Raw genomic sequence first — 57,671 nt, 5'->3', positions numbered from 1 at the left:
ATTTTTACGATGCGTTTTATGTTTATCAGTATGCCACGGGCTATTCCAGCGCCGTGAAGCTGGCCGAGGATATCTTAAGCGGCGACGGCGAGGCGGTGCGGCGCTACCGGGCCTTCCTGCGCTCGGGCGGCAGCGATTACCCCATCCGCCTGCTGCAAAACGCCGGGGTGGATTTGACCGGCCCGGAGCCGGTGGCCCGCTGCCTGGAGTATTTCAGCCATACTTTAGAGGAGTTGGAGGCCCTGCTCTGAACTTAGCCTTGGGAAAAGGGGCAATAAAGGAGGTTACCTTGGCGATGATGGAAGGTTATGATGCGACAAAGGCCCAGGCCTTTATCGTGGGGAAAATGAAGGAATCCGGCCGGTACCGGGATGAGGAGCTGCCCTTTGTGGAAAAGCTGGTGGGTGCAGCTATTGGGGCCGACCAGGCCTTTATGGCGCAAAGCGGCGTGCTGGATGGAGAATACTACGATGAGGACGACGCCTTTGAGTACATTGTAGACCAGGTGGTAGAGGCGCTGGACGCCGACGAGGGCGCGGAATTGGACGTGGCCGAGGCGGTAGAACTGTATATGGATTTTAACGACGCCTTTTTGCAGGAGAACGACCTGGTGGATTGGGAATAGGCGGCAGGCGTTTTAAAAAGAGGCTGTACGCTTAAATGTTTGGCGGCGTTGCAGCCGAGACCGCGTGTGAATCAGCTTGAAAAAAGTCTTTCTGAAGCGATAACACCCCCAGCGGCGGATCGATCCGCCGCTGGGGGTGTTTTATACGTTATAAAGTCGTTCCCACCAGCAATTCCAGATCGATGGTGATTTCGTCCAGCGCTTCCGGAGCGATGCGCTGCGCGGAGCCCGAAAAAGAGAGCGGCGTCATTCGGAGAAAATCGGCGGCTTGCAGGGCCGAAAGGGGACGGGTATAGCGGATGCGCACGCGCTTTGCCAGGCGCAGGTTTTCCTCAAAATGGGCGGCCACCCGGGCGTTGGAATAACCGGCTGCGCCGCCCAGCCCCGCGCGGATCTCCCGCAGGTAATCCTCCCCGGGGATGACTTTTAGCACTACGCCGCCCGGCGCCAGCACCCGTTGGAATTCAGGATAGCAGGCCGGCGTGAGGATGTTGAGCACCGCGTGCAAGCTGTGGCCCTTGAAGGGTAGGCGGTTGATGTCCGCAGCCAAAAAGGGCGTTGCGGCCCCGCCGCGGCAGGCCAGGGCTACCGCCTCTTTTTCAAGATCCATCCCGGCTGGTTCAAAAGCGCCGCCCTGGGATAAAAAACGGGTATAGTACCCTTCACCGCAGCCCGCGTCCAGCAGCAAAGGTCCCGGCGCGTATTGGGCGGCCAGGGTGCGCAGCGCATCGGCCACAGGCGCATAGAACCCTTGCGCGAGAATATGGCCCCGGCTCTCAAAGAGCGCCTTATCGTATTTGGTCTGGCGCTGGGCTTGATTGGGGACAAAGTTGACGTATCCCTTGGCCGAGAGATCAAAGCAGTGCCCGTCTTCACACATCAGGCTGTGTCCCGGAGCGTCCAGCGCCAGTGATCTATGGCACAGGGGGCATTGCATGCGGGGGAGCCAGGGGGTATACAGCGCGGCGATGCGTTCGATCTTCATAATAAAATAACGCTCCTTATGCGAAAAGGGACGCTGGGCCCCCGGTTTTTCTCGTATACTATACCACATCGCCGCCGGCTAAGGAAGCGGCTTGACGCTAAGCGTGCTTGGGCCTATAATTGGGGGAACAAACGGAGGGAGCAGGATACATATGGCAAAGCGCTTGCAGGATATGCCCAATATTGGGGAAAAGCTGGCCAGGCAGCTTTTGGATGTGGGGATCAAGGACCCTTTGCAGCTGGCCGAGGCAGGCAGCCGCCAGGCCTGGCTGCGCATCAGGGCACAGGACCCCTCGGCCTGCTATATGCGGCTATGCGCGCTGGAAGGGGCGCTGCAGGGCATCCGCTGGCACGATTTGGACGCGCAGACCAAGGCGGAGCTTAAGGCCTTTTACAGCGCCCATCAATAGGGCTGAGCTCCCTTCCTAACGGAAAGGCCCTGCTGCAACTGGATTTTGAACGAGCCGCAGGGAGTCAAATGCAAAACAAAAATTGTCTACAATTATAAAAGCCCCCTTGCATTGGCAGGGTAAATGTGCTAAGGTCTTTATATGGTTTTAACACTTCGTTAATAAAGTTAAATCACTTGGAGGGGGCTTCTTTTACTTCATGAGTGCTAAAGGCAACCGCATCCCACTGTTTCTGGTGGTGACGGCGCTGTTTTGGTTCGCCCTGTACAGCTACGTGCCCACATTGTCGCCCTACGCCGTTTCTATCGGGGCCTCGCTCTCCATGGTGGGGGTGATCAGCGGCTCCTACGGGCTGTTGCAGCTGATCTGCCGGCTGCCCATCGGCATCCTTTCGGACAAGTACAACCAGCGCAAACTTTATGTGATACTGGGCATGGTGTTTTGCGCCGTTTCCACGCTGGGGATGGCGTTGTTTCCCAACCCCTGGCTGCTGCTGATCTTCCGCGGGCTCTCAGGCGTGGCGGCCAGCATGTGGGTAGGGTATACGGTACTGTATTCCGGCTATTTCCCGCCGGAGAAATCCGTGGCGGCCATCGGCGTGATCAACGCCGTCAACCTGGCCGGGCAGACGCTGGCCAACTATTTAGGCGGGCTCTCCAGCCAGCTTTATGGGGACGCGGCGCCCTTTTATCTGGGCTTTATCGCGGCCATCCTGGGCCTGGTGCTCAGCTTTTTCGTGGTGGAAAAGCGGGACAGTGCCAAAAAGCGGGAGCCGATCAAGCTGCGGGAGCTGGCAAAGGTGGCCAGGACTCCGGCGCTGGTGTGCGTATCGGTGCTGGCGATCATCGCCCAGCTGATCTCTTTTGGCGCGGCCATCTCTTTTGCGCCGGTGCTGGCTAAAGAGCTGGGGGCCACCGGCGGGGAGCTGGGCGTGCTCTCCATGGTGGCTACGCTGCCGGGTATTGTGACCAATCTTTTGGCGGGCAGCCTTTTGGCCCGCCGCTTTGGGGAAAAGGCCTGTATCGTGGTCTGCTTTGCGGCTATCGCGGTGTGCTGCGCGCTGTTCCCCTTTGCAGGCAGCCTGATGGCGCTGTATATCCTGCAATTTCTCTGCGGGGCCTTCCGTTCGGCGCTGGCTACGCTGCAGATGGGCCTGTCCATCAAGACCGTGGAACCTGCAAAGCGCGCCACGGCCATGGGCTTTTATCAGGCTGTCTATTCCATCGGCATGTTTTTGGGGCCGGTGCTGGTAGGTGCGGTAGGCGATGGCGCAGGGCTGACCGTAGGATATCTGATGATGAGCGGATTTGGCCTGGTGGGCATGGTGCTCTCCGCCATCTTTTTGGGGGATTATGCGCGTAAGCCCAAAGCGGCGCCGGCCACGGAGGCTTAGCGCATATCGCAGCGCTGTTTTTGCTATAATCGTACAAGTGGGGTGAGTAACGGAGCGGGGCTCTGTTTAAAGTTTGGAGGGGTGTAAAAATGAATATGACCAAACGCCTGCTGCTGCTGGCGCGCAAACACTGGGGCACGCTGGCCATCGCCGCGGCTGGGCTGGTGGGGGCGGCCGTGCTCAACCTGGTCACGCCCGAGATGGTGCGGATGCTGACCGCGCGGCTGGAAAACGGCGAGATGACCGTTTCGATGCTGTGGGTCTTCGCCGCGATTCTGGTGGGCGCGTACCTGCTGCGGATGGGCTGCCGCTTTATCTCGGTATACGTCAGCCACCTGGCGGCCTGGCGCTTTGTATCCGAGCTGACGCTGACCATCTACGATAAGCTGCAGACCCTGTCGCTGCGCTTTTTCCAGGATAAGCAGACCGGCCAGCTGATGAGCCGGATGATCAACGACACCCGGCAGATCGAGCTGCTGGTGGCCCATGCGCTGCCGGATCTGATCTCAAACGCCCTGGTGATCGTGGGCGTTGCAATCATGCTGTTTGTGATCAACCCGATGCTGGCGCTGTTTACGCTGATCCCGGTGCCCTTTGTGGTGGTCGTGGGCTCGCTGTTTTCTAAAAAGGTGGCGCCACTGTTCCGCATCAACCAGCAGGTGCTGGGCGAGCTTAACGGCGTAACGCAGGATAACCTTTCCGGTATGAAGGAGATACAGGCTTTTGGCCAGGAAGAGCGGGAGCACCAGAAGATGGACGGATACCGGGAAAAATACGCCGCCTGCAACATCAAGGCCAACTTTGCCAGCGGCCTGTTCCATCCGGGGGTGGAGTTCCTTACCTCGTTGGGTACGGTGATCGTGGTGGGCCTGGGCGGCTTAATGGCCATGCAGGGGCAGATGGCGATCTCGGATATCGTGGGCTTTTTGATGTATTTGAGCCTGTTTTATACGCCGCTGGCTACGCTGGCCCGGCTGGTGGAGGATGTGCAGGTGACCTATGCCGGCGCGATCCGGGTCTTTGAGGTGCTGGACGCCGAAAGCGAGATCAAGGATCTGCCCGGAGCCAAGGCCATCAAAAACGCCAAGGGGCGCATCGATTTTGAAAACGTATCCTTCCATTATGCCAAGGAGGAGCCGGTGCTCAGCGATATTTGCTTTACCGCCATGCCCGGCGAGATGATCGCCCTGGTAGGCCCCACGGGCGTGGGCAAGAGCACCATCGTTTCCCTGATCGAACGGTTCTACGACCCGGTTCAGGGCCGCGTCTGCCTGGATGGGCAGGACATTAAGGGCTTGACCGTAGCCTCTTTGCGCGAGCAGATCTCCATCGTATTGCAGGATGTGTTCCTCTTTAACGGGACCATTGCCGAAAATATCGCCTACGGCGTGCGCGAAGCCTCCCTGGAGGAGATCCGCCAGGCGGCGCGCATCGCCCACGCGGACGATTTTATCATGCAGATGCCCAAGGGATACGAGACCATCGTGGGCGAGCGGGGCGTGCGCCTTTCCGGCGGGCAGAAGCAGCGTATCGCCATCGCCCGAGCGGTGCTGCGCAATTCGCCCATCCTGATCCTGGACGAGGCGACCAGCGCCGTGGATACCGAGACCGAGGCAGAAATTCAGGACGCCATCGAGGCGCTGGCGGGCAGCCGCACCATCGTGGTCATCGCCCACCGGCTCTCCACCGTGATGCGGGCTGACCAGATCTTGGTGCTGGAGAACGGCCGCGTGGTAGAGCGGGGCAAGCATGAGGAACTGGTGCGCCAGGGCGGTCTATACGCCAAGCTCAGCCAGGTGCAGTGGAAAACTGCCGAGCGTCAGATGCAAAACTTCCTGCGGATGGACGAGGAACCGGGAGCGTAATAGCAGAGAAGGGAGCATGGCCGTGAGAGGGGAACTGAAGATGGGTCTACTGGTCTTTGCGCTGACATTGACTGCAAAGCAGTTTTGGCTGCTGCCTGAATTCTTGTCGGGATTGCTTTTGGGTTTTGGCCTATGTATGCTGCTCATCGGCGCGCTGCCGCCAAAGGGTTACCGGAGGCTGAAAGCTTGGAAGGCCCGGCTGCAGGGGCGCATGAGGGGAACTTAACCCAGCTGCGTGGAAAAGTATGGGTTTTCGCTCAGAGAAGAAGCAGAACTTAACGCGAGGCAGGGAGAAAAGTTAGGGAACGAGTTTTATATGTTAAGGGGGAAGGGGGATTCCGATTTCCCCCTTTACCCCCTTAACAATCCCTAATCCCCCCAAACGGCCACTCCGTGGTGGGGACGGAGGTTTCTCAAGCTCTCCTATGCAGATAATAAGACATGTCCTCCAGCCGTTTCGCTTATGCTCTGCCGTTTGGATCAATCCACACTTGCCTCCCTCTGACGAGGGAGGTGGCGCACCTTTAGGTGCGCCGGAGGGAGAGATGCCCCTGAACAAAAACCCATACTTTAGTACTCGCTCCATTGTCATTCGGAACACAGGACGGTTTGGGGCAGGCATAACGCGCGTGACGGGCGAGAGAATAGGGGAAACATAGGAAATTAGGAGCGGCTAAAAGGGCGATAGCCCTGTCATTCAGAGGGAGGCCGCAAGGCCGAGCGAAGAATCTGATGCGTTGGCAAAGGAGCGACGCTTGACTTGTGCTGCGTGGCGCAGGCGCGGCCAACAGGGCGTAAAAAGATTCCTCGCTGGCGCTTCGGAATGACAATTAAACGAACGAAAACCCATACTTATTTTGAAGTTAAGGAGAAATATCCGCCTAAAAAGAGAAACATGGATTTTCCGAAAATAAAGGCCCGCCGGGAAATTTCCCGGCGGGCCTGGTTCATGCCGCTTACAGGTAGGGGATGATATCGCTTAGGCCTCCAAATACCAGATCCGGCTGGGTGGGTGAGGCGGGGATGTCCTCCCGCTGGGTCTCCCCACTTAGCACCAGGATGCCCAGCAGGCCGTGATCCACCCCGGTGCGTACATCGGTATACAACCGGTCCCCCACGATGGCGATCTGGTCTTTGCCAAGCCCCGTGCGCTCCAGCAGCCCATCCACCACCGGACGGTTGGGTTTGCCCACCACCGCATCCGGCTTGCGGCCGGTAGACGCCTCAATAAAGGCCTGGATGGCGCCGCAATCCGGGATAAAACCGTTCTCCACCGGGCAGTTGAAATCCGGATGGGTGGCGATGTAGGGCAGGCCCGCACGCACAAAATCGCACACCCGAGTCATTTTATCAAAATCCAGCGTAGTATCAAAACCGACTACCACGACCTCTGGATCGGCATCGTCGATGGTAACGCCAAAATCCGCCAGTTCCTGGGCTAAAAACGTATTACCCAAAAGGAAGATGCGCTTGCCGGGGAAGTGGGCGTTTAAATATTGCCCCGTGGCCTGGCCGGAGGTGTAAATATGCCCGTCTCCGGCCTCATTCAGCCCCATCCGGTGCAGCTTTTGCACATAACAGGGCGCATTTTTGGAGGAGTTATTGGTCATAAACAAATAGCGCCGTCCGCTCTCATTTACCTTTTGGATAAAGTCCATCGAGCCGGGCAGCAGCTGCTCGCCCAGGTAGAAGGTGCCGTCCATATCCAGCACAAAGCAGCGGATGTTTTGCAGGGCCTGCAGCTTTTCCGGGGTATTCTCAGTATACATCGTTTAGCACCTCGTCCACATAATGTTCCAGTACGCCCCAGCGCTCCAGCAGCCGCATCACCGTAAAGCGGGTGCGCACCTCCTTGGAGTAGAGCAGCGCGTCCCGCATTTCCGCGCGGGTGTAGCCCATATCCTGGGGCAGGGCCGGCCCGCCGATGGCGCGCAGCCAGCTGCGTCCTTTTTCGATCAGGGCGGGGAAATCCGCCGTCTGCTTTTGGTACTCGGGCCACAGGGCCAATGCCCGCGCCTTTTGGGCCTCCCACTCCGCCTTGTCGGGGTGCATCCGGGCGTTTTCCGCCAGGATGGCCTCGGATGCATCGCCGTAGACCCGGCGGATCTCGCTTTCCCACTTTGCCTGGTTCATCCCAGGCCCCTGGGCGGGGATACCCTCGGAGAACAGGTGCGCATAGATATCCATGATCAAAAGCGCCGCCACGCCCACCTTGTCCCCGTGCAGAGAGCCTGCGCTGCCCTCGCGCATGGCCTTCATCTCAAAATAATGGGCGATGTGGTGCTCAGCGCCGGAGGCCGGGCGGCTGTAGCCCAGCATTTGCATGGCGATGCCCGAGAGGATCAGCCCCTCCATCAGCCCCACGATGGCTTCCGGCTCCCGGCGGGAAAGCCCCTCCGCCTGGGCAAGGCACTTGTCCACCGCCCGGGCCATCATGGCCGCCACAGTGGGGCAGTAGTGCTCGCCGATCACCTCGCGGGCCAGTACCCAGTCAAGGCGCGCGGTCAGCTTGCCCAGCATATCGCCAAAGCCCGCGGCGATCATCTGCTCGGGCGCGGCGCACAGCACGTCCGTATCCCCGATGATGGCCATGGGCGCTACCGCCTCGTAGGTGATCTTATACCCATCATAGATCATGGGAGAGACCGAGGAGGCGTATCCGTCCATCGAGGGGGCGGTGCCCACAATGATGTAGGGGAGGTTCAGCCGGAAGGCCGCCATGCGAGTGGTATCGTTAATGGTGCCGCTGCCCACGGCCACCAGCACCTTTGTATCGTCCCCCATCGCCAGCAACACGTCCCCCAGGGCCGCGCCATCCGCGTGCAGGGGCTGGTGGCGCAGCTTTAATACGCGCACCTTGCGCCCGGCGTCCCGTAGGATGGATATAACCTGTTCCCCAGCTACGGCGTAGGTATGCTCATCGCAGACCACCAGCGCCTCGCCCTCCTGGCCCAGCTCATCCAATACCTGGGCGCTTTTGGCGACGGCCCCCCTTTCGATCAGTATCCGGCGGGTGGCTACCTTGTGGGTGCGCCCGCAAGTACAGGCAAAATCCTGCCCGCATAGCGCATCAATGCTCAATTGCGTCAAATCCATAGGGCATAACTCCTTCCCTTAATCCTAAAATCGCGCTTGTATAAAATACCTTTTTCATCATAGCACAACCGCTTCCCGGGGCAAAGCGTTTTCATGCAATTTTAAGGCGCGCAGGCATTGCGCGCGCAGGGGGGATAGGCTACAATAAAGGAGTATTGATCACCCATTTTTTACCATGCAAACATAATAGAAAAAGAAAAAGGGAGGACATGGATATGGGCAAAGTAAAGATCGGAATCATCGGATGCGGGGGCATTGCCAACGGCAAACACATGCCATCGCTGAGCAAGGTGCGTGAGGCGGAGATGGTGGCGTTTTGCGACATCATCCCCGAGCGGGCGGAAAAGGCCGCCAAGGAATACGGGGTGGAGGGCGCCAAGGTGTTTGAGGATTATCACGACCTGCTGGCCTGCCCGGAGATCGACGTGGTGCACGTGCTCACCCCCAACAATGCCCATGCGCCCATCACCATCGCGGCGCTGGAGGCTGGCAAACACGTGATGTGCGAAAAGCCCATGGCCAAAAACTCCGAGGAGGCCAAGGCTATGCTGGCGGCGGCCAAACGCACCGGCAAAAAGCTGACCATTGGCTACCAAAACCGCTTCCGGCCGGATTCGCTCTATCTGAAAAAGGTATGCGAAAACGGGGAGCTGGGCGATATCTACTATGCGCGGGGTTTGGCCATCCGCCGGCGCGCGGTGCCGACCTGGGGCGTATTCCTGGATGAGGAAAAGCAGGGCGGCGGCCCGCTTATCGATATCGGCACCCACGCGCTGGACCTGACGCTGTGGATGATGGATAATTATGAGCCGGAACTGGTGGTGGGCACCAAGTACCGCAAGCTGGCGGATACGGAAAACGCGGCCAACGCCTGGGGCCCCTGGGATCCCAAAAAGTTTACGGTGGAGGATAGCGCCTTTGGCTTTATCCGCATGAAAAACGGCGCCACCATCTACTTAGAGGCCGCCTGGGCACTGAACACCCTGCTGGTGGACGAGGCCAAGACCATCCTTTGCGGCACCAAGGGCGGGGCCGATATGTTGGGCAAAGACGACGGGCTGCGCATCAACGGCGAAAAATACAGCCATACCTATACGACGGAGCCGGAGCTGGCAGCCGGGGGCGCGGCCTTCTACGATGGCGAGGTGCCAGAGGCTGCGGACTTGGAGGCGCAGATGTGGATCGACCACGTGCTGGACGACAGCAAACCCCTGCTGGTCAAGCCCGAGCAGGCGCTGGTGGTCACCCAGATTCTGGAGGCTATCTATCAATCGGCCGAGACCGGCGAGCCGGTTAAATTCTAATTCAGGTTATCAATTCGCATTTTTTATGCTATAATGGTGTCAGGTGGCCTGCGCGCGAAAGCGCGCAGACGCCTGGCTTCTTTTTTTGTAACACTAAAAAAGCGGCTTTTTCTTTTGCCCCTTCGCTAAAACGATTTAACTCGGGTAAATTCTTTACGCGCTGTTTCTTAAAGCGCCCGTTCTTATAAGCCGCACTTTACAGACTGATCCTTATCCCATGAAAGGAGTCCTTCCCTTGTCCAAATCTGCATTGGCACAGGAATTGCCGGAAGAGACCATCGAACCAAACGCGCAAAAACAGCCTAAACCCAAAAAACAGCTGCCCAATGGATTGGATGGGCGCACCATGGATAAGGAGATCCTGCGTCTGGCCTGGCCCTCGGTAGCCGAGTTGGTTTTGACATCGCTCAGCGGCATGGTGGATATGATCATGGTGGGGCAGCTGGGCCCCTGGGCGCTGAGCGCCGTGGGCCTGAATACCCAGCCGCGGTTTTTGCTGCTGGCCATTTTTGTGGCGATGAATACCGGCGCCACGGCGTTGATCGCCCGCTCCAAGGGCGCGGGGGATCGGGAGCTGGCCAATAAGACCATGCGCCAGGCCATGATGCTGACGGTGGGGATGAGCGTGGTCATCGCCGCGCTGGGCCTGGCCTTTGCCGAGCCCATTATCTGGTTCATGGGCGCGCAGGCCGATACCATCGGCCCGGGGACGGATTACTTCCGCGTGCAGTGCTACGGCCTACTGGCCACTACCCTCTCTTTGGCCATCACCGCCGCGCTGCGCGGGGCAGGCAACACCCGCGCCTCCATGCGCTATAATCTGACGGCTAACGTGCTCAACGTCATCTTAAACTATTGCCTGATCTACGGCAATTTCGGCTGCCCGCGGATGGAGGTGGCCGGCGCTTCTCTGGCCACCATTCTGGGCTCGGCCGCGGCCAGCGGCATGGCACTTTTCACCCTGCTGCGCGGCAAACAATACGTGCGCCTGCGCTGGGGAGACAGCTTTATGCCCGACTGGGGGAATATCCGGCGCATTGTCAAGATCGGGCTGCCCGCCATGTTTGAGCAGCTGGTGATGCGGGTGGGGATGATCACCTTCACCAAACAGGTCTCCTCGCTTGGCACCATCGGCTTTGCCACCCATAACATCTGTCAGAATATTTTACAGCTGACCCTGATGAACGGGCAGGCCTTCGGCATTGCGGCCACCACGCTGGTGGGCCAGTCCCTGGGGCGCAGGGAGCCGGACGTGGGCCAGGCCTATGCGCTGCGCACCTCGAGATGGGGTATGATCATCTCCGCGGCCATCGCACTGAGCTTTTTCTTCTTTGGCGAGTTTTTGGTGGGGCTGTATACCGATGACCCGCAGATCTTGCAGACCGGGGCCAACGTGATGAAGATCATCGCCATCATTCAGCCCTTCCAATCCTCCCAGCTGGTGCTGACCGGCGCGCTGCGCGGGGCGGGGGATACCAAAAGCACCGCGCGCATCATCTTTGTTACCATGGTGTGCATCCGCCCGCTGATGGCGCTGATCTTTATGAACCTTTGCGGCTGGGGCCTGTATGGGGCCTGGAGCGCGGTGTTCTGCGACCAGCTGCTGCGCCAGTACCTGGTGCGCCGCCACTTTAAAAAGGGCAGCTGGAAGCTGATCAAAGTTTAGCAAAGGGATTTAGAAGTAAATAAAACGCGGGCAGCTTATGCTGCCCGCGTTTATACTTAGGGGGAAGATGGTTTTTTACGCCAAGTTATTCGTCGCTGGAGAGCAGATAATCTGCCGGGTCTACACGGGTGCCGCTTTTGATGACCTCAAAGTGCACGTGCGCGCCATCGGCCACCTCGCTGGTGGCGGATGTGCCGACCTGGCCGATCACATCGCCCGCCTTGACGGTGGCGCCGGCCTCGATCACGCCATCGGGCGCCAGGGAGGCGTACACGGTCTGCACATCGCCGGCGTGCTTCAGGGTCACGACCGTGCCCATCATGGCATCCTGCGTCACGCTGACCACTTCGCCGTCCAGCGCGGCCACCACGTTGGTACCTTCAGCCGCAGCCATATCCAGGCCGGAGTGGGTCATCCACTGCTGCAGCGTTTCGGAAAAGACCAGCTCGCTGTCGGCAAAGTTGCGGATGATCTCGCCCTTGACGGGCACCTGCATCTGCTTGGCCAGCTTGGCATCGGCATTGGTCGCGGTGTTCTTCGGCTCAGAAGGCTTGGGCGTAGGGGCAGGCGTCGGCTGGGGCGCCTTGGTGGGCTCGGCCTGTACGGCCTGTGCGCTTTCCGATTCGTCGGCCGGGGGCACCTGCGCCTGGCTGCTGGGCTGGGCTGTAGGCTCCGCTGTAGGGGCGGGCGTGGGGTCCAGCTGGCTCAACTGCCCGGCGGTCTCCTGGGTGGGAGGCAACTGGGCGGTGTCGCTGGGGCTCCAAAGGTCACTGGACCAGATGGCCGCCGCGCCGATGGCGACGACGCATACCCCCAGGAGCACCATAAAGCCGTATCGGTCGATAAACCGCAGGGCTTTAGAGCGGTTTTCTTTTGGATCTTTGTTCTCATTCATGGGTCTTATCGCACCTCCTATAAGAGCATTTTTTCCCCGGGATAGCCTTTTCATACCCCATGGGGTGTAGTTAAGTTGTAAAACTTCCACCCTGCCGGCATGGCGCGCCGTTTATTGCGCATACAATGGAAAGCGAGCGCGCAGCTGAAAAAATAAGCCAAAGGAGGCCGTCGCCCATGCGTTCAACCGTTCCCATCCGCCAGGGGCGTATGCGCCCCAGCGTCCAGCGCCGCCGTGTGCAGGGCCGCCGTAAGGTGACCCTGGGTGGAAAGCTTTTACTATTATTGCTCATCGCGCTTTTGTTTATACTGCTGCCGCCCCTACTTTTTGCCGGGGACCGCGGCAGCGTCAACCTTTTCACGCACGCGGCCGCCACTGGCCGCAGCCCTATCGAGGTCTCCGTGGGCCAGGGGCAGGCCGATGCACCCAATCCCACGCTGAAAGTGTATAATACACAGAGCAATAGCATGATTGAGCTGGATCTTGAAGAATATATCTGCGGCGTTGTCGCCGCCGAAATGCCGGCCAGCTTTGAGATAGAGGCGCTAAAGGCCCAGGCAGTGGCCGCGCGCACCTTTGTCTGCCGCCACCTGCCTGCATTTGGTGGGCAGAGCGCCGGCTGCCCCCAGGGGGCGGATGCCTGCACCAATTACGCCCATTGCCAGGCCTATATCTCCCCGGAAAAACGCCAAAGTAACTGGGGCGCACAGGCCCAGGCCAATGAGGAAAAGATACGCTCCGCCGTGGAGCAGACCCGCGGGCAGGTGGCCACCTATAATGGGGAGCTGATCCAGGCATTTTTCCACTCCACCAGCGGGGGAATGACCGAGGACTGCGCTTTGGTCTTTACCCAGGATCTGCCCTACCTTAAGGCGGTGGAGAGCGCGGGGGAGGAGGGAGCGCCCCATTACCAGCGCAGCGTCACCCTTTCGGCGCAGGCTTTTGCCCAAAAAGTAAACGCCGCCCTGCCCAAAGCGGGCCTAAAGGCGGACGCGTTACAAGAACAGGTGGATGCCAGCAACCGCTCGGGCAGCGGACGGGTCCTGCAACTGCGTCTGGGCGGCGCCACCATGAGCGGGACCACCTTTAGATCCTTGCTGGGGCTGGATTCCACCAATTTTGAGATCAGTTTTTCGGGCGATCAGGTCACCATCCTGACCCATGGTTACGGCCATGGCGTGGGCATGAGCCAGGTAGGCGCGGATGCCATGGCTAAAAATGGCTCTGACTACAAGGAGATCTTACTGCATTATTACACCGGCATCGCCATCAGTACCCTGGGGTAGCGCCTCGCGGTGGATATCCGCCCCCAGCGCGGCCAGCGATAGCTCCAGGCCCTGATAGCCCCGGTCGATGAGCTCGGCCCCGTCTACCACGGTTTCGCCCTGGGCGACCAGGCCGGCCAGCACCAGCGCCGCCCCGCCCCGCAGATCGGGCGCGGTCACCCGCGTGCCGCTCAGCGGCCAGGTGCCGGTGATTACGGCGCTGCGATCCTCCAACTGGACCTGGGCGCCCATGCGCAGCAGCTCGCCCAGGTGCGTAAAGCGGTTTTCAAACACCGTCTCGGTGACCACGCCCGTCCCTTCAGCCACTGCGTCCATGGCGCAGATCAGCGCCTGCAGATCGGTGGGGAAGCCGGGATGAGGCATGGCCTTGATATCCACCGCCTTAGGCCGCCCCTGCATCACCACCCGAAGGGAACCGGGCTGCTGGTCGATCTGCGCGCCGGCCTGCTGCAGTTTGGCGGTGACCGGGCTCAAGTGCTCGGGGATGACCCGCTGCAAGGTCACATCCCCGCCCGCTACAGCCGTGGCGATCATCAGCGTACCGGCCTCGATCCGGTCGGGGATAGGGGTATAGCGCACGCCGTTTAAGGCTTCTACGCCGGTAATGGTCAGGGTGTCCTGCCCCAAACCGTCGATCTTAGCGCCCATGGTGCGCAAAAACGCCGCCAGATCTTCTACCTCCGGCTCGGTGGCGGCGTTGACGATCACCGTCTGCCCCTGGGCCAGCACGGCGGCCATCAGGATATTCTCGGTCGCGCCCACGCTGGGGTAGTCCAGGTGAATCTCCGCGCCGGTCAGCTTTTCCGCCGTAAGGGTCACGATGCCGTGGCGCTGCTCGACTGAAGCGCCCAGCTCCGCCAAACCTTTTAAATGCAGGTCCACCGGCCGGGAACCGATATTGCACCCGCCGGGCATGGATACCCGGACGCTGCCGCAGCGGGCCAGCGCCGGCCCGGCAACCAGAAAGGAGGCGCGCAGCTCGCGGCTCCATTTTTCCACTTCTTCACAGCCGCTGCAGGGCTTTTGGGTTTCGATGCGCAGGGCGCGGCCCTCCCGCTGTACAGTTGCGCCATAACAGCGCAGCACCTGGGCCATGTTCCGCACGTCGCGGATATCCGGCACCTCCTCCAGGATCACCGGCCCCTGGGCCAAAAGGGCCGCGGCCATCAGGGGCAATACCGCGTTTTTTGCCGAATCGATCTGAACTTTGCCGTGCAGCGGCCCTGCGGCGCGCATGACAAATTGACTTTGAATCCTCGCCACCTCCACGTTTATCCTCTCCTACGATATAAAATAAGCCCCGGGCAACCTGCCGCCCGGGGCCTTGCTGCTCTACCTCTATTATGGCTGCGGGGCGGGCAAACTACCCGTGCCAAAGTGTGGGTGAACCGCCAAAAAATCGATCATAAAAAGCAGCTCAGCTATCCTCCTGCCAGGCTAAAAGCCCCTGCTGAGCCGGATTGTTTATGAGTTTTCCGTCAATATCAAAGCGCGAACCGTGGCAGGGGCAGTCCCAGCTTTTATCCTGCCCGTTCCATTGCAGGTGGCACCCCAGGTGCGGGCAGCGGATGGAAACATAATGCGCCCTGCCCGCCTCGTCCCGGTACAGGCCGTAGTGGCCGCCCCGCGCCCGTACGATGCCCGCCGCCCCCGGCTGCACCTGCCGAGGCGTACAGCTGGCGCGGGGAAAGGCGCCAGAAAACAGATAGCGCACGCTCTTGCCGCCATCTTTTACCAGATTTTTTGCCCCGGCGCGCAGGTGCAACCGGTGGGGGTCAAACAGCCAGGCCCAGGGATTTTCCCGCTCCAGGATCAGGTCCGAAAGGATGGAGGCGGCCACCATAGAGGTGGACATCCCCCACTTTTTAAAGCCGCAGGCCACGAACCAGTCGCTTTTGCGGGGCGAATAGCGGCCGATATAGGGCAGCCCATCGGCGGGGATGCCGTCCTGCGCCGCCCAGGCGGCAACCTCTCGCGCCTGGGGGTACAGCGCCTTGGCCGCGGCCCGCAGCGGGGCGTAGCCGTTAGCCGGCCCCATCTCGCCTGTGCGGTGGCCGCAGCCGCCCAGCAGCAGATAGTCGCCCGCGCTGCGTAGGGACAGGCCGTCCTCCTGCTCATCTAAATACATCCCCTGTAACGCCGGCGCGCCTGAAAGCGCCAGAACATAGCTGCGCTGCACGTGCATGCGGGCGAAAAACAGCCCGGGGTAATTGACAAAAGGGAAGTGGCAGGTAAAGATCACCTGCCCGGCGCGCACCCGGCCGCCGGGGGTTCGGAGCACATGCGTGCCCTCGACCGTCACGGGGCTGTGCTCATAGATCTCAAGGGTGGCGCATAGCGCCTGCAAAAAGCGCAGGGGATGGAACTGGGCCTGATTCGGAAAGGCCAACGCCCCGCCGATGGCAAAGGGCAGCTCCTGCGGGTGGGCGATCTGGGCGTTGATCCCTGCGCGGCGCGCGGCGGCAAGCTCCCTTTCCAGCGGCTCCAGATCCGTACCACGGGTATAAAGGTAGGCCGTGCGGCGGGAAAAGCCGCAGTCGATGTGCCGCTGCTCGATCAGCGTTTGGTACTGGCTTATAGCCCACAGGTTAGCCTGGGCGTAGGTAGCCGCGGCGCGGGGCCCCAGCGTTTTTTCCAAATTAGCGTAAAATTTTCCGTGTTGGGCGGTGATCTTAGCGGTGGTGCCGGCTGTTTGCCCCCGGGCCACCTTGTCCGCCTCCAGTACGATAACCTTCAGCCCCGCCTGTTGCAGGTAAAAGGCGGCCAAAAGGCCGGCCATCCCAGCGCCGACGACCGCCACGTCGCATTGCTTATCCTCTTGCAGCGCGGGCAATTCTTTTTGCAGCACATCCCGCTCCCAGATCGAACCCATGCCAAGGCCTCCTTTATTATATGAATCAAGGATAAGATGGCCAGTCTTGCGCTTTACTATTCTTTTGAGGGCATCTTGCGGCTGCGCCGTGGAAAACGGTATAATAAACTGTAGCTTTTGCAAAATAAGCAGACCCGGCCTACATCGTGCATGGCCCGGGGAAAGGAGGCGCAGATGGCGGGATTGGCGTGCGCGGCGTACCTGTTTGGCGGCCTGGCGCTTTCGTTTCGCTTTTTTAAGGGCGAAGGGCGCGCGGCCCGGCTGCTTTTGGGCGGCGTATGGGCTACGGTTTTTTGCGCTGTGCTGCCCGCGCTCTGGGCGTTTTTATGGGGCTTTACGGCCCAGGCCAACCTGTGCGCCGCGGGAACGGCACTGGTCTTAGGGGCGGCCTGCCTGCCCTGGGGGCGCTTTGGGCGGGCGCGCGGCCTGCCGCGGTTTTGGAGGCTCAGCCGGCGGGAAGTGCCGCTGCTGATGACCGTGGGCCTGCTCTGCGCGGTGGCCTTTACCCTCACCTTTACCCATGTGCTGCGGCCCGATGCGGCCGGCGCGCTGCACAGCGGCCAGAGCACCTATGGCGATATGGCCATGCACCTGGCCTTTATCACCTCTTTAGCCGAAACGGGCCGCTTTCCGCCGGTCTATCCGCTGTTGGCGGGGGAAGTACCCATCGGCTATCCTTTTTTATGCGAGACCAATTCGGCCGGGCTGTACGCGCTGGGGATGGACCTGCGCTTTAGCTATATCTTGCCCATGCTGCTGGCCATGGGCTGCGTCTTTCTGGGCGCGTATCTGCTTTTCCGCCGTATGGCCCGGGGAGATGCGCGCAAGGCCGTGCTTTGCACGCTGCTGTTTTTCGTGGGCGGCGGGTTTGGCTTTGCTTATTTTTTAGATCTGCTGCGCTCGGATCCGGGGAACTTTACCCGCATCTTTACCGCTTTTTATGAAACGCCCACCAACTATACCAGCCACAACGTGCTCTGGGTCAACCCGATCTGCGACCTTATGATCCCTCAGCGGGCCACGCTGTTCGGGTGGGCGGTGCTCTTTGCCTGCCTGTACCTGCTCTACCGGGCGGCCTTTGAGGGGCAAAGACGTTACTTTTTGCCGCTGGGGCTGCTGGCGGGCTGCCTGCCGCTGATCCATACCCACTCCTTTTTAGCGTTGGGGATCATCAGCCTCGTGCTCTTTTTGCGGGCGGCGGCAAAGGGCCGGTGCCGGTGGGGGGCGCTAAAACCCTATCTGGCGTACGGCGCGCTGGCCCTCTGCCTGGCGCTGCCCCAGCTTTTCGCCTTTACCTTTCGTCAATCCTCGGCCGAGGGATTTTTACGGCTGCACCTCAACTGGGCCAATACCCAGGATGAATACCTCTGGTTCTACATCAAAAATATCGGGCTGACCTTTTTACTGCTGATTCCTGCGTTTTTGCATGCGGATGCGCGCAACCGCTGGTTTTATCTGGCGGGCCTGCCCATCCTGATTCTTTGCGAATTTGTGGTCTTCCAGCCCAATACCTATGATAACAATAAGCTGCTTTACGTTTGGCACCTTTTGGGCTGCGGCATCGTCGGTATCCTGCTGGTGGACGTGTACGACCGCCTGCGGGGCATCCGCGGACGGGTGTATATCGCCGCTCTGACGCTGACGGCGCTCTGCCTGTCGGGGGTACTGACCCTGGGGCGCGAGGCGGTGAGCGATTACGAGCTGTTCTCGTCCGCATCGGTAAAAGCGGCGGCATTTGCGCGGGAAAGCACTCCGCCCCAGGCCCGGTTTCTTACGGCGGATAACCATAATAACGCCATTGCCTCCCTGGCGGGGCGGGATATTTTGTGCGGCAGCGGCAGCTACCTCTACTTTCACGGGGTGGATTACGCGGAGGCGCATGCGGCCCTGCGCCAGCTTTATGAGCAGCCCACAAACGAGCTGTTAGAGCAATGGGGGATCGATTACGTGCTCATCGGCGCCTACGAAAGGGGCGGCTATGCCGTGGAGGAGGATTTTTACGCGCGCAGCTTCCCTGTGGTGTACGACGATGGGCAGGGTACCCTGATCTACGATGTGCGCACCCGCGCGGTGGGGTAGGCGCGGGCGGTTAAAAAGGGAGGAAATCGGCTTGATCTATCGTTTACAGGCGGATGGCTTAGCGCCCATAGCGGCGCTGCCCGCAGCGAGAGGAGAAAAGGCGCTGGCCATCTATTCATTTGAAGAACTGGAGCGGGCGCAGGAGGAGTTGGGGCTTGCCGCCGGCCTGGCCCAGGTATGCTTAAACGAACGGGTGACCAAGTTTGAGAGCCATCCGGGCTTTGATTTTATGACGCTTAACATCCCCGGCCAGGACGAAGGGGAACCGCCCCGGCGCATCTGCATCTACCTGCGCGAGGGTGTGCTGGCCTTTTTATGCGGCACGCCCCAGGTAGCCCAGGCGGTGCTGGCCCCCTTTCAGGCCATCGAGTCCGGCCGCCTTACGCTAGAACACCTGCTTTTCCACTTTTTCCAATCCCTCACGGGGGAGGATGCCGGCAAGCTGGAGGTTATCGAGCAGCAGATAGAGGAGCTGGAAGAGGCGCTGATCACCGGAGAAAAGGAAAACTGCATCCGGGAGATCATCACGCTGCGCCGCAGGTTGATGCGTTTGAAACGCTATTATGAGCAGCTGCTGGCCATCTGCGAGGCGCTGGAGGAGAACGAAAATGGCCTGCTGCCCCAAAAATCCCTGCGCTATTTCAGGATGATGACGGGCAGGGTCAGCCGGTTATGCGCCGCGGTGCTCAACCTGCGGGATTACGTGACCCAGGTGCGCGAAGCCTATCAGGCGCAGGTGGATATCAATTTAAACCAGATCATGAAGTTTTTTACCGTTATCACCACCATCTTTTTGCCGCTGACGCTGATCGCCGGCTGGTACGGCATGAACCTTAAGATGCCCGAGTACGGGTGGGCCTTTGGCTATCCGCTGGTCATCCTGCTCAGCATCATCGTGGTGGTGCTCTGCTTTATCCACTTTAAAAAACGCCGCTGGTTTTAAAGCGCGGCGTATAAAAACAGATAAAAAATTTGGGGGGATGTTTAAATGGAAAAGACCATGCGCGCCGTGGTAACCCACGGCATCCACGATTACAGGTTGGAGCAGGTGCCGGTGCTGCAACCGGGGCCGGGGGAGCTGCTGGTGCAGGTGGAGGCCTGCGGTATCTGCGCCGGAGACCTGAAGGCCTTTATGGGGGGCGAACGGTTCTGGGGCGGCAGCGAATTTGCGCCTTATGTGGAGCCGCCCTGTATCCCGGGGCACGAGTTCATCGGCAGGGTAGCCCAGGTGGGGGCGGGATACGACGGCCCCTTTCAGGTGGGCGACCGGGTGACCAGCGAGCAGATCGTGCCCTGCGGGACGTGCGCCTATTGCAAACGCGGGCTTTACTGGATGTGCGAGCCCCACAACGTATACGGCTTTAAACATTACTTAAACGGCGGTTTTGCCGAGTATATGATCTTTCCCAGGCAGGCGCGGGTCTTTGCGGTGCCGGAGCAAATGGCGCTGGAGGATGCCCTGCTGATCGAGCCCTTTGCCTGCGCCATGCACGGAGTGGACCGGGCCCGCATTGAAAAAGGGGATGTGGTGGTGATCTCCGGCGCCGGGACCCTGGGGCTGGGGATGATCCCCTACGCGCGCAGGTTTGCCCCCGCAAAGATCATCGCTTTGGATCTAAAGGAGGAGCGCTTGGCGCTGGCACGGCGTCAGGGCGCGGACCTGGCCCTGAACCCGGCCCAGGATGACGTATCTGCCCAGGTGATGGCGCTGAGCCAGGGTTGCGGGTGCGACGTGTATATCGAGGTGGCAGGGCACCCCCAAAGCGTGTTGCAGGGTCTGCAGCTGATCCGGAAAAAGGGGCGGTTTGTGGAGTTTAGCGTCTTTGGGGAGAAGACCACCTGCGACTGGTCCCTGATCGGAGACGCCAAGGAGCTGGACCTGTACGGTTCCTCCCTCAGCCCGGAGTGCTTCCCCAAAACCATCGCCGGGATCGCCGACGGCAGCCTTCCCACAGCGGGCGTGGTCACCCATATCCTGCAACTGGAGGATTTTGAAGAAGCTTTCCGGATCGCCGCCCAGGGCGGGATCAAGGTGGCGCTGCGGCCATAACGAACAAAAAACCCGTAAAAGTACTGGGACAATAAAGAAACCGCCTGCAATCAGCAGGCGGTTTTCTATACCAAGCGGTTTAATCGATGCTGTTAAAATCCTTTTTCAGTTCGGTAGCGACCATCTCCCAGGCGCTCTGGCCGTACTGGGCCTTAAAGCCCTCGATGGCCTCGTCAATGGCGGCCTGCCCCTTTTCGCCATATTTGGCCAGCGCCGTGCCGGTAAAGGCGGCCAGCAGATGCGCTACGTGATAGGGGAAGGGGAGGATGACGCTCTCGCCCAACTGGGCTTTGAGCGCGGCCAGCCGCTCCAGCGCGGCCGCGTCCATCTGCGCGTCCAGGAAGTGGAACTCGCACTGGGCATCCCCGGTCGTCAGGCAGCTGGGCATCGTAAGGCGCAGCGCGGGGCTGAAGCCTTCCAGCACCGCTTTATCGATATCCCGGCAATAGAAGTTGGCCTCTTTCCCCATGTCAAAGGTCTTCCAGGCCTGGTTCCAGGGGCACAGCCGCTCCTGGCTGACGGCGTAGGGCGTCTGGCGCAGGCTCACACTGTCAAAATCGGTAGGGCTGGAGGGTTTCCACTCCTTGAGCGCCATGTAAGAGACCATATCCAGCGGCAGGCCCAACTTTTGCGCCCGCAGGGCCATGCGCCGGCCCCGCTGGCGGCCGTAGGTCACCGTGGCCTCGTGCACGGCCTGGTCCGCCGCATCCCCCAGATGGGCCTTAAAGGCGCGCACCAGCAGCCCGTACAGCACCGCATGGTGCTCCACGCCCAGCACCGGCGGCAGCGGATCGCCCAAACGGTAGCCATGGTCGGTCACGATGCGGGTGCAATCGGCTGCGGCTTCCCGCAGGGTGGCGATGGCCTTCTCGTCGATCTGTCCCTCCAGCGCGGCAAAGGCGCGGGCGAGGGGGTACTCCATCCTTTGATAGAACACCCGTAGGGCCATCTCCGTCACGCCGCCCTTGGTGGCGTGCTGGAAGGCGGTTTTCACCACCTGCTCCCGCGTTTCCACCTGCAGGGTGTGCAGGTGCAGGTCCACATAGTTGAGGAACAGGTCGTCGATCAGCTGGCGGTCCATCCCCAACGCCAGGCAGGCGTCGGTCACCCCATCGTACAGGGAGCGGATCACCTGGTCGATGGCCGGGCGCAGAGCCTGGGGCACATCCTCTTCGCTGCAGGGGCGGGTGGGCTCGTAGTGGTAATGGGTATAGCGCTGGAAGGCGGCGCGCAGCGCGCTGGCCACCTGCGCATCGGTCAAGTTATAGCCGCGTTTGTTGCAGGCCGTGCGGATGGTATATACATACTCGCTGACCGTGTGCAGCGTGCACTGCCCGCCAAGGTAGGCCATGACCAAATGCGGCGGCGTGTTCACGCAGGCGCCAAAGGGAGAAAAGAACTCCCGCAGCCGGGCTTCGTGATCTTGGGGCCACACATCCCCCTCGGGGAAGGTGATCTCGGTCACGCCCTGGGTGGCCACGTCCATTCCGCTGATCTCGGTCAGCATATTGGGCAGCAGGTTGACCACGTGGATATCCTGCCCCAGCAGATCCCGGTAGAATTGGCCTACAGGGCTGGGCGGGGCGGCGTACAGATCGGGCAGGGGGGCGGATTGGGCCCGCAGCTCGTCGTAATAGGGCTTCAGTACCGTGCGCGCTACCTCCGGGGCCAGGTAGGGCTGGGGGGCGAACAGAATGATATCGGGCCTCAAGGTGCGCAGCATCTCATCGTTGCGCTTGTACCACACGCGGATGCCCATGCGCGCCTCTTTCCCCGGGATCGCATCTTCCTGTGCAGTGGTGCCGATCACGCAGTCATACAGGTTCTCCTCGCCCACCAGATGGCGGACGCAGGGGAACAGATACTCCAGCAGAAAGCCCACGCCCAGCAGGGCGATCTTGGTGTTATGATAGGGATGCATTTTTTAGCCTCCTTTGATTTTTAAAGCGGGCCCGCGCGGGAAAAAGCGCGTTGGCCTTATTTTTCATTATAAGCCTATATCCCCGCCGCAGGCAAGGGTTCAACCCCTGGGGACACAGCTTTCGCAGGCCTTGGCGTGCACCTGGCGGCGCAGGTTTTCCATTCCCTCCACGCCCCGGGCTTCAAAGGCGGCGCTGTCGATAATGGTTGCGCCCATCCGCGCCATATCCTCGATATTGACCCGCTGGATCTCATCGGTCTTGGAGCTGGTGCAATCCTCCAGCACCACGACGTTGTAATCCAGCGCATTGGCATCATAACAGGTGGTGCGCACGCAGTTGGGGGTGGTGGTACCGGCCAGCACCACGGTTTCAATATCCAGCCTGCGCAGCATCAGGTCCAGCTGCGTTTGGAAAAAGGCCGACCAGCGGGGTTTGACGATGATAAAATCCCCCGCTTGGGGCGCAAGTTCCGGCGGCATCTGGCACGAGAGCGGCCCGCAGCTGCCCGGCGCCATGGCGCGCCCGCCTGCCGCCCACTCCGGGTAGCGGGTGATCTCTACATCGCTGCCATCGGGACGGTATTGGCGGATCACAAAAAAGATGGGGATCCCCCGCTTGCGCGCAGATGCGATGGCGCGCTGGCAGTTGGGCACGGTTTTTGCGGCGCTGGGGATGCAGTGGGCGGATTGCGGCGAGAGAAAGCCCATCTCCATATCGATGAGGATCAAGGCCGCGTTAGCGGGTTGGGACATGCGGAAATTCTCCTTTCACATTTGCAAAAAGGGCTTTTTCGCCCATAGTTCGGTCAAGAATCTTGAGAAAGTACAAATGAACTGAACGCGCAGCGTAATCGCTTAACTTAAGCTCTAAACTCCCGGCAGCAAGGCCAGCGCCCGCCCGCGGGTTAGTGTGGCTTTTGGTCATGTCCGCGCATAAACTCGGTCACCTCAAAGCAGGTGATCAAATACGCATCCTGCTCTTCCCACTGCAGGGGAGCGGCGTAGGCCATCGTCCAGATGCCGTACTGCGGGTTATAGTATTGCTGCGGGCCGGTGCTGCTGCGCAAGGGGCAGTGGGAACAGGGCGCCTCGCGGCCGTAAAAGGCCTGGTGGCACTTTTGCCCCTCGGCGGCGCGGGGGTCCAGCTCTAACGTCTTGCGGTTGAGGTACAAAAGGGTATAATCACCGTCCACGACATAGATATAGGCGTTTTGGCTGTCCAAGATGCTGTTCATCCGCCGGGTAGCGGCCAGATCCTGCTCGTGGGCGCGCTGTTTGAGCAAAAAGGTGCTTAGCATCTGGGCGATCAGCGAGAGGGTAGAAACCTCGTCCTGCGTCCAGACCCGATTGCCCGTGCACTCGTCAAAGCCGATAAAGCCGCGCATCACGCCCTTTTCGCGGATGGCGCACTGCAAGATGGCGTGGATGCCCTGGCTAGCCAGAAGCTTACGCTGAGAGGCGGGCAGCTCCCTTATATCCTTACAGTAGAAAATGCCGTTGGCGGCAAAGTTATCCCCATAATTCTCCAGCTCTGCATAGTTTAGCTCCTGCAAAAGCTCTTTTTCAGGGGTGATCCCCTCGTTGCACCACTCAAAGGTGTTGCTGGTGGTGCGCCCGTCCAGCGAGTTCTCAAAAATATACACCCGGCTTACGTCAAAGCGCTTGCCCAGGATCTCCATAAGCTTGTGGATGGCATCGCGCAGATCCTCTGTTTCATACAAGATACGGAAGATATAATTGACCAGACCGCCCGACACGCCTAGGGTCTCCTGGTTGCTGTCGATATCCGCACCTAGAGCGGAGGTGCCGGCGGCGTAAGGGAGAGACTCGCGCTGCGGGTCGTAAAGGGCGTACTGGTTTTTGCCTGCGGTCTTGGCTTGGTACAGCGCCTGGTCCGCACAGCGGTACAGCGAATGGAAGCTTCTGGCGTGGGCGGGGAAAAGGGCGATGCCGATGGACCCGGTTACCTGCAGGTCCAGCTTATCGGTACCCGCAAACAGCGTGCGGAATAGGGCTAGCAGCTGGGCGGCTTTTTGCTGGGCGAGTTCCGCACGGGGCAGATCCTTAAGATATACGGCGAATTCGTCCCCGCCTACGCGCCCCACCACGTCGCTTGAGCGCAGCTGCTTTTTCATGGCGCTGGCAAGCTCGGTAAGCACCACGTCGCCAAACAGGTGCCCGTGGGTATCGTTAATGTTTTTAAAGTTGTCCGTATCGATCATCAGCAGCGCGCCGGCCTCGTCCTCCGGGCAGTCGTGCAGGTATTTTTCGATCTGCCGCTCGGTCTCCTCCCGGTTATACAGCCCGGTCAGCGCATCCCGCTCCGCCTTTTTACGCAGATGCTCGATCATACGGATCTGCTCGTCGATATCGCTGATCACGCCTACGGCCTTAACCGGCTCGCCTTTATCATTAAATTGGTCCGTGGCGCGCACATGGCACCAGATATAGCGCCCCTCGCCGTTCAAAATGCGAAACTCCGCCGTATTATAGGGCGTACCGGCTCTGGCAGATTGCATCAGCGCCATAAACGCCGGCAGATCTTCCGGGTGGATGTGCCCCGTGGCGGGGATGCGTTTGGAGGCATCCTGCTTAACCGGCGCATAACCAAATTTCTTGAGCCAGTTGCCCGAATAGTGCAGCTGGTCGGCGGGAATATCCCATTCAAATATGATATCGGTGGTCTGATCCATGATGATCTGGTGGCGCTCCAGGCTCAGGCGCAGTTCCTCGCGCGTATGGCGCTGCTCGGTAATATCCATCATGACGCAATAGTAACAAAGCGCGCCGTCTTCCTGAACGGGGCTGCATTGCTCCAGCACCCAGCGGGGGGCGCCATCTTTGCAGATGATCCGGTACTCGATCTCCAGCACGCCGCTGCGCACCCTGCTGGCGCGCACATGGTCCTGCACCGCTTTCCGGTCCTCCGGAACGATCATCTCGATATAATGGTTGTGAAAAATGCGTTGAATTTCCTCGGGAGTGTAGCCGAATATATCCAGAAAACTTTGGTTGTAATGGAGTATGGTGTAATCTTTATCGCCCAGACAGCGCAGCACGCCGCCGGGTATATGGTTGACGATTTGATGTAGATCCGTTCCACTGGTGGGCATGCTGTCACCTCCTTACCTACCCCATCGCAGGGGTGCCGTTTATAATGGAGCGACCGGTGGGCGTAACAGACAAATGACAGAATTTAATCCACCAGGCCTTGTGGTCATGATATGGTCTATCATACCCTATTTTGGGGTTTTCCGCAAGAAAAGGGAGGGGGATGTAGAGCCGTTATACAGCAAATACTCCGCTCGAATCGGGTAACGAAGATAAGTGAAGAAAAAAGCTGGGGCCGGCGGCAGGTCTGTTATAAGTTGGTAGCGAGGCGGAAAAGTGGTAACGCCATGTTGGACCGGGAACCCAACGGTCCTCTGTTCGCTGAGCGCTCGCCTTTCGCACATTTTGTGCTCGGGCTCACGTTACGCTCACAGAATCCTGCGCTCGCTGCATCCGGCACTGCCGGCGCTCGCTGCGGATTCCCTTTGGTTAACGCCGCGCATCTGTAACCGCAGATGCTGCTCAAGTCCAGCAACGATAACTAAAACAAAACGGAAGAAAAGACTGTTTGAGCTGCAACCCACAAAAAGTTGGTAGCGAAGCGGAGACGCGGCGAGCGCGCTTGCAAGCGAGCAGGCGAAGCAAGCGCGACTTTTTGTGGAGAAGGAGGAGCAAGGCAGCGGGCGGAGGTTTCCTTTGCAAAAGAAAACGGAGCAAAGCTTACCTTTGCTCCGACGTGGCTCCCCGTGTTGGACTGAGAACCCAACGGTCCTCTGTTCGTAAGAATCGCAGCGGTCATGTGTAACATGCCCGCCGCTCCTTTACTCACAGGGCTGCCGCCTCGCTTATTCCGCCACTGGCGGCGCTCGGCTCTGCCCCCTGCGGAACCGCAGGATCGTTATGAATCAAATACAGAAGAAAAAAACAAGAGATACCTGTAAAGGTATCTCTTGTTTTTGGCTCCCCGTGTTGGACTCGAACCAACGACCCTGCGGTTAACAGCCGCATGCTCTACCAACTGAGCTAACGAGGAATAACTTCGCCGCCATTTCGTTTGGCGATTACACGATTATTATAGGCGCAAATCCCTGGATAATGCAAGGGATTTTTTGGCAATTTTAGCCGGCATTTTAATAAAAATGCAGCCCGCCGTTTAACGCGGCGGGCTGTCCGGTCTCGGGTTAGGAAAGGCGGGTGCGCAGCTGGCTGGTCATCTGGTCGTAACAGGTGTCAAAATCCGTCTTGCCCTCAAAATAGGGAGACATGCAGGCATAGAAGATATCCGCCACCGCCGTGTCCGGAAGCGTGCAGGTGGTGATGCTGGAGAATACATCCATGTAGGCCTGCGCATCCTCATCGGTCAGTGGCTGGCTGCTTTTAGCGGTTGCAGAGCCCTGCCCCAGTACGCCGCGCAGGTTGTCCTCCACCACGGCGGTGTAGACCGGCGCCTTATGGAAGCCCAGATGGATCTCGCGCTGCACATCGCTAGAGAGCATGGTCTTAATGAATTTATAGGCGTTTTCCTTATTGGGGCTGTCCGATGCGATGGCCAGCCCAGCCGTCATCTGGGCCTGTGCGCCGCCGTTAAAGTCCGGCAGGGGGAGGATCACAGACGTTTGCCCGTCAGCCTTTAACTGCAGATAACCCTCCATGATGGTAAACCCCATATCTTCCAGGTAAAAGGCCACGGCGTCCGCGCTGCCTGTACGCAAAAAGGAGGTTAACGCGTCGGTATTGTACTTTAACTGATCCCGTTGAGTCAGGCCGTCTGCCGCGGCGTAGGGTTTATAGCTTTCGCAAAACTGCTGAAAAGCCGCCCTGTCCATAATGGCGCCCTGCTCCCGGTCATAGATCCCGCCCGGGCCGGAATAGGGGAACATCTGAAAAGCGCCCGGCTGTGTCAGGGCGACCGCCTTTTCATTGCCCAGCCGGCCTTGCGCGGAGGAGACCTGTCCGAAGAACCCGCTAAGATCGGTACAGGCTTTAGGGTCAAAGGCCAGATCTTGCATGATCTCCTGGCTGGTCAGCAGCGCCGGTACCTGAAAACTGATGGGCACGATATAACGTTTCCCTTTGTAAAGACCTGCGTCCAGCATAGCGCCGTTTAAACCGTCGCCAGGCTGTACATCCCACATGGCGCTCAAATCCAGATAGGTGCCCTTTTCCATCTCGGCGTAAATGTCGGCCGGACCGCCCGGATAGGCGCTGGGATTAAGCCCATTGACGTAGAGGATATCCGGCGCGGGATAGGAAGGGTCGCGCCCCTGCGCCATCTCTTGTTCTGATAATTTGTGGGTGATCACTTCGACTTCCGGGTACTTTTCCTGATAAACTTTGATGATCATATCCAGTACCGTGGGTTCAATATCGATCATGCCGATGTCGATATAAAGTTGCGAGGTATAGCTCGGGTCGCTCTGGGAGGCCGTGCCGGAAGCTTGCTGCTCCACCGCCGGCGGCAGCTCATACCCCGTGCAGCCGAAAAGCAGCGCGCAGGCTGCAAAAGCAGCCAATACCGTCTTGCTCCATCTCTTTTTTCGCAGCATCATCTCTATTCTCCTTTCAATGTATATCGCAGGGTGCTATTGCTCCATATAGGCCGTTATCGCCTTTTCCAGATTATCGTAACAAATGTCAAAGTCTGCTGTGCCCTCAAAGTAAGGCTGCATGCTTTCATAGAATAGGTCGGCAATAAAGGGATCGCTTAAGGTAGGCTGGGCCGAGCGGACGATCTCCATATAGGCGTCCACATCCTCTTGGGACAAAGGCTGACTCTGCCGGTCAGCACCGCTTTTAAAATAGGGCGAGGCGTCGTAGCTTTTCAGCTGCTCCTCGCTGAGCGAACTGCGTAGCGCTTCCTCAGTGACCCGGTTATTGACCCAGGTACCGGCACCCTGGTAATTCAATTGCATCTGTTTTTGCGCCTCGTCCGAGAGCAGGGTGCGGATCAATTGATAGGCTCCGTCCGGGTTGCTGCTGGCAGCGGGGATGGCCATTGCGTAGGTGACCTGGGCCTGAGGGTTGCCCGCCAGGTCGCTCAAGGGCAGCAGCACCGGGCGATCGATGGTTTTGAGCGGCAGGTATTCAAACATGAGGTAAGGCGAAAGCGTATCAAGGTAAAAGGCGGTCTTGCCCATCGCCAGCGCACCGTAATAATCGGCGGCCAGATTTTCATCCTTTACGTGGAAACCGGCCAAGTCGTAAGGAGATTGTATGCCGTCGGTCAGGGCGTAGGGCTGGTAGGCCTGGCATAGGGCGCGCACGGTTTCCCTGTCGGCAAGCGCGTGCTGCTGGCGGTCATACAGGCCGAATTCTCCAGAATAAGGGAAGTGCGCATGCGCGTGACCGTTATGCAACAGGCATTCTTCATAACCTGCTGATTTTGCCGTGGGTATGCAAGCGGATAGCTGGGCAAAAAGTCCTGCGATATCCTTGCCCTTGGCGGGATCGATGTCCAGATTAGCCAGCAACTTTTCGCCGCCCAAAAGGACGGGGATATTATAGGTCAACGGTACAAGGTAGCGCTGCCCGCGATAGACGCCAGCATTGAGCACTGCCTGGTTCAGCCCTTCATCCTTGTCCAAATTCCATCGCCCGCTCAGGTCGAGGAAGGCTCCTTTTTCCATTAGCTTGTAAACGTCGGGCAGCATCTGCCGGTCTTTAGGATAGTTATAGCTAAAGGTAGGCAGCAGTACCAGGTCGGCTTGGGCCAGGGCCTCTTCATTGAGCTTAAGGGTTTGGGCTGCGTCCCGTTCGTTGGATATTTGAAAAGCCTGGGTTACAACCACTTCCACCTGCGGATACTCTTTTTGAAAGACTTTGAGCCCTTCGCCCCATATATTGTAAGGGGTAAGCGCTAGGACGTTCAGCCTGGAGGTGTATACCGAGGCACTGGCAGATGCTTCTCCTCCTTCCACCACCGGCGCCAGCTCATACCCCGTGCAGCCGAAAAGCAGCGCGCAGACGGCTATCAAGGCTAATAGCCCGGCAAGGCGACGTGTTTGTGCTCGTTTCATAAAAACACATCTCTTTTCAGTTTTTGTTTATATAGATTTAGTTTATAACCGCTTCGTTTTGCTGAATCATATATGCGGCGCGACGGTATACAGTAGGAAAGGGTGGCATTAAAAACACTTATATTTGCATTAGATAATCAAAAAATGAGTATAAATTTGTGCGAAGTAAAAATATTTAACCTATAATCAACAAATATGGATAAGATTATTCTTGTATGATTTATAACATAATTTCGTTTTTTTTGATACTGCATATCTTTACCATTCATTCCAAAACTTTGACAAATACTTAACAAGTTTGTGCCATCAAGGGCTGCTATCAGTACAAAAGAATGAGTAAAAAGCCCTGCGAAATTTCGCAGGGCTAAATTGTGATTAGAATAGGATATACCGCCCGCGGGTCAGGGCTGCTCGGGCGGGGTCGCGGGCGCCTTGCCTTTGCGCCTGGCTATGCCGGTCTGCACGGTATCGGCCACCACCACGGCAAGCCCGCCGAAGAGGTTGAAGTAATAGGTGACGGTGCGCCACAGCAGCATGGCCGCCAGCATCATATCCGCCGGGAATACCTGGCCAAAGAACAGGTAAAAGCCGCCTTCACTGGTGCCGCTGGCCCCCGGTACGGGGATGAAGGTGACCGACATGGTCAGTACCGACTGCATCAGCAAGATCTCCATCAGCGAGCCCAGGGTAAACGCGGCCCCGGTGCAGGCCAGGTAGATAAAATAGGTGATGAGAAAATAACTCAGGATCTGCCCGGCCCCCAGAAAGAAAGCCTGCACCGCTTTTTTGCGCTGATCAAACAGGGCGCGGATGCTGACCCGGTACTGGGCGATAAAGGCGTCGACCATATCCAGCCAGCGTTTTTCATCCTTCAGGATGTGCAATTTAAGCCCCATGCGAATGAAAAAGCGGCAGATGCCCTGGACCCAGCCGGGTTTGACCACCGCCAGGATGCCGCCTGCGGCCGCCATGGCGTTAAGCACATATCCCAACAGGGCCACGGCCAACAATCCGTCGTTTAGCCGGTTCCAGCAAAAGGGGATGGCGATGGTGGCCAGTAGCCCTTCTACCACCTGCCAAAGCAGAAATTTACCGACCAGTACGGGGGTGGAATCCGCCGCCATCACGCCCCAGCGGCGCAGGTAGACGATCTGCGCGGGCTGCGAGCCGGTGGAACAGGGGGTGATAGCTGCGTAAAAATGGCCGATCAGCGATACCTTGAGCGCGGACGCCCAGCGAATGCGCCGGCCCACAAAGATCAGCAGCCGGTGGATGGTGCAAGCATCGAAAAACCAAAAGCCCATGATGCCGATGACCGCGGGGATCAGCCAGGGCAGGCGCACTTTCCGCAGCGCGTCTCCCAGCGTGGGCATCTGCGGGTCCCCCAGCAGGATAAAGGCGACTACGCCCAGGATGAAGGCGATATACAGCACGTACAGATAGGGCTTAAAGTTGCGTTTGGTCCTGGCCATAAAGGGCCCCTTTCTATCTCCATGTTTAGAATCTATGCGTTAAATACGGGGTATTATAGGGTCATGCCGGCGCGTTTGTCAAGCATCCTAGCGGCCAAAGAGCCAGAATTAAGAAAATCTTATTAATTAGGGCTAAAGCAGCAATACCAGCGTGCCCGCTACGATCAACCCCAGCCCCAGCGCGGCGGCGGGGGTGAGCTTTTCTTTAAAGACCAGGGCGGAAAACCCGATGCTCACCAGAATGCTGAGCTTGTCGATGGGGACCACCACGCTGGCCGGCCCCAGCTGGAGCGCCCGGAAATAGCATAGCCAGGACGCGCCCGTCGCCACGCCTGAAAGGCCCAAGAAGAGCCAACTTTTGGGGTCGATCTTCTTTATCGTATGCGCCTTGCCGCTGACCAGAACCACCACCCAGGCCATGATTAGAACCACCCCGGTGCGGATGGCCGTGCCCAGGTGCGAATCTACGTTTTCGATGCCGATCTTGCCCAGGATAGCGGTCAGGCTGGCAAAAACCGCTGCGCCAACCGCGTAAAACAGCCAGCCATGGCCCTTGGTGGGCTGGGCGGCGGGCTGCTTTTTCTGGATCATCAGATAGGTGCCCGCGCCGATCATCGCCATGGCCAGAACCTTGAGCCAGGTAACGCCCTCGCCCAGAAAAAGCATGGCCAGCAGCATGGTCAGCACCGTACTGGATTTATCGATAGGGGTCACCTTATTGATATCCCCCAGCGCAAGCGCCCGGAAGTAACACAGCCAGGACGCGCCCGTGGACAGCCCGGACAGGATGAGAAAAACCCAGGTGTGCGGCGCTACGGTGGATAAGGAGGCCTGTGCGCCGGACACAAAGACCATTAGCCAGGAAAAGGCCAGCACCACGACGGTGCGCAGCGCCGTAGCCAGGTTGGAATCGGTATTGCGGATGCCGCACTTGGCCAAAACGGCGGTAATACCGGCAAAAAAGGCGGAACCAAAAGCCAATACGACCCACATAACGATAAACACCTCGCTTTTTTGAGGGCGGCCAGAGGCCGGCGCCATCCCCAGTGTACCACGGCCGCGCGTCCGGTGTATAGCGCAACCAAAAAGGGAGGGGCACAATAGCCCCTCCCTTTTGACTGCTTAAAACCTTAGAACGGGATATTGTCCGGGTCCCTGGATGGGCCGCAGCAATCGGTCAGGTTGGCGATGATTTCCACGTCCTCATTGGAAAGCGCAAAGTCGAACACCTGCGCGTTTTCCTGAATGCGCGCGGGGGTAACGGACTTGGGCAGCGGCAAAAAGCCCATCTGCAGGCTCCAGCGGATGCAGACCTGGGCGATGGATTTGCCGTACTTTTGGGCGATCTGCTGCATCTGGGGCACGTCAAAGATCTTGCCCGTGCCCAAGGGGCTGTAGGCCTCCAGCAAAATGTTATGCGCCTTGCAGTAGGGCGCGGCCAGGGGCTGCACCTCGCCGGGGCAAAGGCGAACCTGGTTGACCATGGGCGCGACTTTGGCGGTCTTGGCCAGGGCCTCCAGGTGATGGGGCATAAAGTTGCTCACGCCGATGGCGCGGATGCGCCCGGCGGCGTACAGTTCTTCCATAGCTTTCCAGGTGCCGGCGTTGGCCTGCTCCCAATGATCCCGGAATTTGATGGGATTGGGCCAGTGGATCAGGTATAAATCCAGATACTGGAGCCCTAAAAGCGCCATGCTCTTTTCAAAGGCGGCCAGGGTGGCTTCATAGCCATGATCGGGGTTGTTGAGCTTGGTGGTGATAAACAGCTCCTCGCGCTTGACGCCGCTGCGCCTAATGGCCTCGCCCACGCTGCCCTCATTGCCATAAGCCGCCGCAGTATCGATGTGGCGGTACCCCGCCTCCAAAGCCGCCAGCGTGGCGGATATGGCCGTATCCCCATCCGGCGTCTGCCAGGTGCCAAAGCCGATGCAGGGAATCTCCACGCCGTTTGCCAGCGTATAGGTATCCGTTAAGCTCTTCAAAGTGCGCGTCCTCCTTTATTGATATAACTCTATTTTAGCTTGTGTTGAAGTTTACAGCAAGCATGATGGATTAATTCGTAATAAGACGAAAATCTAATGTTGACATAATATATGTTTTTGATATATGATCCAAATATATATTTGTTTTATCTGCTTTCTTAGACTTCTTACTTTTCAATTTCTATTAATACTTCATTACTTTTCTCTTTAAACATATTCTAAGAAGGTGATTCCGTTGATTTAGTTAAAAGTTACAAAATAGATCTAAATATGAGTAGGAGAATTTTCATATGAAAAGATTGTTTGTAATGTGTCTAACCACTATAGTGTTTACCGCATTTTGGTGTACGACAGTGTTTGCGGCAGAGGAGTTATATACAGATACGGGTGAACCTTCAAAGACGATTCTGATTGAAACGGAAGGACAACCTATTACGCGTGGACTTTTCGTAAATGATCATACTGTAACATTCGATATACTTTGGACGGTGTCATCCTCTGGTTGGATTCGTGCTGATATGCAGCAATTTACATCACCTGCTACTACTTATTTTAAAATGTGGTGTTCACAAACAATGCAACAGCCGAATGGAAGTATTGTTTCTGGTGGCTCTGCAACTATGATGTATTGCACGAACTTTTTTTGGAAAGATGGGAAACATTTTACATCACGGGGTCCTTACACTTGCTATGGTCAATTTTCTGGTTGGTTATCTGCACTATCTATGACATATAAGCAACCTAAAACAGAAAGCCGTACATACTAAGATACAATATTTATGTTGGGTGGGATGCAATACTCCCACCTAACATTTTTATAGGGAGTACTCTATGAAAAATAAAAAAAGCATAGTCGTGACTTTATCTTTGCTTTTCTGTATCATACTTATATGCTTTAACGGTTTCAAGTATGAGGTGAATGATATGGTTCAAGATTCCTTCCTTTTTTGGAGTGATGCAACGGGCTCGGTCGAAGGCTCGATGCTAGAGCAGACGGCTGTTTTGGGAGAGGAGCCGCTGGAAACGATTTTATTTTTACACAATGCAGGAAGCTATAAGCGAGAAATTTCCTATCGGCTGCTCAAGGATTTTGAGGAGATTCCCCTGCCTTGGTACAATGAATCGGGTGAAGATTGCCCAAGTGATTTTACAATAGAAGCTGCCGAAGAAAGGAATGGGGCAGTCCATCCTGCCGCTTATTATTTAGACATCACACCACAAATGGGCGCGGGAAGGTACGCGCTGGTGCTGCTTGATAAACCCGAAGGATCGATCCAGCAAAAAAGGCAGCAGGCCACCAATGCAATGGCGACGCGCACAACAGTCATCTATCAAGGTGAAAATATAACGGATTTGCCTCATATTACAGCGCTAAAGGCCGTTCCATATATTGGTGACATTCCAGCAGGCGGAGTGAAAATCGGGCTTGAAAATGGGTTTGAAGTACCGGCAGGTAAGGTGGCGCATACGACGTTGCGTGAATTGAACCAGCCCATCCTTGTAGCACTGGACCAATACCTGGAAGAACAGGGGGTCGATTCCGCGCCGATAGCGGGCCAAACCGTCCCGGTGGTACTGGTGGGTTATTATGATGGCGTTCTGTTACCACAAAAGTATAGCTGCCAGATACCCGTTGATCGCCCCGTCATTTTATATCCTGAATGGGAACTGCCGGTTGGCGGGGAAGAACATATCCTCAACGTTTTTGCCTTTTGCTATCCTGACAATACCATCGAAAGCCTGCCGGCCTTCGCACAGAAATTTCTCTTTACCTCTACGTCAATGTTAAATGCCGGGCTTTGCATACAGGGCGAAAAATGATTGCTAATGGACCCTTGAATTGAGCGAATGAAAAAGGCGGGCTTTGCCCGCCTTTTTTCGGGAATGTGGCGAAATTATGGTATAATAAACCCATACCGCGGCCCGCAAAAAGGGTGAAAATTCGCGGCCGCGAAAAGAGAGGGAAGGGGAGAGGCGTATGTTTAACCCAAACGATGGCTTTCTATATGTCATCGTAACCATCGTGATCCTGTTTGTGATCATCGAATCGGTCTTTTTCCTGGTCAAGGCCTGGCGGAGGGCCGAGGCGCTTAAGATGGACAAAAAACTGCTGCAAAACACTGTGGTATCCTCCGCGATCTTTACCATCGCCCCGGCGGTGGCGATCTTGCTGGGGGTGATCGCGCTGAGCAAGGCGCTGGGCTTTCCGCTGCCCTGGCTGCGCTTAAGCGTCATCGGCGCGCTGACCTATGAGACCACGGCCGCCGCCACGGCCGCCGCGGCGCAGGGGGTCACCCTGGGCAACCTGATCACCGATCCGCAGGTATTTGCCGCGATTGCCTGGGTGATGACGCTGGGCATCATCCCAGGGCTAGTGCTGGTGCCGGTATTCAGCAAAAAGATCGAAAAGGGGCTGACCCGCATCAAATCCAAGGATCAAAAGTGGGGAGATATCTTCCTCACCGGCCTTTTCCTGGGGATGATCTCCGCCTTTTTAGGTGTGATCTTTGCCACCATCGGTCAGGGGCTAGTGGGCTGGATACCGGTGTTTGTGATGATCGCCTCGGCCATCATCATGCTGATCTGCGGGCTTTTGCGCAAGCTGTTCAAATGGAAGTGGCTGGAGGACTACGCGCTGCCCATCAGCATGCTGGGCGCCATGGCGCTGAGCCTGCCCATCACCAATTTGGTGACGGCCATTGCCGGTTAAAGGAGGGAAAGCAAGATGAATACCATAAGGGATTATCGGGATTCTGTGCACTTTGCCGGGCGCATCTGGTCCTTCGGGGCGCTTTTAATGATGCTGATGGTGCCCGCGGCCATCTGCATTTACTATAACGCCTGGCCGGAGTTTACCGCGGTGCTCAAAGGTTTTGTGGGCGTGGCCCCCATCTTCTGGACGGTGGGGGTGATCGAGGTGATCACCTACGTGCCCATGCTGGGCACCGGGGGCAGCTATCTGGGCTTTGTCACGGGGAATTTGAGCAACCTGAAGGTGCCCTGCGCCTTAAACGCCATGGAGGCGGCCAAGGTGGAACCGGGCAGCGAGGAGGGCGAGGTGATCTCCACCATCGCTATCGCGGTCTCGGCTATCGTGACCACGGTAATCATCGCCCTGGGTGTGATTTTGCTGGCGCAGATCCGGCCGTTTTTGGAGTCCCCGGTCATGCAGCCGGCCTTTGACAACATCCTGCCCGCGCTGTTCGGCGGGCTGGCGGTGGTGTACGTATCCAAAAATTGGAAGATCGCCCTGGCGCCGCTGATCTTTATGGTGGTGCTGTTCATCTGCGTGCCCTCGCTGGCCAGCTCGGTAGGCGTGCTGGTGCCGGTAGGGGCGCTGCTGGCCATTGGCGTGGCCCGCATTTTGTACAAAAAGGGCGTACTCTAAAATACGATTAAAGGTAGGCGAAAAATAATGGGATGGCTGATTTTAGTGGCGGTCATTTTGATATTCCTGGCCGTGATCCTGATCCGCACGGCGGCCTTTAAGCCCAAAGCGCAGGCGGCCGCGGCGCCCGCGCCGGCACAGGTGGATGAGGAGAAAGCGGTGGGCGACCTGCAAAGGATGATCCAGTGCAAGACCGTATCTTTCCGGGAGCAGGAAAAGGAAGATAGGGCCGAATTTGACAAGTTCCGCGCGCTGCTGCGCGAGCTGTACCCCCGGGTGCATGAGGCGATGAGCCTGGAGCGCATCGGCCGCAGCGGCCTGCTCTACCACTGGAAGGGGCGGGGAAAAGGCGCGCCTTCGGTGTTTATGGCCCATTACGACGTGGTGCCCGCCAACGAGGCGGCCTGGGATAAACCGCCCTTTGCGGGCGTGATCGAGGATGGCGTGCTCTGGGGACGGGGCACGCTCGATACCAAAGGCACGCTTTGTGGCGTGATGGAGGGGGCCGAGACCCTGCTGGGCCAGGGCTATGTGCCGGAGAACGACATCTACCTGGCCTTTGCCGGGGATGAGGAGATCGCCGGGCCTACCGCGCCGGCCATGGTCGACGAGCTGGAAAAGCGGGGTATCCATCCCGCCCTTGTGGTAGACGAGGGCGGCGCGGTGGTGGAAAACGTGTTTCCGGGCGTAAATCAGCCCTGCGCATTGATCGGCATCGGGGAAAAGGGCATGATGAACCTGCGCCTGTCCTTAGAGGGGCAGGGGGGCCATGCCAGCGCGCCGCCGGCGCACACGCCCGTGGGGGTGCTGGCCAAGGCAGTGGTGGATATCGAGAATCATCCCTTCCGCTTCCAGCTGACCAAGCCCGCCCGGGAGATGTTCGATACCCTGGGGCGGCATTCCACCTTTGTTTACCGGATGATCTTTGCCAACCTGTGGTGCTTTAAACCGGTACTCAATGCCATCTGCAAAAAAAGCGGCGGCGAGCTCAACGCCCTGATGCGCACCACCTGTGCCTTTACCCAGATGCAGGGCAGCCCGGCGGATAACGTGATCCCCCCTTCCGCCAGCGTGGGGGCCAACATGCGCCTTTGCGGGGCGGATACGCTGGACAGCGCTATGGATTACCTCAAAGGCGTGGTGGATAATCCCGCCATTACCTTTACCAGGGTGCACGGGATGAACCCCTCGCCTTACAGCCGCACGCAGGGCGAGGGATGGGAGAAATTGAAAAAAGCCATCAACCAGACCTGGCCGGAGGCGCTGATCTCACCGTACCTGATGGTGGCCTGCAGCGATTCGCGGCATTATTGCCGCATCAGCGAGGATGTGTACCGCTTCAGCGCCATGGCGCTGACCAAGGAAGAGCGCGGCATGATCCACGGCAATAACGAGCGCATCCCGCTGGAGAAGATCGTGCGCACCGCCCAGTTTTACGTGCGGCTGATGGGGAGCTGCTAAAAGGGGTAGATGAGGCGAGAGGAATACGCTATAATAAAAGAGTACAAAAGGCGCGCTGCGCCTAAGAGAGAGGAGATTTGCAATGAATGAGAATGTAAAGGCGCCGGGCAAGACCTGGTTGAAGGTTACGGGTATCCTGATGGTGATCTTCAGCGCGATCGCGATTATCCTGCTGCTGATCAGCCTGGCTGCGTTAGGCGCGCTGGGCGCGATGGGCGGCGGCGCAGTGGCCGGTGTAGCAGCGCTGGGCATGGGCGCGCTGATCATCGGCTTTATTGCCCCTATCCTGGAGTTTGTGGGCGGCATTATTGGTATCGCCTTTGCCAACAAGCCGGAAAAGGCTAACGTCTGTCTGGTTTTCGCCATCCTGATGCTGGTGATGGTGGTGATCAATATCATCGCGGGTGGTTTCCAGTGGACCAGCCTGATCGCCCTGGTGTTGCCGATCCTTTACCTGATCGGCGCGGTCAAGAACCGTGGCGCTGTGGCGTAATCGCCTGAATAGAGATTAAAAAGGGGGGCGGCTGAACAGAGACCGGCCCCCCTTGTATGTTAAAGGAGGCGCATGCCATGCCAGTAAAGTACAAAGCGCCTGGCAAGGGCTTTTTACAGGTACCGGGCATTTTGATGATCGTTTTTTCAAGCATCCTGATTTTGATCCTGCTTTTGGGCGCCACTGTATTAGGTTCGGTGGGCGCCATGGCCGGCCTGGCAGATGTGGATATGGCCGAAGCGATGGAGGAATTGATGGATGGTGCGCAGGTGATGCTGGACAATCCTACGGTTCACCGTGAAGTGCTGGCCCTGGGGCTGGGGATGATCATGATCGTGTTGAATTTGATCTCCGGCATCGTGGGCACGGCGCTTTGCAACAAGCCGGGCGGGCCGGCGGTGGTCTGCCTGCTCTTTGGGCTGATCCTGCTATCTGGCGGTGTGCTCTCTCTGGCGCTGAGCGGCTTTGCCTGGAGTGGATTGCTGGGGCTGGTGCTGCCCATTCTCTACACCATCGGCGCGTGCCTGAACCTTTTCGCGCGCCGGCCGGCGCGGGATGGGGTGCCGGTCCAGTAAGAAAAAGAGGATATAATTTTAGCGATTATGTAATTGCGGCCGGGTTTTTCCCCGGCCGCAAAATTTATCACACGAATTTCCATTTTTATAGGTTGGCAGATTGGCCCATTATGCGCTATAATGAAAAAAAGAAAAGGAGCGTGATGGACATGATCCAGGTGATCTATGGCAAGAAGGGCTCTGGGAAAACCAAAAAGATTCTCGACTTGGCCAACACACTGGCCGCTCAGGTGAAGGGGAACACGGTTTTTATCGACGACGATCAGCGCTATATGTATGATCTAAAATACCAGGTCAGGTTTGTCAATGCGGGGGAATACAATATCGAGGACCCCAAGATGTTTTTAGGTTTCTTAATCGGGATGATGGCTAAGGACTTTGATTTGGAGCTTCTGTTTGTGGATGGCTTCCTGCGTATCGTCAACGCGCAGCTCAAAGACCTGGCCGATTTTTTTGCACAGCTGAGCAAGGCTTCCGAGCAGCATAATGTGCGCGTAATCATGAGCGTCAGCGGTTCGGAGGAGGACCGGCCCGCCTTCTTGGATGAATATCTGTTGAAGGATTAGGCCTTAAAGTTGGGAGATATGCGGGCCCTTGCTCTTATTAAAAGAGGGCAAGGGCCTTCACTTTAGAAAAACTTGGAGGAAGAATATGCATTACCAAAGCACGCGCCAAAGCGCCCTTTCCGTCCCTGCGGCCCAGGCCATTTTACAGGGGATCTCTACCGATGGCGGCCTTTTTGTGCCTGAAACGCTGCCGCAGCTGACCCAGGAGGATATCGCGGCGCTGTGCGGGATGGATTATATGGGCCGGGCCAAAAGGATTTTGAGCCTGTTTTTGACGGATTATACTGAGGCTGAGATATCCGCCGCGGTAGATGGGGCGTACGCGTCCGGCAGGTTTGACCACGCGGATGTGGCGCCGGTGACGGCCCTGGACGGGGCGCTTTCCGTTTTGGAGCTGTGGCACGGACCCACGTTGGCCTTTAAGGATATGGCGCTGCAGCTGCTGCCGCGGCTGATGCCGCTGGCCATGGAAAAGGCCGGGGACGGCAAGCAGGTGCTGATCCTGGTGGCTACCTCCGGGGATACCGGCAAGGCGGCGCTGGAGGGCTTCCGCGACGTGGCGGGCACCCGCATAGCGGTGTTCTACCCTGAGGAGGGGGTGGCCCTGGCGCAAAAACTGCAAATGGTGACCCAGGAAGGGGACAACGTACATGTATGCGCCGTTAAGGGGAACTTTGACGATGCGCAGACCGGCGTTAAAAAGATCTTTGCCGATGATGCGTTTAACGGTGCGCTCTCGCAAAAAGGATGGGCACTAAGCTCCGCCAACTCCATCAACTGGGGGCGGCTGGTGCCGCAGATCGTATACTACTTCTCCGCCTATGCGGACCTGTGCCGCCGCGGGGACATCACCGTGGGCAAAAAGGTGAATTTCGTGGTGCCTACGGGCAACTTTGGCAATATCCTGGCAGGTTATTACGCCAAGCACATGGGCCTGCCGGTCAACAAACTGGTGTGCGCCTCCAACCGCAATAACGTGCTGACGGACTTTTTCGATACCGGCCGGTATGACCGGACGCGGCCTTTCTACAAGACCATGTCCCCCTCGATGGATATTTTGATCTCCAGCAACTTGGAGCGGCTGCTCTACGCCATCTGCGATAAGGATGAGGCGCAGGTCAGCGCCTGGATGGCGCAGTTGCAGGGAGAGGGCGTCTATCAGATCGCCCCGGAGCAGGCGCAAAAGCTGCGCCAGGAGTTCTGGGCCGGCTGCGCCAGCGAGGAGGATACCGCCCACGCTATGGCCGCCGTATTCCAGCATACCGGCTACGTGATGGATACCCATACGGCGGTGGGCTATTCCGTCTATCGGGATTATCTGCGCCAAACCGGGGACGAGACCCATACCGTATTGGTCTCTACGGCCAGCCCCTTCAAGTTCTCCCGGGATGTGATGGCCAGCCTCTTTGGCCCCGCGCAAGCCCAGGGGGATGAGCTGGACCTGGCACAAAAGCTGGCCCAGGCCACTGGCTGGCGCTGCCCGGAGCAGATCGCCGCGCTGCGCGAGATGCCGGTGCGCCATGAGGGCAGCTGCAAAAAAGAGGAGATGGAGCAGGATCTTCTGCGCTGGTTTGCCTAAAGGGCCTTTTCAGACACAACTGCAAGGCGCATCGCCCCAAAAGGTGGGCGGTGCGTCTTTTTATCTGTGTGCAGGCGCTTACGTCAGGCGCGGCGGGATGAGCAAGAATCGCCCGAAGGAGAAGAAGGGCTGGCGCCTTGGCGCAAGTTCGATTATAATAGTAGAGAGTAAAAAAGATGACGGCTTGAGCAAAGGAGGCATGGGCGATGGCGCAGGAAAGGCGAAAGGCACCGGGGCGCATGTTTTTGCTGGTCACGGGTATTATAATGGTGATTTTTTCCGGGTTGGTCATCATATTATGCATGCTCTATCTTCCGATGATGGGCATACTTTGCGGGATGATGGGGGCGATAGAGCCGGAATTGGTACAAAGCCTGGATTATATCATTGCCACGAACCTGGTTTGGGAGCTGCTGATTACCCTTGGCTGCAGCGCGCTGTTGCAAATGACCTGCGGGATCGTAGGCATCGTATGCGGCAAGAAGCCCCGCGCCGCCGCGGTCTGCTGCTGGCTGGGCGCGTCCTATACGGGGGTCGTGCTGGCGCAGGGCATTGCCTATGGCCTTTTTAACCCTTTTGGGCTGCTTGCGCTCATCCTGCCTGCGCTCTATTTAACGGGCGCAGTGTTGAACCTGCGCCAGGCTGTACGGGAAAGCGGGGTGGACGCATGAAAAAGGCGGCTTGCGGGCTGCTGGCAGCGCTGCTGGCGCTTACCGGCTGTACCGGGCAGGAAGGTGCGCTTCCCACAGCTGCGCCGACGAATACGCCCAGCGCGGCGCAGAGCACGCCCGCGCCCACACCGGTAAAAAAGCGGGTGGCGCAGCGAGGCGATTTTGAACTGGATGGGCCGGTGCTGGTAGTGGGCGATATGCCCACGGAAGACGTAGAACCGGGGGAGAACGTGCTTTATAGCGACCGGACCTATCAGCGCGAGACCGTGCTCAGCGGTGAGATATACTTGGTGGAGGACCGGCTGCAAAAGGCTGACCCGGGACTTGGCGGGCTGCACGGGGCTATTGAAAAGCTGGAGGGAGAATGCCTGGATATGGAGCTGACCCGGGATGACGAGGCCAGCGACCGCACCGGGCTGGATTGTTTCCGCATGGTGTATCTCACGAATAAGGACGGGATGAGCTACCGCAATACCGACCTTTATCTGCAGGCGGAAAACTGGGATTTTCGCTTTCACGTGGCTGTGCCGGCCAAAGAATACAGCGATTATGCGGATCTGGTGACCTTTTGGATCAGCTCGGTCGAGGTGATTGAGGATTCGCGGATCGGCTGGGGTAACAGCTCACCCGAAACGCCGGTGGACGAAGCTCCGCCGGAGGATCAGGACGCGCTGCAGGAAATGAGCATGATCATGAACTTTGCCGCGGGCGGCGTGTGCGATACGGAGTTTCGCGCGTATCCAAGAGGCAGCCAGCCGGATAGCGACCTGGTTTGGCTGGTGCTGGCGGAGTATGCCCAGGTGCTCAGCGGGTTTGAGATCTACCCCAAGGAGGAGGGGCGGGTTTACCTGACCCATGAGGAAATGACGGCGCTGTACAACCGGTGTTTTGGTTCTGGCAAACTGCCCAAGGTACCAAGCTCGCTGAGGGCGAGCGGCGCGGTAGCGCAGACCGAGCAGGGCTATACGCTGGCCCCCATGAATCGGATCAATTACGTCACTTCCTTTAGCCCGATCAGTTACAGCGTCAGCGAAGCGGGGGACTATCTGATCAGCGGCAGCTTTATGAGCGGATATTCTGGGGATGAGCAGCAGCTCTGGCGGCAGGGAAATATCACACTGCACCGCAACGATGGCGATGAGATGCCGCTGTACCGTATCATATCCATCAACACCAATTATTGAGAAGTAATGTGGAGAAATTTAGCCCTATCAAAGCAGCTTTGTTATAGGCCCGGCTGCACCGGGTTTGTTATAATGAGAAAGAATGAAAAAGGGGGTACCAACGATGGCTTTTGATGCGTATAAGTTTACCGTGCCGGAGAACAAACGTTTCCGCGTTATCGTCAATACGGATTGTAAGAACGAGGCGGACGACCAGTTCGCCCTGGCCCATCACCTGATGACGCCTAAGTTTGACGTGCGCGGCATTATTGCCGCTCACTTTGAGGCCAAGGCCGATGAGGGCAAGGGCGAGTCCATGCAAAAGAGCTACGACGAGATCCTTAAAGTGCTGGAGCTGATGGACCTGACGGGGCAGTATCCAGTGCTCAAGGGCGCGCCAGGGCCGCTGCCCTATGACCCGGCTAAGGCGATCCGCTATAACGAGGGGCCGGAGATTCCGCTGATGGAGCAGCCGCAGCCGGTGGTTTCGGAAGGGGCGCAGTTCATCGTGGATGAGGCGATGCGGGAGGATGACCGGCCGCTGTTCGTGGTCTTCCTGGGCGCCATTACGGACTTGGCCAGCGCTTACCTGATGGAGCCGCGCATTGCCGGGCGCTTGACGGCGGTGTGGATCGGCGGGGGCGAGTACCCGGCGGGCGAGTTCGAGTTCAACATGTATCAGGATATTCAGGCTTCCAACATCGTGCTGGGTTCGGAGATCGACTTTTGGCAGATCCCCAAAAACGTGTACAAGATGCTGCGCGTGACCTTGGCTGAGTTGCAGTGCCGCGTGGCCCCGCACGGGAAGATCGGGCAATATCTCTTCGAGCAGCTGGTGCAATATAACGACGATTATGCCTGGCAGCAGCATTGGCCTCAGGGCGAGAGCTGGAACCTGGGGGATCAGCCCACGGTATCGGTCCTGCTGGAGGCGCATGAGTGCGAGTGGGAATGGTGGCCGGCTCCGTTGGTCAGCAAAGATATGTATTATGTCCACCATCAGAACAACCGGCCGATCCGGGTGTTTAAGAGCGTGGATTCCCGCATGACGCTGGAGGATTTCTACTGCAAGCTCCAGCTGAACTACGGGCAGAAATAGCCGCAGTTGTGGATGGACCCGCCCCGGTTTCGGGGCGGGTTTATTATCCCTTAAAAGGAATGCGTACCGGGCATATTTTTTTGCGTTTGACCGGCGGGAAATACCGCATAGCTACTTGACGAGGCGGCCTTACGCATGCTATAATTTCGATTGCTGGTTGCTTGATTTTGGAGAGATGGCCGAGCGGTTGATGGCGCTGGTCTTGAAAACCAGTGATGCCTTTGGGCACCGGGGGTTCGAATCCCTCTCTCTCCGCCAATCTTATAAACATGCCTGGTGCATCATTTAAATTTCAGCGTGGAGAAGTACTCAAGTACGGCTGAAGAGGCGCCCCTGCTAAGGGTGTAGGTCGGGAAACCGGCGCGGGAGTTCAAATCTCCCCTTCTCCGCCAAAGCCAAAGCGCATTCCCAAAGGGGGGATGCGCTTTGGCTTTAATGGAAAAGCAGAGCTTGAACGGACGCGCCGGGTAAGCGGGGCAACGGGCAGCGAGCGCGCCTGGGGCGATGAAGCGAGCAGGGGTTGGCGCAGCGGTCGAAAAAATCGAGGAGAGCGCCAGCCCGAGGATTTTTTCGGGTACCGCAAGCTGGGGCGTAGCCTTCAAATCTCCCCTTCTCCGCCACGTCGGAGCAAAGTTCGCTTTGCTCCGGCTTTTTTATGTGTAAAAAAGCCATGCGCTCCGCTTCCTTGCTCCTCCTTTTCCGCAAAAGGTCGCGCTCGCGGCGCCTGTTCGCTTGTAAACGCGCTCACGATGGCTTTGGCTCACTACCAACCTTTTGCGGGGACGCAGGGCAGCTGCATCTTTTCGAAGTACCCTTCCAAAGTTAAAGCGCATTCCCAAAGGGGGATGCGCTTTGGCTTTAATGGAAAAGCAGCGCTTGAACGGACGCGCCGGGTACCGGCGGGCCAATGCCTGCGAGCGCGCCTGGGACGATGAAGCGAGCAGGGGTTGGCGCAGCGGTCGAAAAAATCGAGGAAAGCGCCAGCCCGATGATTTTTTCGGGTACCGCAAGCTGGGGCGTAGCCTTCAAATCTCCCTTTCTCCGCCACGTCGGAGCAAAGTCCGCTTTGCTCCGGCTTTTTTATGTGTAAAAAAGCCATGCGCTCTGCTTCCTTGCTCCTCCTTTTCCGCAAAAGGTCGCGCTCGCGGCGCCTGTTCGCTTGTAAACGCGCTCACGACGGCTTTGGCTTTATGACGTTTTTAGTGCAGAGAATATGATTAGTTTATGCTATTTACCTTTGTCGCGAGCAAATAACCTGTATGAACTTCCCAATTCGACAAAAAAGTAAAACAGGTGTTTATTTTTTAGGCTGATTATCGTATAATATTTCTCGGTGCTTTGACCGATAAATGCGATGTTGCAGCGATCCCCCTGCTTTTTCTTCAATAACTGTAGGCTGTCGTTTCGCGATGCGTTTATCCTACAAGAGAGCTGATACTTCCGGCTATAGGGTGCGAGAGCAGCCTGTAAATAAGCACAGATTAAAGGAGTAGTGTACGATGAAACGAGTTGCAACAGTAGTTCTGGCCCTGGTGATGATGCTGTCCCTGGCTGCGTGCTCTAGCAAGCCTGCCACCGTGCAGGATTATCTGGCCAAGCCTGAGGTCAAGACCCAAATCGATTCCATGATCGATTCTCTGAAGGGCTCTGGCATGGATATCGAGGTGACCGGCGAGGGCAATAAGCTGATCTATACCTATACCTTTGACGAGCAGATCGACGCTTCGGATGCCATCAAAGAGGCACTGGAAGATGCGCTCAGCTCTCAGGAATCTACCTTCCAGAATGTGGCGAAGTCCATCGAGACGGAAGCCAAAGTCAGCGATCCGGTGGTCGTAGTGGAATACCTCAATGCCGATGGCAGCGAACTGCTGGTAAAGGAATTTAAAGCCGAATAATTCAACAACACATTTTAGGATGGACGGGTTAGAACCCGTCCATCTTTTTTTGCCCCGATGCGCCCAGGGGATGGTTTAAACCGCAGCGTTTGCCGGCCTGTGCTCATCAAATAGATCCCGTCATGGTTGGATGCGATAAGCCTCACAATGCGGCTATGGTAGCTTATTCAAATAGTATTTGATTTTTATAAATTTTCATCATGCGTAGCATTTGCTTGGTTTTTGAACAAAAAAGTCGCATAAGTTGATTTTTTAAATATTTTAATATAATACTTGCGACTATGGCGGGTCGGTCATTAGGTCGCCACTAAATTGCGTAAAGATTCCATATAATTCTTGCAAAAAAACATTGACGAAAAGTAGTTTTCTCGCTATTCTTTTACATATTGATGTTGAAAAAACTGTATATTTATGTCATGTATAATAAATTTATGAATTTGGATGGTTAAAGATGCAGCGCGTACAAAAGGCCCAGATCTATTATCCCCGAACATACCGGCGGTTTAAGGAGGACTACAAGAACCAGTGGCTGTTCATTTTGCTCTGTGCAGTACCTACTCTTATACTGCTGCTGGCGTTCTATCCTCAAATGACCGAGCTGCTCAGCCGGGCGGTTAGCTATTGCTTATCCGAGGTGATCCCCGCGCCGCTGCTTGGCGTTCAAACGTCGGAATACATTCCGCTGCTGGGCGGGGTTTCGTATGTAGAGCTGCCCTCTGTGGCCCCTACGTTTCCTTTTTGCGTGGCCAATTTGCTGGTCACCTGCGGAATGCTTTGGTTTTGTTTCTCTGCAAAGCGCAAGGGCAAGCCCCTTGCGATCTTTTTTTCGATTATGCTGTTGATACACCTGATCGCCTGCATCTATTTTTCCTTTGCGGCGGATTATTTCCCCTACAGTGCCAGCGCGTATTCCGAGCTGTATATGAAACAGCAGGTGGGGATATGGCTCTCGTTTACCGTGATTGCCGGCTTTGTGACCGGGTTTATGAATAACGGTACGATACCGGCCCGCTGCCTGACGTTTTTCGGCATCATGCTGTACTCCCTGGTATTTGGCAGCGTGCGTTATCTAACGTTTTTGTACATTATATATACGGCTTCTTCATTATATATGCCGGTGATGTTCTTTTCGCTGGGGCCGTTCTTTGACTTTTTGTATCTCGTTTTCTTTTACGGTGTATTTATCAAGTACGTGGTGCACCGGGTGAACACGGGGGAAAGGAGATCGGTTTGGAAATGGTTTTAACGATCTTAAAGGTGTATTTTGTCTGCACCGTTATTTTGATGATGGTTTATGCCGTGCGCCACGCGATCTTCTCCTACAACCGGATGTTTGGCCGCCAGCGCATGTATTACAGCGATATTTTTGACAGCGATATGCCTTCGATCACCGTATTGATCCCCATGCACAATGAGGAAAAGGTGCTTACTTATGTGCTGGATGCCCTGCTGGCCTGCAATTATGACCGGGACCGGCTGGAGATCATCCCCATCAACGATAACTCCTCCGACCGGACGGCCGAGATGCTGGAAGAATACCATAGCCGCTACCCCTTTATCCGGCCGCTGCACCGTTTTGAGGGGGAGCGGGGAAAGCCGGCCGGGCTGAACGAAGCCATGCGCCTGGCGCGGGGCGATGTTATCATCGTGTTTGATGCGGACTACAGGCCGGGCAAAGACCTGCTCACCTCCCTGGCACTGGCGTTTCAGGACCCCGAGGTAGGCGCGGTGATGGGCCGGGTCATCCCCTATAATGTGGATACCAATACGCTGACCCGGCTTTTGAACGTGGAGCGCTCGGGCGGCTACCAGGCCGATCAGCAGGCCCGGTACAATCTGCGTACCGTCCCCCAGTACGGCGGCACGGTAGGCGGGTTCCGCAAGGCCTTTTTGCTGGAGACCGGCGGCTTTAATACCCGCGTGCTGGCCGAGGATACGGAGCTGACTTACCGGCTTTATACCCATGGGTGGAAGGTGATCTACGCCAACAGCGCCGAGTGCTATGAGGAGGTGCCCGAGACCTGGGAAGTGCGCGGCAGGCAGGTGCGCAGATGGTCCAGCGGGCATAACAATGTGATGTTCCGCTACTTTTTCCGGGTGTTGGTCTCCAAATACATGAGCGCGCGGGAGAAGCTGGATGGCATGCTGCTGCTGTTGGTATACGCGGTGCCGTTTTTGCTGGCCCTGGCGCTGATCGATTCGGTAGCGCTGTTCTTCCTGGGGGAGATGAATGTGTTTGCGGGCTGGTGGGCGGTATTTTTTGTAGGCGCCTACAATAGCTACGGCAATTTCGCGCCGTTTTATGAGATCGCCACCGCGCTGATGATCGACGGGGTGGAGCTGGATGTAAAACTGATGCCGCTGCTGACCTTTAACTTCTACTTCTATATGTGGAATATCGGGCTGGGTTTTCTGGATGCCATTGCGGACCTGTTGACGCATAGAAAGGTCAAGTGGGCCAAGACGGAGCGCTTTGCCAAACAAAAAAAGGATAAGGAGGGCGCGGTATCATGACTGCGGTGATCGTGTGCGCCATCGTGCTGTTTATCGCCATGCTGCTTTTCCCGCTGGTGATGAGCGCGCGCTCGCTGAAAGGGGAGAAGGCCGAGGCGCTTAAAATCAATAACGACCGGGTGCGCAATCCCCGCTATTTCGGCATCTCTTTTGCGGCGCTGATGGAAAAGGCGCTGGCGGGGTATGATGGCGGCGGAAAGATCCGAATGTCCAAAGAGGAAGCGCTGATAGAGGCGGATAAGCTGGAGGCCCTGCCCATAGAATGTGAGAGCATCGTTTACGCAAAGGAAAAGGAGTTTCGCCCGCCAGCGGGCACGGTTTTCCATAAAGAGATCTATACCTGCCAGGATGCCTATCTGGATGGGATCTACGAAGTGCGCGCCATCTATGGGAAAAAGGCGGTGACGCTGGGCGCGGGCACCGTGCTGACCCGATGGGCGGACGCACTGGGCCCCTTACGCGTAGAGGAGCACGCTGACCTGGGCATCAGCGCCAGCAGCGCTACCCAGCTGACCGTGGGGCGGGATTGCAGCTTTCGCCGGTTGTATGCCCCTTCGATCAGCCTGGGCTGGCCCGCAGAGCAGGGCCAGGCGGAACCGGAAAGCGCCGCGGCGATGGTGGCCGTGGCTTTAAGCGATACGGTGGTGCGCAATATACAATACGTGGATGACGACCAGACGGATGAAAATGGAGAGCTGGCGGCCACGGTGATCAGCAAGCATGCCGTTACGGTGCTGGAAGGGTTGACGGTGCGCGGCCACATCCGCTCGCACAAGTCCATTACCCTGTATGACGGCGCCGTGGTGTACGGCAACCTCTTTGCCGAGGGCGATATTTACCTGGGTGAGAACGTAAAGGTGTACGGCAATATCTTTACCCAACAGAAGGTCATCACCCAGCGCGGCGTGCAGATTGGGCAGTTTGGCGAGATCAAGTCAGTCATCGCCCGGGACGAGATCATTTTCGGCGCGGACTGCAAGGTTTACGGCTATGTGAGCAGCGAGACCCGGGGCCGGTGCTGCCCGGATGCGGATATGGTGTACCTCACCCCCGAGGAAGAGGAAGAGCTGCGGCAAAAATGGCGGGGCAACCTGCGCAGGACGGCCGTATTGCCGGTGATGGAAAAGGCGGTGTTTAAGGATGCCGCGGAGTTTGACGAAATGAGCACGGAGGTCTTCCGCAAAAACCGGTATTTGAAAGAAACGGTGATCCCGGAGGGCGTGCAGGTGATCCGCCGGGGATTTTTCTTCGGCTGCGAGAATCTGGAAAAGGTCGTGCTGCCTAATAGCCTGAAGGAGATCGAAGACTTTGCGTTTTATGGCTGCAAGCGGCTGAGCAAGATCGACCTGTCCGCCTGCGGGCAGCTGCGGCGGATCGGCGAGTCGGCCTTTGAGGGCTGCGCGGCCCTAAAGGCTGTGGCGCTTCCGGGCAGCCTTGCACAGCTGGGCGCGGCTGCCTTTTCGGGGTGCGGCGCGCTTGGCGCCGTCCAGAATCTGGAGCATACGCACCTAACGCAGTTGCAGGGCCATGTATTTCTGGATTGTGCTGCGTTAAAGGCGGCCGCCCTGCCGGAGGGGATCGACGAAATCGGCATCAGCGCGTTTAAGGGCTGCAAGGCCCTGCGCGAGATGGTCCTGCCGCGCAGCGTCAGCCACATTGAGGCGTTCGCCTTTAGCGGCTGCGAGGCTTTGCGGCAGATCGTACTGCAAGGCGAGCTGGCGCAGCTGGACGAAAGGGCGAAAAAAGGCCTGCCGGAAGGCGTACGGGTCCTGGCGGCGGAAAGCGAAACGGCGGCCGGCTAATTTTGCCGCTGGGCCGAAGGAGGATGGATGGTGAATAGAACAAAGGCAACGCTGCTGAGCCTGTTGCTGCTGCTGGGGGTTGTGGGGATCAGCGTGGGCGCCGCCGCGCTGAAAAACCACATGGTGGATCAGGTCGCGCCGGCGGTAGCATCGGTACAGCCGCTCTATGGGGTGCAGGGCCTGCCCTATGGCAGGGCGCTGTCCCAGGAGATATTGGCGGTGGATGATGCGAACGTGTATTTTTCTGACCGGGTGCTGGAGCGGTTTTACAACGATGAACAAGGCAACCAGCGCACCGCGCAGAGCATCGCCACCTTTTTCGGGGCCGTACCTGAGGGCGTGAACAAAACGGTGCTGCTCTTCCCGATGCGGATCCATATGGAAACGGAGTACGCACAGTATACCGACGACGTGGCCCCGGCGATGGAGCAGATCGCCGCTGGGCTGCCCGAGGATGTGGCCGTGCTGGATGCGACGGACCGCCTGTACCAGCACCGGGAGGAGTACATCTACTTCCGCACGGATGATTGCATCACGGCGCTGGGCGGCTACTATGGGGCGCAGTTGCTGGGGGAAAAGCTGGGGCTTAATATGCTGCAGCTGAGCGATTATGAAGAATACCGGTTCGAGTCCTTCAAGGGCGTGCTGGACGCGCTGGATCAGGCGCAGATCGACGAGGACTGCACGGATTATGTGGCCTATTACCTGCGCAAGGGCGCGGCAAACTGGCAGACGGTGACGGTCAGAGAGGGGCCGGATCAATATTCGGAGCATGAATCCCCTGCGGTGGCGCTCTCCCGCCGGGGTACGGATATTTTTATAGGCGGGTACTATTCCCATTCGATCCTTCAAGGGGATGGCGGCAACGGGAAAACGCTGCTGATAGTGGGCAACTCGGATGCCAAGTTCTTTGCCCCGTGGTTCACCCCGTATTACGACACGGTCTATCTGGTCAATGCAGAGCGCTATCAGGGTGGCCAGGAAGGCTTTGCGAAGATCTTTGAAACGTATCAGGTGAGCGACTGTATCCTGATCGAAAGCGCCGACAAGTTTGGGGATACGGCGCTGAACCAGCGCCTGGCGCGCTTGGGAGGGGGGAGATAAGCGATGGAGAGCGGCAATATCTTATATGAGATGTTGGTGTACCTGGGCGGACAGATGGGGGTCGGCGGGTACATCCAGCAGGGGGCGGCCCTGCTGGAGGGAGCGATGCTGCTTATCGCGCTGTTGACCTGCTTTTTCGGGTATAAGCTGTTCCGGGTCTGGAGCGCGGTAGCGGCGTTTTTGCTCACGGCGATCGGCCTGACGGCGCTGATGCAAAGCGTGGCGGATCAGGGAACGATCGTTACGGCCTTTGCCATCGTAGGGCTGGTGATGGCCTTTCTGGCCTTTCAGTGGCCCAAAGCCAGCGCGTTTCTGGTGTGTGGGGTGATCGGCTACGGCCTGGCCGGGGCGCTGACCCCGCTGTGGTGGGTGCGGTTACTGGCGGGCGCGGTGCTGGCCTGTGCTACCATCCCCCTTTCCGGCTGGCTGATCGTGGGGGCTACGGCGTTTTGGGGCGCCTTTACGCTGAGCGCCGGCGGCCTGGCCTATTTGGGCTACCCCGCAGGCGCGGCGCTGCAATGGGTGCTTGCCCTGGCCTTGACCGGGCTGGGCGCCTTTGTACAGTATAAAACCAACCGGTTGGCCCTGGCCGGCCAGGCCGATGCCCGGGCGCTTTGGGCCAGGTGGAACCGGAAGAAAAAGCCGCAGGGATAGGAGGGGGCTATGGGCAATACCGTATTTAGAAAGGAGATTAAATACCTGATCTCCGTGCAGGATTACCTGCTGATCCAGAAAAAGCTGGCCTGCTTTTTACAGCCGGATGCGCATGGCGGCCCGGAAGGATATATGGTGCGCTCCCTGTATTTTGATTCGATCAACGATCAGGACCTGTACGATACCCTGGACGGCTGCATGGAAAAGCGCAAGATCCGGCTGCGGGTATACGATGCGCAGGCCCGGCAGGTCAAGCTGGAGTACAAGTGCAAGTCCAATACGGACGGGGTCAAAAAGACGCTGACCCTCTCCCGGGAGCAGGCCCAGGATATGATGGCGGGCAACTACGGGTTTTTGGCCGGGATGGACCAGCCCCTGGCGCGCCAATTATATATCCGCCTTTGCACGGGCGCCTATACCCCCAAAAGCGTGGTGCAGTACTGGCGCAAGGCCTACCTGTATCCGGTAAGCGATGTGCGCATCACCTTTGATACGCAGGTAGCGGCCTCCAACGTGCCGGGCAGTTTTTTGGATGCGCAGCCCAGCCTGATCCCCCTGCTGCCCCTGGATACGGGCGTGCTGGAGGTAAAGTATAACGACTTTTTGCCCGGCGTATTGAAAGAGCTGGTGGCGCGGCTGGACCGGTTGCAGACCTCCAACAGCAAGTACGCCCAATCCAGATTGTTGTAAAACAAAAGCGCCAGCGGGCGCGGGAATATTTTTTGCCACACCGCCAGCGGTTTGCGCTGCAAACCTGCCCGGCAATAAAAATAATGGCCTAACAAAATTACGGAGAGGATAAGAAAGATGAAAGATTTGATCTTGGAGAGCCTTAGCAATACGGGCGCGCTGGACCTGAGCACGATTCTGCTGAACAATGGCGTGACCATTATCATCGCCCTGTTTATCATGTTCACCTACCGCATCACCTACACGGGGGTGGCCTACAGCCGTAAGTACAATATTACCCTGGGGATGATCAGCATCATCACCACGCTGATCATGAGCGTGATCAGCAACAACGTGGCGCTTTCTTTAGGTATGGTGGGCGCGCTGTCCATCATCCGGTTCCGTACCGCGGTCAAAGACGTGCGGGATGCGGCGTATATTTTCTGGAGCATTGCGGTGGGCATCTGCTGCGGCGTATCCCAGTATATTCTGGCGGCGGCCAGCTCGGTGGTGATCCTGCTGTTTTTGATCGTCTTTCGCCAGATCGGGCCGGATGGAAAGATGCTTTTGATCGTGCGCTGCGATATTGCCGCCCAGAACCGGGCCGAGGCGATGGTGCTCCAACACTTTGGCAAGGCTGTGCGCCGGAGGATGAAAAACGCCTCCAAGGAGCATTGCGAGCTGATCTATGAGGTGGGGACCAATGCCATCAAAAAGGCGGACGAGCGCGCGCAGATCGACATCGTACAAAGGATGATGAAGATCGAGGGCGTGCAGAACGTGAACCTGGTGGAACAGGCGGACGATATCAGCCGATAGCGGATAGGAGTAATACCATTGAAAAAGATAATGTGCGGCCTGTTGGCGTGCGTTGCCCTGATGGGAGCGGTCACGGCGGCGAATCTGCTGTCTGAGCCGGGGCAATCCTCCGTTAGCGCGGCACAAAATGCGCAGAGCACTGCGCAGGAGCAGCGCCAGCCCGGCGAGCTGCCGGTATTGCGTATCGATACCCAGGGCGAGCGCATTTATAAGGAGAGCACCACCTGGGCCGATGTCAGTATTGAGGAGCAAAGCGGCGGGAAAAACGCGTTTGAAACGCTGGCCACGGTCAAGCTCCGCGGGAATTCTTCTTACTACATCTTTGATAAGCGCCAGTACCGGCTCAAGCTTTATAAAAGCCAGACCAATGACCGGGATTACGGCCTTTTCGGGATGGGTGAACACAGCGAGTGGGTGCTTTACGGCCCCTTTTTGGATCGCTCGCTGGTGCGCAACAAGCTGGTCTACGACCTGTCACGGGAGATGATGGACTGGGCGCCGGATTCGCGGTATTGCGAGGTATATGTCAACGGCGAGTACCAGGGCGTTTACCTGGCTGTAGAGCCGGTGACCAATGGGAAGGCGCGGCTGAATCTCTACGAGTTTGGGCTGCTCACTGGCGAAACGGCCTATGTGCTCAAGCGGGACAGGAGCGGTACTGAGGAGAACGTGATCGACGATTACGGAACCAGAGAGGGTAAGACCGATAACGAACTGAGCGTGGTCTACCCTTCCGCGTCCAAATTGACGCAGAACCAGATGAGCTGGATCGAAAAAGATATCAGCACCTTTGAACAAAATTTGTATTCCGATGGATTTAAGGACGCTGCCAGGGGCTATGCTGCTTATATCGACGTGGATTCGTTTGTGGATTATTACCTGATCAACGAGCTGGCCATGATCCCAGACGCGACCCACCTTTCCACCTACATCTACAAGAACATTGGCGGAAAGCTCAAGTTAGCCGTGTGGGATTTTAACAACGGGTTTGACAATTACCCCTGGACGGATTATGATACGGACCGCTTTTTTGTGGCGGATGGCAACTGGTACGACCGCTTGCTGCAGGACCGCGCTTTTGTAGATAAGATCGTGGCGCGCTACCGGGAGCTGCGCCAGGGCCAGTGGTCCGATGAAGAACTGCTTGCCAGGATCGATGGATATGTGGAAGCCCTTGGCGACGCGCCCCAGCGCAATTTTGAGGTGTGGGGCTATACGTTTGAGGAAGACCTGCTCTCAAAAGACGAGCAGGGCAACAGCCGGGACCCTGAAAGCTTTGAAGATGCGGTGAGCGATCTTAAAGCATGCCTGCAGGAGCGTACCGCCTTTCTGGATGCGAATATCGACCAGCTGTACACCTACTGCGTGGATGAATAAGGAGGACACGATGCCAAAGAAAAAAGTATTGCTTATCTTCGGGACGAGGCCGGAGGCCATCAAAATGTGCCCGCTGGTCACAGAACTGCGCCGCAGGCCGTCGCTGGAGGTCGTAGTGTGCGTCACCGGGCAGCACCGGCAGATGCTGGACCAGGTGCTGGGGGCGTTTGGCATTGTGCCGGAGTACGACCTGAATATCATGCAGGATAACCAGAGCCTGTTTGACGTGACGCAGCGCATCCTTTCCAGCATGCAGGCGGTACTGGACGCCGAAAAGCCGGATGTGGTGCTGGTGCATGGCGATACGACGACCGCATTTGGCACGGCGCTTTGCTGCTATTACTGCCAAATCGCCGTTGGACACGTGGAGGCGGGGTTAAGGACGTATAAGATCTATTCGCCCTTTCCGGAGGAGTTTAACCGCCAGGCCATAGGGCTTGTGGCCGGCTATCATTTTGCGCCCACTGAAACCGCGCGGGACAACCTGCTGCGGGAGGGGAAGGACCCCGGGCAGATCTTTGTGACGGGGAATACGGCCATCGACGCGCTTAAGGACACCGTGCGGGAAGATTATACCCACTCGGAGCTTGAGTGGGCCGCGGGCAGCAGGTTGATCCTGATCACGGCCCACCGCAGGGAGAATATGGGGGAGCCGATGGAGCAGATGTTCCGCGCGATCCGGCGCTGTATTGAGGAAAACCCGGATGTGAAGGCCCTTTATCCGATCCATATGAACCCGAAGGTGCGTCAAACGGCCCAGCATATTTTGGGCGGGTGCGAGAATATCCATATCATTGAGCCGTTGGATGTTTTGGATTTCCACAATATCATGGCCAGAAGCTACCTGATATTGACGGACAGCGGCGGCATACAGGAGGAGGCCCCGGCCCTGGGCAAGCCCGTGCTGGTGATGCGGGAGGAGACCGAAAGGCCAGAGGGTATCGCGGCCGGTACGCTCAAACTGGTAGGGGTCCGGGAGCAGCCCATCTACGATGCCTGCACGCTGCTATTAAACGATCCGGAGGCCTACCGGCAGATGAGCCGGGCATCTAACCCCTATGGCGATGGATACGCCTGCCGGCGCATAGCCGATGTGCTGGAGGGACGCAAAATACAGTAAGGAAAAAGGAGCGCATGAACCGATATAGGAAAAGGCGCAGCCGTATTTTGACAGGCGTCGTAGCCGCTGTGCTGCTGGTGTTGATGATCGCCGCGGCGGTATACTTCCACCTGGCCGGGGCGCGCAAGGCGGAGCTGTACGCCAAGCAGCAATACTACAGCGCCCTTGTGCACAGCGAGGCCGCCTGGCTTTGCGAGATACAGCTGGAAAACGGGGCGCTGCCCTTTCGCGGCCAAACGGACGGCACGGCTAGCATAACGCCGTATTTTTCGGATATCGCGGCCTGGGGGCTGCTAAAAGCGGGGGAATATGACGCGGTAAAGGCCTATATGCAATGGCATTTTGCCCACCTCAATACGGCCCAGGAAGATAAAAACGGCATTGCGGGCACGATCTATAATTATGAGGTCGAGGTAACCGGCGGCGTTGTGACGCGCGAGCAGACGGACCAGAGCTACGACTCGGTGGATTCATATGCCGCCACTTTTTTGAAGCTGGTCTGCGACTACGTCCAAAGCACAGGCGATCAGGACTTCCTGATGCAGCATGCACAGGAGTTTCTGGCCGTATTGGAGGCGATGGAGAGCACCATCGACCGCGACGGCCTGGCGGTAACAAAGCCCAGCTACCCGGTAAAATATCTAATGGATAATGCGGAAGTCTATGCGGCGCTCAAAAGTACCGCGGCACTGCTGCAAAAATATCCGCTGGAGGGCTCACCCCAGATACTGGAGCGGATCAACGGCCGGGTGGCCGCCATGGAGGGCAGCCTGGAAAATCTGCTTTGGAACCAACAGGAAAACCGCTATGAGATCGGGCTGGACGACAAGGGCGAGCCTTTGCGCTTTCAGGGCTGGCACGAGTTTTACCCGGACGCGACGGCCCAGGTGTTTCCCATCCTCTTTGGGGTGCTCCAGCCGGAGGACGAGCGGGCGCAAGCGCTCTACCAGCAGTTTTGTGCCGCATATGCCTGGGAGGATATGGCGCACTATGAAACGGATAATGCCAGCTTTTACTGGGGGCTAAGCGCCTATGCGGGCGCGTTGATGCAGGACGGGCCGCGCGTACACAACTACATGGCGTATTACAACAGCAATATTTTGCCCCGGCGGGATTATCCGCTGTATTGCGCGGATGCCGGGTGGGTTATTCTGGCCTGTGATCAGATGGCGGATTACTATCAGGAGCAAATGCAAAAGATCGATCCGCTGGGGATCGTGCCGGTCCATTAGCGCATTGGGGTTCTAAATGATATTTGAACTAAAAAACCATCCCTCCACGCATGCGGAAGGATGGTTTTTTGCACAGGTAACAGTGCGCCGTAAGCCCCAGGCTACCGCCTGGCGCCGTGCCGGCGCAGGCCCCACCGCCCCAGCGCCAGCAGCGCGCAGCCGGTAAAATACATCAAAAGATCCTGCACGTCAAAGGTGGCCCCCAGCAGCGCGCCCAGCACCGGCACTTGAGATAACCCCAGCAGCCGGGCCAGGCCCAAATACTGGGCACATTCCACCGCCGCGGCAAATAGAAAAACATAGAGGGGCAAAAGCGGGATATCCCGCCCGGCACAGGCGCGTACCAGGCAGTACAGGCCCCATACGGCCAGCATATCCCCAAGATAAGGGCGGATAAATCCATCGTGCACGTACAGGGCGATCCCCACCTCCAGGGCGAGGATCAGGATAAAGGCGAGCAGGTAACGCAAGCGGTTGTTCAAAGCGGTTCCTCCTAATGGCTCGGGCGATGCCCGTATTG

The 57,671-nt window shown here is 57.7% G+C and carries 50 protein-coding genes and 3 tRNA genes (1 of these 53 cut by a window edge); 37 read left to right on the top strand and 16 right to left on the bottom strand.

Annotated features, from left to right (window positions below):
• A protein-coding gene (gene pepF, locus H8699_RS02765) for an oligoendopeptidase F (RefSeq protein ID WP_249284383.1) crosses the window boundary here: on the top strand, positions 1-251 show its end. 1,555 nt of this gene lie to the left of the window's left edge; the window shows 251 of its 1,806 coding nt (coding positions 1,556-1,806); its start codon lies beyond the left edge, outside the window; its stop codon occupies positions 249-251.
• A gap of 38 nt (positions 252-289) precedes the next feature.
• Entirely contained in the window at positions 290-625 is a 336-nt protein-coding gene (locus H8699_RS02760) for a hypothetical protein (RefSeq protein ID WP_249284382.1), read from the top strand.
• Between the two features lie 148 nt (positions 626-773).
• Here H8699_RS02760 and H8699_RS02755 read toward each other — a convergent pair whose 3' ends face one another.
• Positions 774-1,610 (bottom strand): putative RNA methyltransferase, encoded by an 837-nt coding sequence (locus H8699_RS02755; protein ID WP_249284381.1) that lies wholly within the window; start codon positions 1,608-1,610, stop codon positions 774-776.
• 151 nt (positions 1,611-1,761) lie between these two features.
• Here H8699_RS02755 and H8699_RS02750 point away from each other — a divergent pair, with 151 nt between their 5' ends.
• The 4 genes from H8699_RS02750 (at position 1,762) to H8699_RS02735 (ending at position 5,503) form a co-directional block, all read left to right on the top strand.
• Positions 1,762-2,019: a TfoX/Sxy family protein gene (locus H8699_RS02750; RefSeq protein WP_249284380.1), complete on the top strand. Its 258-nt coding sequence runs from the start codon at positions 1,762-1,764 to the stop codon at positions 2,017-2,019.
• A 199-nt stretch (positions 2,020-2,218) separates the two neighbouring features.
• Positions 2,219-3,412: an MFS transporter gene (locus H8699_RS02745; RefSeq protein ID WP_249284379.1), complete on the top strand. Its 1,194-nt coding sequence runs from the start codon at positions 2,219-2,221 to the stop codon at positions 3,410-3,412.
• An 89-nt stretch (positions 3,413-3,501) separates the two neighbouring features.
• Positions 3,502-5,277, top strand: coding sequence for an ABC transporter ATP-binding protein (locus H8699_RS02740; protein ID WP_249284378.1), 1,776 nt, complete (start codon positions 3,502-3,504; stop codon positions 5,275-5,277).
• A gap of 16 nt (positions 5,278-5,293) precedes the next feature.
• A complete protein-coding gene (locus tag H8699_RS02735; RefSeq protein ID WP_249284377.1) occupies positions 5,294-5,503 on the top strand; it encodes a hypothetical protein in 210 nt (69 codons plus the stop codon).
• 730 nt (positions 5,504-6,233) lie between these two features.
• Here H8699_RS02735 and H8699_RS02730 read toward each other — a convergent pair.
• Both H8699_RS02730 and H8699_RS02725 read right to left on the bottom strand, forming a co-directional pair.
• Positions 6,234-7,046 (bottom strand): HAD-IIA family hydrolase, encoded by an 813-nt coding sequence (locus H8699_RS02730; RefSeq protein WP_249284376.1) that lies wholly within the window; start codon positions 7,044-7,046, stop codon positions 6,234-6,236.
• Positions 7,036-8,373 (bottom strand): sn-glycerol-1-phosphate dehydrogenase, encoded by a 1,338-nt coding sequence (locus H8699_RS02725; RefSeq protein WP_249284375.1) that lies wholly within the window; start codon positions 8,371-8,373, stop codon positions 7,036-7,038. Before H8699_RS02725 ends, H8699_RS02730 begins: the two co-directional genes overlap by 11 nt.
• 215 nt (positions 8,374-8,588) lie before the next feature.
• Between H8699_RS02725 and H8699_RS02720 the strand changes: the two genes are divergently transcribed.
• Positions 8,589-9,677 carry a Gfo/Idh/MocA family protein gene (locus H8699_RS02720; protein ID WP_249284374.1) on the top strand — a complete coding sequence of 363 codons (1,089 nt, stop codon included), beginning with the start codon at positions 8,589-8,591 and terminating at the stop codon, positions 9,675-9,677.
• A gap of 235 nt (positions 9,678-9,912) precedes the next feature.
• Complete coding sequence (locus tag H8699_RS02715; RefSeq protein WP_249284373.1) at positions 9,913-11,343, top strand: MATE family efflux transporter; 1,431 nt, start codon at positions 9,913-9,915, stop codon at positions 11,341-11,343.
• An 85-nt stretch (positions 11,344-11,428) separates the two neighbouring features.
• Here H8699_RS02715 and H8699_RS02710 read toward each other — a convergent pair whose 3' ends face one another.
• On the bottom strand, positions 11,429-12,238 hold the full coding sequence (locus H8699_RS02710) for a M23 family metallopeptidase (RefSeq protein ID WP_249284372.1): 810 nt from the start codon (positions 12,236-12,238) through the stop codon (positions 11,429-11,431).
• 176 nt (positions 12,239-12,414) lie between these two features.
• Here H8699_RS02710 and spoIID point away from each other — a divergent pair, with 176 nt between their 5' ends.
• Positions 12,415-13,524: a stage II sporulation protein D gene (gene spoIID, locus H8699_RS02705; RefSeq protein ID WP_249284371.1), complete on the top strand. Its 1,110-nt coding sequence runs from the start codon at positions 12,415-12,417 to the stop codon at positions 13,522-13,524.
• Here the strand turns inward: spoIID and murA are convergent.
• Together murA and H8699_RS02695 are read right to left on the bottom strand one after the other, a co-directional pair.
• Complete coding sequence (murA, locus tag H8699_RS02700) at positions 13,480-14,760, bottom strand: UDP-N-acetylglucosamine 1-carboxyvinyltransferase (protein WP_283244135.1); 1,281 nt, start codon at positions 14,758-14,760, stop codon at positions 13,480-13,482. The genes spoIID and murA overlap by 45 nt on opposite strands.
• A gap of 181 nt (positions 14,761-14,941) precedes the next feature.
• Positions 14,942-16,396, bottom strand: a complete 1,455-nt coding sequence (locus tag H8699_RS02695) for an FAD-dependent oxidoreductase (protein ID WP_249284369.1) — start codon at positions 16,394-16,396, stop codon at positions 14,942-14,944.
• A gap of 174 nt (positions 16,397-16,570) precedes the next feature.
• Here H8699_RS02695 and H8699_RS02690 point away from each other — a divergent pair, with 174 nt between their 5' ends.
• Genes H8699_RS02690 through H8699_RS02680 form a run of 3 tightly spaced genes read left to right on the top strand, consistent with a single transcriptional unit; the run spans position 16,571 to position 20,525 of the window.
• Positions 16,571-18,475: a DUF2298 domain-containing protein gene (locus H8699_RS02690; RefSeq protein ID WP_249284368.1), complete on the top strand. Its 1,905-nt coding sequence runs from the start codon at positions 16,571-16,573 to the stop codon at positions 18,473-18,475.
• A gap of 31 nt (positions 18,476-18,506) precedes the next feature.
• Positions 18,507-19,418 carry a magnesium transporter CorA family protein gene (locus H8699_RS02685; RefSeq protein ID WP_249284367.1) on the top strand — a complete coding sequence of 304 codons (912 nt, stop codon included), beginning with the start codon at positions 18,507-18,509 and terminating at the stop codon, positions 19,416-19,418.
• Between the two features lie 45 nt (positions 19,419-19,463).
• Positions 19,464-20,525, top strand: a complete 1,062-nt coding sequence (locus H8699_RS02680) for an alcohol dehydrogenase catalytic domain-containing protein (protein WP_249284366.1) — start codon at positions 19,464-19,466, stop codon at positions 20,523-20,525.
• A 79-nt stretch (positions 20,526-20,604) separates the two neighbouring features.
• On the opposite strand, the gene H8699_RS02675 is transcribed toward H8699_RS02680, so the two are convergent.
• The 9 genes from H8699_RS02675 to H8699_RS02635 form a co-directional block, all read right to left on the bottom strand.
• Positions 20,605-22,446: an L-2-amino-thiazoline-4-carboxylic acid hydrolase gene (locus H8699_RS02675; RefSeq protein ID WP_249284365.1), complete on the bottom strand. Its 1,842-nt coding sequence runs from the start codon at positions 22,444-22,446 to the stop codon at positions 20,605-20,607.
• Between the two features lie 99 nt (positions 22,447-22,545).
• Positions 22,546-23,199 (bottom strand): cysteine hydrolase family protein, encoded by a 654-nt coding sequence (locus H8699_RS02670; protein WP_249284364.1) that lies wholly within the window; start codon positions 23,197-23,199, stop codon positions 22,546-22,548.
• Positions 23,200-23,351: 152 nt separating this feature from the next.
• Complete coding sequence (locus H8699_RS02665) at positions 23,352-25,559, bottom strand: GGDEF domain-containing protein (RefSeq protein WP_249284363.1); 2,208 nt, start codon at positions 25,557-25,559, stop codon at positions 23,352-23,354.
• A gap of 895 nt (positions 25,560-26,454) precedes the next feature.
• Positions 26,455-26,530: transfer RNA gene (locus tag H8699_RS02660), tRNA-Asn, on the bottom strand.
• A 148-nt stretch (positions 26,531-26,678) separates the two neighbouring features.
• A complete protein-coding gene (locus H8699_RS02655; RefSeq protein WP_249284362.1) occupies positions 26,679-28,046 on the bottom strand; it encodes an extracellular solute-binding protein in 1,368 nt (455 codons plus the stop codon).
• Positions 28,047-28,079: 33 nt separating this feature from the next.
• Entirely contained in the window at positions 28,080-29,513 is a 1,434-nt protein-coding gene (locus tag H8699_RS02650) for a type 2 periplasmic-binding domain-containing protein (protein ID WP_249284361.1), read from the bottom strand.
• Positions 29,514-29,914: 401 nt separating this feature from the next.
• Positions 29,915-30,985: a lysylphosphatidylglycerol synthase transmembrane domain-containing protein gene (locus tag H8699_RS02645; protein ID WP_249284360.1), complete on the bottom strand. Its 1,071-nt coding sequence runs from the start codon at positions 30,983-30,985 to the stop codon at positions 29,915-29,917.
• 132 nt (positions 30,986-31,117) lie between these two features.
• Positions 31,118-31,978 (bottom strand): EamA family transporter, encoded by an 861-nt coding sequence (locus tag H8699_RS02640; RefSeq protein ID WP_249284359.1) that lies wholly within the window; start codon positions 31,976-31,978, stop codon positions 31,118-31,120.
• A gap of 137 nt (positions 31,979-32,115) precedes the next feature.
• On the bottom strand, positions 32,116-32,967 hold the full coding sequence (locus H8699_RS02635) for an aldo/keto reductase (RefSeq protein ID WP_249284358.1): 852 nt from the start codon (positions 32,965-32,967) through the stop codon (positions 32,116-32,118).
• A 290-nt stretch (positions 32,968-33,257) separates the two neighbouring features.
• Between H8699_RS02635 and H8699_RS02630 the strand changes: the two genes are divergently transcribed.
• The 25 genes from H8699_RS02630 to H8699_RS02510 all read left to right on the top strand — a co-directional run bounded on the left by H8699_RS02630 (position 33,258) and on the right by H8699_RS02510 (position 57,151).
• Positions 33,258-33,734: a hypothetical protein gene (locus tag H8699_RS02630; protein WP_249284357.1), complete on the top strand. Its 477-nt coding sequence runs from the start codon at positions 33,258-33,260 to the stop codon at positions 33,732-33,734.
• Between the two features lie 64 nt (positions 33,735-33,798).
• Entirely contained in the window at positions 33,799-34,788 is a 990-nt protein-coding gene (locus H8699_RS02625; protein WP_249284356.1) for a hypothetical protein, read from the top strand.
• A gap of 157 nt (positions 34,789-34,945) precedes the next feature.
• Entirely contained in the window at positions 34,946-35,677 is a 732-nt protein-coding gene (locus tag H8699_RS02620; protein WP_249284355.1) for a DUF5058 family protein, read from the top strand.
• Positions 35,678-35,692: 15 nt separating this feature from the next.
• Positions 35,693-36,355: a hypothetical protein gene (locus H8699_RS02615; RefSeq protein ID WP_138294878.1), complete on the top strand. Its 663-nt coding sequence runs from the start codon at positions 35,693-35,695 to the stop codon at positions 36,353-36,355.
• A 27-nt stretch (positions 36,356-36,382) separates the two neighbouring features.
• Complete coding sequence (locus H8699_RS02610; protein WP_249284354.1) at positions 36,383-37,816, top strand: M20 family peptidase; 1,434 nt, start codon at positions 36,383-36,385, stop codon at positions 37,814-37,816.
• An 82-nt stretch (positions 37,817-37,898) separates the two neighbouring features.
• Positions 37,899-38,309, top strand: a complete 411-nt coding sequence (locus tag H8699_RS02605) for a hypothetical protein (RefSeq protein ID WP_147518009.1) — start codon at positions 37,899-37,901, stop codon at positions 38,307-38,309.
• A gap of 77 nt (positions 38,310-38,386) precedes the next feature.
• The gene (locus tag H8699_RS02600; RefSeq protein ID WP_249284353.1) at positions 38,387-38,884 is read left to right on the top strand and encodes a hypothetical protein; all 498 of its coding nucleotides are present in this window, start codon (positions 38,387-38,389) and stop codon (positions 38,882-38,884) included.
• A 149-nt stretch (positions 38,885-39,033) separates the two neighbouring features.
• Complete coding sequence (locus H8699_RS02595) at positions 39,034-39,450, top strand: hypothetical protein (RefSeq protein WP_138294874.1); 417 nt, start codon at positions 39,034-39,036, stop codon at positions 39,448-39,450.
• Between the two features lie 85 nt (positions 39,451-39,535).
• Positions 39,536-41,029: a threonine synthase gene (gene thrC / locus H8699_RS02590; protein WP_249284352.1), complete on the top strand. Its 1,494-nt coding sequence runs from the start codon at positions 39,536-39,538 to the stop codon at positions 41,027-41,029.
• 206 nt (positions 41,030-41,235) lie between these two features.
• Entirely contained in the window at positions 41,236-41,700 is a 465-nt protein-coding gene (locus H8699_RS02585) for a hypothetical protein (RefSeq protein WP_249284351.1), read from the top strand.
• Positions 41,697-42,884 (top strand): hypothetical protein, encoded by a 1,188-nt coding sequence (locus H8699_RS02580; RefSeq protein ID WP_249284350.1) that lies wholly within the window; start codon positions 41,697-41,699, stop codon positions 42,882-42,884. Before H8699_RS02585 ends, H8699_RS02580 begins: the two co-directional genes overlap by 4 nt.
• A 103-nt stretch (positions 42,885-42,987) precedes the next feature.
• On the top strand, positions 42,988-43,962 hold the full coding sequence (locus H8699_RS02575) for a nucleoside hydrolase (protein ID WP_249284349.1): 975 nt from the start codon (positions 42,988-42,990) through the stop codon (positions 43,960-43,962).
• Between the two features lie 169 nt (positions 43,963-44,131).
• Positions 44,132-44,220: transfer RNA gene (locus H8699_RS02570), tRNA-Ser, on the top strand.
• Between the two features lie 41 nt (positions 44,221-44,261).
• Positions 44,262-44,354, top strand: a tRNA-Ser gene (locus H8699_RS02565).
• A gap of 1,107 nt (positions 44,355-45,461) precedes the next feature.
• On the top strand, positions 45,462-45,860 hold the full coding sequence (locus H8699_RS02560) for a DUF4854 domain-containing protein (RefSeq protein WP_249284348.1): 399 nt from the start codon (positions 45,462-45,464) through the stop codon (positions 45,858-45,860).
• A gap of 451 nt (positions 45,861-46,311) precedes the next feature.
• Positions 46,312-47,106 (top strand): hypothetical protein, encoded by a 795-nt coding sequence (locus H8699_RS02555; protein WP_249284347.1) that lies wholly within the window; start codon positions 46,312-46,314, stop codon positions 47,104-47,106.
• On the top strand, positions 47,097-48,374 hold the full coding sequence (locus H8699_RS02550) for a glycosyltransferase (protein ID WP_249284719.1): 1,278 nt from the start codon (positions 47,097-47,099) through the stop codon (positions 48,372-48,374). The genes H8699_RS02555 and H8699_RS02550 overlap by 10 nt, the downstream gene beginning before the upstream one ends.
• On the top strand, positions 48,371-50,176 hold the full coding sequence (locus H8699_RS02545; protein WP_249284346.1) for a leucine-rich repeat protein: 1,806 nt from the start codon (positions 48,371-48,373) through the stop codon (positions 50,174-50,176). The genes H8699_RS02550 and H8699_RS02545 overlap by 4 nt, the downstream gene beginning before the upstream one ends.
• A gap of 27 nt (positions 50,177-50,203) precedes the next feature.
• Positions 50,204-51,280 carry a DHHW family protein gene (locus H8699_RS02540; RefSeq protein ID WP_249284345.1) on the top strand — a complete coding sequence of 359 codons (1,077 nt, stop codon included), beginning with the start codon at positions 50,204-50,206 and terminating at the stop codon, positions 51,278-51,280.
• Positions 51,281-51,283: 3 nt separating this feature from the next.
• The gene (locus H8699_RS02535) at positions 51,284-51,934 is read left to right on the top strand and encodes a TMEM198/TM7SF3 family protein (protein ID WP_249284344.1); all 651 of its coding nucleotides are present in this window, start codon (positions 51,284-51,286) and stop codon (positions 51,932-51,934) included.
• Positions 51,935-51,943: 9 nt separating this feature from the next.
• Positions 51,944-52,624 carry a polyphosphate polymerase domain-containing protein gene (locus H8699_RS02530; protein WP_249284343.1) on the top strand — a complete coding sequence of 227 codons (681 nt, stop codon included), beginning with the start codon at positions 51,944-51,946 and terminating at the stop codon, positions 52,622-52,624.
• 117 nt (positions 52,625-52,741) lie between these two features.
• Positions 52,742-53,422, top strand: coding sequence for a DUF4956 domain-containing protein (locus H8699_RS02525; RefSeq protein ID WP_249284342.1), 681 nt, complete (start codon positions 52,742-52,744; stop codon positions 53,420-53,422).
• Positions 53,423-53,440: 18 nt separating this feature from the next.
• Positions 53,441-54,799, top strand: coding sequence for a CotH kinase family protein (locus H8699_RS02520; protein WP_249284341.1), 1,359 nt, complete (start codon positions 53,441-53,443; stop codon positions 54,797-54,799).
• Positions 54,800-54,809: 10 nt separating this feature from the next.
• The gene (gene wecB, locus H8699_RS02515) at positions 54,810-55,919 is read left to right on the top strand and encodes a non-hydrolyzing UDP-N-acetylglucosamine 2-epimerase (protein WP_249284340.1); all 1,110 of its coding nucleotides are present in this window, start codon (positions 54,810-54,812) and stop codon (positions 55,917-55,919) included.
• 14 nt (positions 55,920-55,933) lie between these two features.
• A complete protein-coding gene (locus H8699_RS02510) occupies positions 55,934-57,151 on the top strand; it encodes a glucosidase family protein (protein WP_249284339.1) in 1,218 nt (405 codons plus the stop codon).
• Positions 57,152-57,252: 101 nt separating this feature from the next.
• On the opposite strand, the gene H8699_RS02505 is transcribed toward H8699_RS02510, so the two are convergent.
• Positions 57,253-57,633, bottom strand: coding sequence for a ribosomal maturation YjgA family protein (locus H8699_RS02505; protein ID WP_249284338.1), 381 nt, complete (start codon positions 57,631-57,633; stop codon positions 57,253-57,255).
• Between the last annotated feature and the right edge of the window lie 38 nt (positions 57,634-57,671).

The organism is Luoshenia tenuis, from assembly GCF_014384745.1.
GTDB lineage: Bacteria > Bacillota > Clostridia > Christensenellales.
This window is presented reverse-complemented; position numbering and strand designations above follow the sequence as displayed.

Excerpts from the sequence above, each read along its gene's own strand:
- H8699_RS02755 (WP_249284381.1), bottom strand. The coding sequence starts at position 1,610 with ATGAAGATCGAACGCATCGCCGCGCTGTATACCCCCTGGCTCCCCCGC.
- H8699_RS02750 (WP_249284380.1), top strand. The coding sequence starts at position 1,762 with ATGGCAAAGCGCTTGCAGGATATGCCCAATATTGGGGAAAAGCTGGCC.
- H8699_RS02745 (WP_249284379.1), top strand. The coding sequence starts at position 2,219 with ATGAGTGCTAAAGGCAACCGCATCCCACTGTTTCTGGTGGTGACGGCG.
- H8699_RS02740 (WP_249284378.1), top strand. The coding sequence starts at position 3,502 with ATGAATATGACCAAACGCCTGCTGCTGCTGGCGCGCAAACACTGGGGC.
- H8699_RS02735 (WP_249284377.1), top strand. The coding sequence starts at position 5,294 with ATGGCCGTGAGAGGGGAACTGAAGATGGGTCTACTGGTCTTTGCGCTG.
- H8699_RS02730 (WP_249284376.1), bottom strand. The coding sequence starts at position 7,046 with ATGTATACTGAGAATACCCCGGAAAAGCTGCAGGCCCTGCAAAACATC.
- H8699_RS02725 (WP_249284375.1), bottom strand. The coding sequence starts at position 8,373 with ATGGATTTGACGCAATTGAGCATTGATGCGCTATGCGGGCAGGATTTT.
- H8699_RS02720 (WP_249284374.1), top strand. The coding sequence starts at position 8,589 with ATGGGCAAAGTAAAGATCGGAATCATCGGATGCGGGGGCATTGCCAAC.
- H8699_RS02710 (WP_249284372.1), bottom strand. The coding sequence starts at position 12,238 with ATGAATGAGAACAAAGATCCAAAAGAAAACCGCTCTAAAGCCCTGCGG.
- spoIID (WP_249284371.1), top strand. The coding sequence starts at position 12,415 with ATGCGTTCAACCGTTCCCATCCGCCAGGGGCGTATGCGCCCCAGCGTC.
- murA (WP_283244135.1), bottom strand. The coding sequence starts at position 14,760 with ATGCGCGCCGCAGGGCCGCTGCACGGCAAAGTTCAGATCGATTCGGCA.
- H8699_RS02695 (WP_249284369.1), bottom strand. The coding sequence starts at position 16,396 with ATGGGTTCGATCTGGGAGCGGGATGTGCTGCAAAAAGAATTGCCCGCG.
- H8699_RS02690 (WP_249284368.1), top strand. The coding sequence starts at position 16,571 with ATGGCGGGATTGGCGTGCGCGGCGTACCTGTTTGGCGGCCTGGCGCTT.
- H8699_RS02680 (WP_249284366.1), top strand. The coding sequence starts at position 19,464 with ATGGAAAAGACCATGCGCGCCGTGGTAACCCACGGCATCCACGATTAC.
- H8699_RS02675 (WP_249284365.1), bottom strand. The coding sequence starts at position 22,446 with ATGCATCCCTATCATAACACCAAGATCGCCCTGCTGGGCGTGGGCTTT.
- H8699_RS02670 (WP_249284364.1), bottom strand. The coding sequence starts at position 23,199 with ATGTCCCAACCCGCTAACGCGGCCTTGATCCTCATCGATATGGAGATG.
- H8699_RS02665 (WP_249284363.1), bottom strand. The coding sequence starts at position 25,559 with ATGCCCACCAGTGGAACGGATCTACATCAAATCGTCAACCATATACCC.
- H8699_RS02655 (WP_249284362.1), bottom strand. The coding sequence starts at position 28,046 with ATGATGCTGCGAAAAAAGAGATGGAGCAAGACGGTATTGGCTGCTTTT.
- H8699_RS02650 (WP_249284361.1), bottom strand. The coding sequence starts at position 29,513 with ATGAAACGAGCACAAACACGTCGCCTTGCCGGGCTATTAGCCTTGATA.
- H8699_RS02645 (WP_249284360.1), bottom strand. The coding sequence starts at position 30,985 with ATGGCCAGGACCAAACGCAACTTTAAGCCCTATCTGTACGTGCTGTAT.
- H8699_RS02640 (WP_249284359.1), bottom strand. The coding sequence starts at position 31,978 with ATGTGGGTCGTATTGGCTTTTGGTTCCGCCTTTTTTGCCGGTATTACC.
- H8699_RS02630 (WP_249284357.1), top strand. The coding sequence starts at position 33,258 with ATGAAAAGATTGTTTGTAATGTGTCTAACCACTATAGTGTTTACCGCA.
- H8699_RS02625 (WP_249284356.1), top strand. The coding sequence starts at position 33,799 with ATGAAAAATAAAAAAAGCATAGTCGTGACTTTATCTTTGCTTTTCTGT.
- H8699_RS02620 (WP_249284355.1), top strand. The coding sequence starts at position 34,946 with ATGTTTAACCCAAACGATGGCTTTCTATATGTCATCGTAACCATCGTG.
- H8699_RS02615 (WP_138294878.1), top strand. The coding sequence starts at position 35,693 with ATGAATACCATAAGGGATTATCGGGATTCTGTGCACTTTGCCGGGCGC.
- H8699_RS02610 (WP_249284354.1), top strand. The coding sequence starts at position 36,383 with ATGGGATGGCTGATTTTAGTGGCGGTCATTTTGATATTCCTGGCCGTG.
- H8699_RS02605 (WP_147518009.1), top strand. The coding sequence starts at position 37,899 with ATGAATGAGAATGTAAAGGCGCCGGGCAAGACCTGGTTGAAGGTTACG.
- H8699_RS02600 (WP_249284353.1), top strand. The coding sequence starts at position 38,387 with ATGCCAGTAAAGTACAAAGCGCCTGGCAAGGGCTTTTTACAGGTACCG.
- H8699_RS02595 (WP_138294874.1), top strand. The coding sequence starts at position 39,034 with ATGATCCAGGTGATCTATGGCAAGAAGGGCTCTGGGAAAACCAAAAAG.
- thrC (WP_249284352.1), top strand. The coding sequence starts at position 39,536 with ATGCATTACCAAAGCACGCGCCAAAGCGCCCTTTCCGTCCCTGCGGCC.
- H8699_RS02585 (WP_249284351.1), top strand. The coding sequence starts at position 41,236 with ATGGCGCAGGAAAGGCGAAAGGCACCGGGGCGCATGTTTTTGCTGGTC.
- H8699_RS02580 (WP_249284350.1), top strand. The coding sequence starts at position 41,697 with ATGAAAAAGGCGGCTTGCGGGCTGCTGGCAGCGCTGCTGGCGCTTACC.
- H8699_RS02575 (WP_249284349.1), top strand. The coding sequence starts at position 42,988 with ATGGCTTTTGATGCGTATAAGTTTACCGTGCCGGAGAACAAACGTTTC.
- H8699_RS02560 (WP_249284348.1), top strand. The coding sequence starts at position 45,462 with ATGAAACGAGTTGCAACAGTAGTTCTGGCCCTGGTGATGATGCTGTCC.
- H8699_RS02555 (WP_249284347.1), top strand. The coding sequence starts at position 46,312 with ATGCAGCGCGTACAAAAGGCCCAGATCTATTATCCCCGAACATACCGG.
- H8699_RS02550 (WP_249284719.1), top strand. The coding sequence starts at position 47,097 with ATGGTTTTAACGATCTTAAAGGTGTATTTTGTCTGCACCGTTATTTTG.
- H8699_RS02545 (WP_249284346.1), top strand. The coding sequence starts at position 48,371 with ATGACTGCGGTGATCGTGTGCGCCATCGTGCTGTTTATCGCCATGCTG.
- H8699_RS02540 (WP_249284345.1), top strand. The coding sequence starts at position 50,204 with ATGGTGAATAGAACAAAGGCAACGCTGCTGAGCCTGTTGCTGCTGCTG.
- H8699_RS02535 (WP_249284344.1), top strand. The coding sequence starts at position 51,284 with ATGGAGAGCGGCAATATCTTATATGAGATGTTGGTGTACCTGGGCGGA.
- H8699_RS02530 (WP_249284343.1), top strand. The coding sequence starts at position 51,944 with ATGGGCAATACCGTATTTAGAAAGGAGATTAAATACCTGATCTCCGTG.
- H8699_RS02525 (WP_249284342.1), top strand. The coding sequence starts at position 52,742 with ATGAAAGATTTGATCTTGGAGAGCCTTAGCAATACGGGCGCGCTGGAC.
- wecB (WP_249284340.1), top strand. The coding sequence starts at position 54,810 with ATGCCAAAGAAAAAAGTATTGCTTATCTTCGGGACGAGGCCGGAGGCC.
- H8699_RS02510 (WP_249284339.1), top strand. The coding sequence starts at position 55,934 with ATGAACCGATATAGGAAAAGGCGCAGCCGTATTTTGACAGGCGTCGTA.